This is a genomic window from Pauljensenia sp. C0170B4, from assembly GCF_056590235.1.
This window is the reverse complement of sequence record NZ_JBWPVS010000001.1, coordinates 115,344-173,014: the sequence shown is the minus strand read 5'-3', so window position 1 is coordinate 173,014 and position 57,671 is coordinate 115,344. Positions and strand designations below refer to the sequence as shown.

Here is a 57,671-nt window from a genome sequence, read left to right as displayed (position 1 = left end):
CTACGCAGTTCAACCCTGAACTTGACTCCGACGCGATCAATCAGCGCCTGGCGATCTATGCCGATGCCGGCTACTCAGGCACTGACGATCTGGAGACCCTGGTGCAGATCGGGCACATGGGTGAAGGAACCCACCAGGCGGGACAAATCGTGAAGAAGTTCGTTGAAAGGTTCAGGCAGCAGTAATGCCACGGTCGTCATCCTCGCTGCCTCACCTAGATGAGCTGGTCGAACTGTGTGCGGGTAAGCGTCTGGCTGCTCTGACAGGTGCCGGAATGTCCACTGATTCAGGGCTTCCGGACTATCGCGGAACCGGATCGTCTGGCACGCCGACAGTGGATATCGACCTGTTCCTGTCGGATCCGAAATGGCAACGCTGGGTGTGGGAGCGAAACCAGGTGACATGGCGAGCGTTGCAGGACCTGCCCGCCACGCGCGGACATGAGGCGCTCGCACGCATGGAGCGGGCAGGAATCCTTCACGGCGTTGCCACTCAGAATGTGGATGGCCTAGATGAAAAGGCTGGGATCCACCAGCTCGCTCTGCTTCACGGCTCGTTCTTGACGGTTGACTGCATGCAGTGCGCAGCGCGGTATCCTCGAGAATGGCTCGATGGCGAGTTGCGCGCCGCCAATCCGAATCTGGTCGACGACCCTGATCCCACTCACGTTGCGATTCTGGCTCAGGTTGATCCCGAGGGCGCCACGGCTTCCGCGATCACGCTGGTTCCCTGTCCGCAGTGTGGTGGGATCCTCAAACCGAATGTCGTCTTTTTTGGCGAGATGCTGCCATCAGACCAGATGGACAAGGGACTGACCTTTGCTGCGCAGTGTGACGTACTCCTGGTTGTGGGCACGTCAGTGAAAGTGTCAACCGCCGTGTGGATTGCTCATCAGGCGATCAGCAGCGGCGCTGACCTGATCGTCATCAATCGTGGGCCGTGCGACCTCGATCATCACTCTGCCGTTCGCCTGCGCATCGACGGTTCTGCCAGTGACTATCTCGAGGCGCTGGCAGACGCCCTCGGTGCGTGACAAAGCGCTCTTTCTGGCAGAACATATCAGTAACGTCCAAGTTTCGAGCACTCAGGACTCACGTTTTCGCCAAAACTTGTTTAGAATAAAAACAAAATCAACTGGCAACGACAAAGGAGTATTACTAGTGCCACGCACCATTCATGTCGCCATCACTGGAAACGATGAAGCGACCGGGGAACAGAAAGCACCCCTCCGCACCATCAATGCGGCCGCGAACATCGCCCGGCCCGGAGACACTGTGATTGTTCACGAGGGCGAATACCGCGAATGGGTTCAACCCCGTTTCGGTGGTCTTTCAGATAACCGTCGTATCACCTATTGTGCAGCCCCTGACGAGCACGTCGTCATCAAGGGGTCCGAGGTAGTCAGCGAGTGGGAATCAACTTCTGACAACGTGTGGAAAGCAGTTGTTCCCAACTGCGTGTTCGGAACTTTCAATCCTTTCGCTGAAGAACTCTCCGGCGACTGGGTTGTCCGCCCGAATCCTCGAGTTGAGGGTCCGCGCCGACACTTAGGAGCCGTGTACCTCAACGGAAGGAGTCTGCTTGAGGCAGATTCGCTTGAGGATCTTTCAAACCCTTCTGCGACAGAAACTATGATCGACGACTGGACAGGTCAGGAAGTTACAATCGCCGACCCTGAGTGGACGAAACGGCGTTGGTTTGCTGAAGTCGGGCCTGAAAACACGTGCATCTGGGCTAATTTCGGCAATCAGGACCCACGCGAGGAACTCATCGAAATCAACGTTCGCCCTTCAGTCTTCATGCCGGCTGAACACCACATTGACTACATCACCGTACGCGGCTTCGAACTCGCACAGGCAGCGACCCAATGGGCTCCTCCCACAGCATGTCAAGGCGGCCTCATTGGCCCAAACTGGGCCAAAGGCTGGATCATCGAAAACAACCGCATTCATGATGCCAAATGCTCAGCTGTTTCACTAGGCAAGGAGAAGAGCACTGGCCACAACTACGCCACCGAGCGTCAGGACAAGCCAGGCTACCAATACCAGCTGGAATCCGTATTCTCTGCTCGCCAAATTGGCTGGGACAAGGAACACATCGGATCCCATATCGTCAGAGGTAATGAGATCTATTCATGCGGCCAGACTGGAATCGTCGGTCATCTTGGATGCGTATTCTCGACGATCGAAGACAACCACATCCATGACATCGCTACCGACCGCGAGTTCTTCGGACACGAGATTGCAGGTATCAAACTCCACGCTGCTATCGATGTGAAAATTCGACACAACCACATCCATGACTGTTCTTTGGGTATCTGGTTGGATTGGGAAACTCAGGGCACTCGCATTAGCCGTAACGTCATGCACTCAAACTGCCGCGATCTTTTCGTTGAAGTGTCACACGGCCCATACATGGTGGACAATAACGTTCTCGCTTCACCTGTGTCTTTCGAAAGCGTCTCTCAAGGCGGCGCTTTCCTCCACAACCTCATTGGGGGGACAATTCGTGTCAGCCAGGAACTCACGCGGTCGACTCCCTATCACGTAGCCCACTCGACTCAAGTTGCTGGATACGGAACCTTCTGTTGTGGAGATGACCGCTGGATGAACAACGTGTTTGTCGGCGGAGACAGGGACGCTGCTTACTCGGCGCACGGTATCGGTGATTTTCTACCTGATACGACGCTGGGTACGTCCGTGTACGACGGTTGCGATACTTCAATCGGAGAACTTATCAAAGAGCTCGACGAATCCTCTGAAGGCGACCACGAGCGTTACTTCGGCAGGCGTCTTCCCGCTTACATTCACTCGAACACCTATGTGGGCGGCCCAACCCCCTTCAAACGAGAAGAAGATCCCACTGTAATCGATCGAGAGAGCGCCAAGATCTCAGTCGCCCTAGACGAGGATCAACGCGGCGCCATTCTTCACCTCAAGGAAGCAGCCGCGCTGGACATTCCCGAAGTTAATCGAGTTACCGGAGCTGATCTGCCTCCTGCATACTTCCCCGATGCACACTATGAGAACGCTGATGGCACGCCGGCAACCTTTGACACAGATGTCCTTGGCAATATCAATGAGGCTGATAAGCGCCAAGCAGGTCCATTTGCAACTAATCTGTGGAACCAGGAGACGATCAAGATCTGGTAAATAACTTTTGATCGTCCTCAAGAGGGGGCCGGCTGCACAGACAGCTGGCCCCCTCTAGTCTTGCGGAGAAGTTATGGCAGGTTTCCCATCATGAGCTTTTTCACGCCACGCATGATCACCCTTCTGTACAAGCAAACAAGAAGGGCGCCCCGAAACCTCGGAACGCCCCTCTAGTCCTGTCTATCGGAATAGCACCTACTTTCCAAAGCCTGCGGTCAGGCCTGCAACCATTTGCCGGCGGCCCACAATATAAGCGGCGAGTACAGGCAAAGCTGACAGCGTAACAGCGGCCAGAATTGCGGGAATATTACTCGTATATTGGCCCTGATAATTCCACAGGGATAGGGTCAGCACTCGAACTTGCGAACTCTGAGTCAATACAAGAGGGAACAGGAACCCGTTCCAGACCTGTAGCGCCTGGTAGATCCCCGCGGTCATGATCGCCGGAACTGACAAGGGCCACACCAGGGTCCACATCATCTTCCAGTTCGTCGCGCCATCAACTGCCATCGAATCGAATAATTCATTGGGAATATCACGCATAAAATTGACCAGGATCAAACACGTGACCGGAATCCCGAATGCAATTGAAGGCAGAATGATGGCCAGCAACGAATCGTACAGCCCCATTTGAACCACTAGGTAATACACGGGGATAATCACTGCCTGCAATGGAATTCCCAGTCCAAGCAGTATCAGGCTGAAGGTCCTCCGCGACCACTTATTCTTGCGTCTCACGACGTAATACGATGCCATGACGCACACCACCATCAGAATTGCAACGGTAGCTACTGTCACAATCAACGTATTAAAGAAGTACATCCAGAAATCATTTTGGAAAACTGAAATATACGCTGCGATTGTTGGCGACTTCGTTGGAAGCAGAGGATTTTCCGTATAGAACGAAGACTGCGACCGCAAACTCGTGATGACGATGTAATAGATCGGCAGGATCACGATCGCGAGCCAAATCCAACCACCAAGACCGGCAAGAAGACTCGATACTGTCGTTTTGTTTCTGTTCATAGCCCCTGTGCCTGACTTTCCATTCGTGTCGCACCGGAAAGCTTATTCAGCCCCAGTGAGAGCGCCAATCCGACCGCAAGGAGTAAAGTTCCTACCACTGTAGCCTGACCCATGTTGAAACTCTTGAAGCCAAGCAGATACATATGCAGTGGAAGAATCCTTGTTGCTCCTCCAGGTCCGCCTCCTGTCAAGACATAGATGAGATCGAAATAGGTTAGAGCACCGACCAGCTGCAGCGTCGAATCAGTGACGATCGTGTACTTTAGCTGAGGAATCGTCACGTGCCAGAACTGCTGCCACTTTGATGCTCCGTCCAGTTCTGCGGCTTCGTAGAGCATTGCTGGGATTTGCCGCACTCCACCCTGGTAGATCAGAGAGTGGAACGGAATAAAGGCCCACGCGATGATCAAGATCGTCGCAGGTAAAGCGAGCTTTGCATCTCCAATCCAATCCTGTCTCAGCCATGAGATACCAAAGGCATTTGACATTCCAAAATTGGGATCCAATAACGCTTTGAAAGCAATACCCAATGCTGCAGACGAAAACAGCAGCGGGAGGAAATACAGCACGGACAGGAACTCTCTGTACCGCTGCTTCTTGGCCATAAAGATTCCGAGCATTAGTGACATCGGAGTCTGAATAAGCCACGTAACGACCATGACAATTATCGTCAGTTTGATCGCGTTAATAGTCAGCGGATCAGAGAGTGTCACTGCCCAGTTGTGCATACCTGCCCATGACGGCGTTCCCAGACCATCCCAGCTCATGAAGCTTAGGAAAACTACGCCTATGAGTGGGATGATGGCGAAGAAGATAAAGAATGCCATCGCAGGGAGCGCGAACCACCCGCTTGGGCCGTTAGCCTTGCTGGCTACTCGCGTTTCATTGCGAGGTTTCTTGTTCACCTGACCTCCTACCGAATGGGTTCTAATCTCACTACTTGTCATGGAACGCACAAGTTACTTGATCGTTGCATTCATCGCATCAGCGAATTGCTCAGGTGTAATGCTCAGATCAAACAGAAGCTGGATGTTGTCAAGCAGCGTCTGCGAGGTGTCAGACGGAAGCTCCTGATCCCAGGAAAGCTGGAAGTTACTTGAGTTGAGAACCATGTCGTAGCCGAAAGTCAGGTAATCTTCCTGTTCGCTGCCCTTGATGAATTTCTCTGCTCCAACAGTTGGAGGAATATCTCCACCATCTACCATCGCCTTGACGTATTCATCGTCGAAGAGGTTGTTGAGATAGCCTTTCGCAGCAGTTTGCGCCTGTTCGCTTGATGCGGCGCTCACGGACCAGAAATTCGACTGATTTCCTGCAACAGCGCTGGGATCACCCTTACCACCTTCGATGGACGGGAATGCACCAAAGGCCAAGTTGCCATCTTTGACGAAATCAGGCGCGTCCGTCAGGAACGTTCCGTATGCCCATGATCCGTGCAGCATCATGGCGGCCTTACCTGTGTGAACCAGTGCCACATCAGCATTGGCGTCTGCAACCACTGACCCATAGGCATCTCCGAAGGCGCCGGCCTTCACGAGTTCCTGAGCTTTTCCAAGTGCTTCAATCGCGGCTGGGTCTGACCATGCATCCTTTTCGCCGTTGGCAATCCGATCAAATACTTCCGATCCGCCGATCCGGTCGAACAGATATTCCAACCACATCATGGATGTCCACTTGGATGCGCCGGCCAAGGAGATCGGAATAATGCCAGCTTCTTTGAACTTTTCGACACAATTGAGCAGATCATCCCAAGTTTGGGGAATCTCCAAACCCTGCTCTTCAAACAGTTGCTTGTTGTAATACATGTGGACGGGTTGCGTTCCAACATTGGGAAGTGCGTAGTACTTACCGTCAACGATTCCGCCGTCAGCAATGCTGGGAATCAGTTTATCAACCGAATCCTTTACATCGTCAGTAATGTCAACAACCTTGCCGGCCTCGACATAGTCACGCAAGGTCGCGCCGCCCCAGCCAAAGACCAGCGTAGGGGCATTATCAGAGCCGATCGCGGTGCGGATCTTCTCTTTATAAGCGTCGTTGGCAAACCAATCAACACTAATCGACTGATCGCTGTTTTCGGTATTCCACTTCTCAAACGAGTCACGCCAGATGATTTCATGGGTGCCGCCAGTGAGCGCCCACGCTGACGCCTCTCCGTTACCATTCGAACCTGTTGCCTCACCAGACTGGCCAGGCTGAGCGCCGCCACAGGCGCTCAGAACGAGCGAGCCAGCCGCAAGAAGCGCGCCCACAGCGAAGATTCCTCTTTGCCTAATTTTCATCTCAGTTCCATCCCTTTCTCAGATTTGAGCCTCTATCCTCAGCGATAAGACGTTGACGAGAGAACCTGCCTCACGCCACGCTGCTCGTTGGAACAGCACAATGAACGGTCTCCATTGATCACAACCTCAATGTTTCAAAGTGCGGTCTCGTGACTTAGTTTAGTAGTTAATTTTAATACGTCAAGATCAGTTGACATGCCGATACAAAATCTTAACAATGCACGATACTATTGAAACAGTTTCAAAGAGGTGGGGCAATCACGAGGGACCGAGGGACACAGTGACAGCACGAAAGCAAAACGGCCGCGTTACCCTGAGCGACGTCGCACAGCAGGCGCAGGTATCAAAGGCAACCGCTTCAAAGGCAATGAATAACCGCGAGGAGGTTGCTGCCCACACGCGGAAGAAGGTTCAAGAAATTGCTCGCACAATGGGGTACAGACACGCGTCTCCTCTCACTCATGTGCTTCCAGACATCGTGGCAGTCTCGGACAGCCTTCAGAGCCCCTATACCATGAGCGTCCTCGATGGAATGGTCCACGAATGCACTACCCATGGTTTGTCGCTATCGATTACTGCGCTCAGCGCACCGTCTTCTCAGCACATGCCGCCGGTGCTGAGCGCTCCCTGGCTCTCACTTATTGCGCAGAAGAAAGTTTTCGGACTAGTCCTCATGACGATGCCTGTCTCAAGAAAACAGGCAAGCATGATTAAAGCTGAAGAAATCCCAACGGTCCTGATCGACCCTCGCAACCACCCACCGCAAGGTCTGACATCGATCGGAGCGACTAATTGGAATGGCGGCCTACAGGCGACCCAACACCTTATATCCTTAGGACACCGCCGAATCGCTTACATTTCAGGCCCACCGCATTCCGTTCCTTCCACTGAGCGCTACCAGGGATTCCTGTCCGCGCATCACATGGCAAATGTGCCTTTTAATCCCGAACTGGTTGACGGAAACGAATTTTCCTACGCCGAGGGAGTACGGGTGACGGAGAAACTCCTGGCCCTACCAGAAGGGAGTCAGCCCACAGCCATATTCGCAGGATCCGATCTGACGGCTCTAGGAAGCCTCGAAACTCTCCGCCGTCACGGTAAGAAAGTGCCGGAGAAAATTTCTATTGTCGGATTTGACGACTCTCTGCTCGCCCTCGCTGCAAATCCACCATTGACAACCGTCAGGCAACCGGTCAGCGACATTGGCAAAACTGCTATTCGCACTTTGATCGATATTCAAGAGGGCAACAGACCCACCGGACCTCTTCGATTCGAAACGACTCTGGTTATCCGCGACTCAACCGCAAAGCGTGCCTGACCCCAGTTATCGCTCCTCCCGCACGCCCCGTGCAACTACCACCTGAACTGGTCTTCACCGATGGGGCCTTGCTCCCCGACCATCCATCCTTGACGGGCAAGGGCAAATGAAGCTCCGGACTTCACGTTCCAGCAGCTCATGCCGTTCTGCGTCGACTGACATGCGACGTCACCACTGGTTGCAAACTTGCCGTATTCAAGGGCCTGCCCACCACCTTGTGCGGACTCCACGCATTCGCGCGAAGCTCCTTCGGCGGTGGCAACCAGATTTGTCAGCCGGTCACCGCAGCTCTCAACTCCGGCAGCTGCGTAATCGTCATCAACAATGACACATGAGACAGTTTCGTCGGACAGGGTGCAGGCAATATTGCCCGAGGGCGCCATGATCTCGCCGGCCTGAACTGCACCCGCCGGTGCCGGGTACACGATCGGTTGTTCATCTGACTGAGCCTGCTCTGGTTCGGCCTCCGACTGCTCTTCAGCCGCCCCGGTGCTTTCAGGCTCGGTCGACTGCGCAGACGACTGCGGAGCCGGCGCGGGGCTGGGATCAACCGGACGGGAGGGGAAAATCCCTTTGAATACCACGATCGAGATCACCACAAGCACAAGAGCGATGGCGATGAGGATTCCGAGCACCAGTCCCACTCTGGACTGCGACGATCCATCAGATTCACCGCTTCGATTCCCCTGCTGGCGACTGGCCTGGTCGAGGGCGGCCGTACCCGACGCCGCCTGAGAAACAGGTGGGAAACGCCCCGCTCCCTGCTGCCCGTATGCACGCCTCTGAGCAAGCGCCTGGTCCACCGCGGGATCTCCCAACGATCCCAACCACTCGAGCAGCCCTGAGTAGGTGTGCGGATTCTGAGCAACGACGGCACGCAGCTCCGGGTGACGGTAGGCGATATCCCTCAGCGTCTCATAATCCGTACCGGGGTCAGCGGCCAGTTGATGTAGGTTGCGAGGATCTGACTGATTATTCATCGCGTTTGCCTCCATCAGCTCCAATGGTGTTACTGACAAGCCTAGCGCACCGCTGCGCGCCTGACGATCGCGCGGGCGAACTCTGCCCTAATGTCCGAGGTCACCGCACTCACCTATTCAGTGCGCGGGCCGATAGGCGAAGGTGTCGAACCCGATCTGTTCGATGTCGCGGGCCAGCGCCTCAACCTGGTCATCCCACCCCACCGCGTCGGAGCGGAAACCGTCAGGCGCACCCATCGCCCTGGCCTGCTGCAAGGCAAAACGGCGAACGCCGCGCCGGAACGCCTCTCTCGCCACCGTCAAACCGTCACGCGGCCCATCGGGGTACACCGTCAGGCGCACTTCGTAATCCACCGACCGCGAGCGCGCACCGTCATCACCCTCGTCGCCAGCCGAACCAGCGCTATCCGCGCCTGGGCTGCGTTCGGCATACTCGAGCAGCACGTCCAGCGCCTCCCACGCTTTCGTGCCGGCTCCCTGGCGTCCCGCCACGATCTGATACGTGTCCGGCATCGCTTTAATATCAATCCCGACCCAGTCAACCAGGCCCTCAGCCAGGACCTCGCGCAAACGGTGCGGGTACGGCCCTGCGGTGTGCAAACCAATCAGGAATCCCATCTCGCGCACCCGACGCATCGCCGGTATCAGCGCCTGCTGGCGTGTGGCCTCCCCTCCGGAAAACACCACGCCATCGAGCAGTCCGCGGCGCCGTGACAGCAGATCCTCCACCGATGACCATGCGACCACGCCCGGGATCGTCGGATCGATGATCGCGTGGTTATGGCAGTACGGGCACAGCCACGGACATCCCTGGCAGAACACCGATGCGACCAGCTTGCCAGGCCAGTCCACCGTTGACATCGGGGTGAGCCCAGCTATTTGGAGGTCGTCGGCGTTGACAAGGCGCCCGCGGCCTGCCTCGTCCTTCATGAAAGGGAGACGGGAGGAAAGGCGCTGACCAGTTCGCCGTGCTGAGAGGCGGCTGATTCAGTGAACATTGTGCGTTCGGCGTACTCACCCTTCTTGCCGATGTTGAAGGACTGGACGGGGCGGAAGTAGCCCATGACGCGTGTCCACACCTCACACGTCTGCGGTTCGCTGTTCGGGTGGGCATCCGCGCAGCGTTCACACGTGAAGTGCTCGCCAGCCAGATACCCATGGACCGGACAGATCGAGAAGGTCGGCGTGATTGTCACGTACGGCACCTTGAAAGCAGTCAGAGAGCGACGGACCATTTCCATGCAGGCCTTCGCAGATGAGACACGCTCCCCCATGTACAGGTGAAGCACGGTGCCGCCCGTGTACTTGCCCTGCAGCACTTCCTGCTCTTCCAGAGCCTGGAATGGGTCGTCGGTGTAGCCGACGGGCAGCTGCGAGGAGTTCGTGTAGTACGGCTGCTCGGCGGTGCCGGCCTGCAGGATGTCGGGGTAGCGTTTGCGGTCTTCCTTGGCGAAGCGGTACGTCGTGCCTTCGGCAGGGGTGGCCTCCAGGTTGTACATGTGACCGGTGGATTCCTGCAGCTGCACCATGCGGTCGCGCACGCGATCGAGGATCTTTTCGCACATCTCGCGTCCACGCGGATCCGTGATGTCCATCTGGTCGTCGGTGAAGTTGCGGACCATCTCATTCATGCCGTTCACGCCGATGGTGGAGAAGTGGTTATCCAGCGACCCCAGGTAGCGGCGCGTGTAGGGGAACAGGCCGTGTTCCATGTGGTAGGAAATGGTTTCGCGCTTGCGCTCCAGCGTGTCGGAGGCAATGTTGATCAGCTGGTCCATCGCACCGATCAGTCCGTCCAGGTCACCCTTGTACAGGTAGCCCAGACGCGCCATGTTGAGTGTGACCACGCCCACCGATCCGGTCAGCTCGGCCGACCCGAACAGGCCGTTGCCGCGCTTGAGCAGTTCGCGCAGATCCAACTGTAATCGGCAGCACATTGATCGGATCATATGCGGATCCAGATCGGAATTGATGAAGTTCTGGAAGTAGGGCAGGCCGTACTTCGCGGTCATTTCGAACAGGCGCAGCGTGTTGGGCGAATCCCAGTCGAAGTCCCTGGTGATGTTGTACGTCGGGATCGGGAACGTGAAGACGCGTCCGTCAGCGTCTCCCCCGGTCATCACTTCGATAAACGCCTGGTTGATCAGGTCCATTTCATGCTGCAGGTCCCCGTAGGTGAAGTCGCAGATCTCGTCGCCAATCAGCGGAGCTTCATTCATCAGATCGTCAGGGCATGTCCAGTCAAACGTGAGGTTCGTGAACGGGCACTGCGAGCCCCAGCGTGAAGGAACATTCAGGTTGAAGATCAGTTCCTGCATGCACTGGACGATTTCCTCGTACGTCATATTGTCGAGGCGGACGAACGGCGCCATGTAGGTGTCGAAGGATGAGAACGCCTGCGCACCGGCCCACTCGTTTTGCAGCGTGCCCAGGAAGTTGACGATCTGACCGCACGCAGAGGAAAAGTGTTTGGGTGGGGCCGAGGCGATCGCACCGGGCACACCGTTGAAGCCTTCCTGGATGAGGCGTTTGAGCGACCAGCCTGCGCAGTACCCGGAGAACATGTCGAGGTCGTGAATGTGCAGGGCGCCCGAGCGGTGCGCTTCACCGGCTTCCGGTGAATAGATCTTTTCCAGCCAGTAGTTTGCGACCATCTTGCCGGAGGCGTTGAGGATCAAACCGCCCAGGGAGTACCCCTGGTTTGCGTTCGCATTGACGCGCCAGTCGGAGCGTTCCAGGTATTCATCAATTGTGCTGATGGCATCTACGTCATAGCGCACGGTTCAGTCTCCTCTGCCTTGATGTGGGGTCGACGCGCGGAAAGCCCGCCACGCGTCGGGGGTTTCGTCACAGGGAAAACAGCCCGAACTCGGGCTGCTGCGGCGTCAGGCCGTCGTCCTTGTCGACGTTGCGTGAACACCATATCTAGTTGCCGTTTTAAATTCTACCCACTAGATGTCGTGGTTCGGCGTGTCGCATGCGTCAGCTATGATTCCCTCGTCGAGCATGGGCCGAAAGTCCCCATCTCGCCCAGTGGGCGTTGCACAGCGTCCCCCTCGTCGGTCACTTTGTGCGTGTTGTCATTGACGAGGGCGACCGCGCCCGCTGTTTCACCGACTGTTGCGAGATTGCGGCTGTGCCCACGACAGGCGGTCCACCTCGCACATTACTGCCCCCGCGACACCACTGAGCATGAACATGACGGCCAGGGCGAGCCACCTGGTGCGCGCCGGGTCACTGGCAACGAACTGTGCGTAACCCATGTCCCACGCGCCCGGCGCAAAGTGCGAGACGATGTCGACGTTGGGCATGAAATACCATGCGATGAGGAGCGCGAAGATGATCGCGCAGCCACAGAAGAAGGACAACATGCGCCGCGCCATCACGCCGTGCCGCCTGCGGTGTTCAACGGGTGCGAGCAGCTGCGCCCATGTGCCGGCCACCAGCACTGCGACCAGAACATCGGAAGGACGATGCCAGCCGTACATGATGACGGTCATGGCCATGAGCGTGGTCCAGATCCACCCGACGTAGGCGGCCGGGGTGCGCACCCATCGAGGCGCCACGATGACCAGGGCGAGCGCGATGGATGCGGCAAACGTTGTGTGACCGGAGGGCAGTGAGTTTGCGATGTGGATCGACGATCCCAGATCCGGTCGCACGATCAGGAGTTTGACCAGCTGCGTGGTCAGATTTGCCGCAACGACGACGATGACGGCACGCACGGCCAGGTGCCACCGCCTGCGCGCAATCGCAACGACCGCGACAACGACACACATGACAACGACGGCCTGCCAGGAGGCCAGGTGAACCAGGATGCGGCCCACCGGCGCAACAGTGGGGCGCCACGTGGCCAGCGTTTCCATCAATGCCGTATCCCAGGCCTGCCCAACTGCCGTGAAGACGGCGCCGCGAATCGTCACCACGATCACGACGATATACACCACGGCTGACACAATCCGGCGGAACAGCCGTGCGCTGTATCCATCCGGGCGGGCGGCCCACTGCTGCGCCGGGCGAGATGATGGCCCGATTTGGTAGGACGCGGACGGCGATGTGGATGAGGCCGGTGGTCCGGCTGCGCGCTGACCAGCACCATCTTCGGGCACCTGCCGCACGTCAGGGCGAGGCTCGTCAGGCATGGCCATCTCGCTTACTCCTCGGTTCGTGTTGAGCATTCCCGATAGAAACTGTATTCCATGATGCGCCAACTTCCGAGCACGGTTTCACGGCCGCGCGCCGCCCAAGCGCGCGAGTCACACTCGTCTAGACATGTAGGATCTTGCGGCTCTTCGCAACGAAGTTCTGCCGCCCTCTTTTCCCTCACGTAGGATGAAGAAAATGAGGCCTGGGCACCTCGCTCAGGAAACGGCACGATAAGCGCATATGATGAAAATGCATCGGCAGCTGACAAGGGAGGGATGAGCGTGTCACCATCACAGACGTCGCCCGTCACATCGACCCGACTGGACCGGACTCTGACGGATCTTCATGTCGATTTCCGCCCCTCCTCAACCGATGACGCAGTGTTCACCAGCCTGGAACAAAACGCGTTCTACTCCTGGGATCTGTCCCACCCTGATTTCTTCCGTATCCGCGCTCACTGGCGCGGTGAAGCTCCTGATGAAGACAGCCGCACCGAACTTGAACTGGTAGCCGCCAAGATCAATCCAGTCGAGTTCAGCCCCAAGCTCTTTATCGTGCCACTGGCTGACGATGAGGGATACCAGCTCGTAGCCGAGACGACCCTCATCATTGCGGACGGCGCCAGCGACGAACAGCTGACCGGGTTCATCACGCGCTCGGTGGCATCCATTGCTGAAGTTCTGCACGCCCTCGAACGCCAATTGCCGGACATGGTGACCTGGGATGTGGACGCGCCGCACGAGGAGGATCGCTGACCATGTCTGACGCACCTGCAATTCTTCCTGTCGACCTGGATCGCATTGAGCGCGCACTGCGCGACGTGGGCACACATCCGCGTCCCTCCGCATCCAACCCGACACAGCTTCAGGTCAGACTTGGCAGTGACCTGTTTTTCGTCTCCCTTTCCGAGGGCGACGATCCGTGGCTGACTGTCAGTGCTGCGCGCCTGATCACACGCCTCTTTTCGCGCCAGGCTGGCACGTTAATTGAACGAGCCAACCAGTGGAATGCGCAGCGGGTGACACCCACGGCGTTTGTCCAGACCGATGCTCAGGATCGTTCCTTCGTCTTTACCCGCCTACGCGTCTCAACAGCACACGGCCTGTCAGATGCGCAGCTTCGAACCAATGTCAATGTCGGGCTCAAGGGCGGCAGACAGGCTCTGGACTTCATTGACGGCGTAAGCCAGCCGCCAGCCACTACGGCCCCGACATCTCAGCGCGCTGAAAGCGATGACGTGTCATAGGGTGTTGGCAATGCCAGTGCGCCCACTTTTCCACGTATCCGCCACTCGTCCTGAGCCAGAGGAGGTCGTCATGGTTGCGTTGTCCCGTCCCATTGATGTCCAGCGCATACGCACATTGCTTGCGGGCAATCACGTGCATTTTGATGACTGGGAAAACAACCAACTCGTCGTTCCCACCCCGAACGCGATTTACCTGTGGGATGCGACGTATCCGAATGTGCTGATCATGCGGGGCATCTGGCGAGGCATCGCACGCAACGACGCTCAGTTCTACGCACTCGAATGTGAAATCGAAGCCTGCAATTCGATGCGTACGGCACCCAAGGCTTACCTGGCGCCCCTGGAAGATCAGACGAGTTTCGGCCTCCACACCGAATGCGCCATCCTCACGTCAGCAGGTCTGACTGACCAGCAGCTCTCCACGTTCTACGAAACCTCGATGGCGATGACCATGTCGTTCTTCCACGATCTGGAGGCAACACTGCCCGAATTCATTACATGGGAACGCGAGGAGGAGGCACAATGAACACGTCGCTGCATTCAGTGCCTGATTCAGCGGATTCCGAGCGCCCCACACCGGTCAGCCTGGATCGCGTCATCAGCTGCGCCCACGCGTTGACATACGAGCTGGGTGTCCTCGTCAAAGATCAGGCAGCCGGAGTAGTGATCGAGGAGGTTCCTTTCCTCTTCTCCTTCGATGCGAGCGAGCGTTTCCTGTGTGTTCGCGCGGTGTGGGATACCGATGCGCAGCCTGATCGGTGCAAGAAGCAGCTCTTTGCCGCATCCGACTGGTGGAATCGTGAAAAGTTCATTCCCACCGTCTACACGATGAACAGCCCCGATCACCACGTCCAGGTGTGCGCTGACTTTACCGTTGACACGCAGTGCGGCCTCACGGACGCTCAATTGTCCGACAACCTCGCAGCAGGGGTGAGCGCCGGCCTCGAAGCCATCGCCTACATGCGTCAAGCGTTCACCCATACGTCGTGTCCCAATGGCTGATGTCGCAGGTGCCGGTTCGACGAGGGCGCCCTCGTCCCTGAGCGCGGGCATCGACGACCTTCTTGCGATGCTGGAGCGCATTGGTGCGCGTGACGATCGGCTGGTTCACGTTCACAGCATTCCTGCACGACCGGCACGCACCGCACCGTGGCCTGGGTGGATCAACCCCTCCGTCACACACGCAGGCGCTGACCTGGGTATCGAGCACGTGTGGGAGCACCAGCGGCGCGCACTGGACGCCGTGCACGCCGGACAGGACACAGTTGTCGCCACCGGGACTGGCTCCGGGAAGTCTTTGGTCGCATGGGTGCCGATTCTGTCCGATCTGGCCGACCACGCCGCATCCGACAGGCCGGCGCGTATCTCCGAAGTGCACCACCGGCCCACACTGTTGTACCTGTCCCCCACGAAGGCGCTTGCCGCCGACCAGTTGAGCGCACTGCACAAGTGGATCAACACGGCGCAGGGCACGCAGTGGGGAGTGCGCGTGAGTACGGCGGATGGTGATACACCACGCGAGGCGAAGGACTGGGCGCGCGCTCATGCCGACATCGTCTTGACCAATCCTGATTACCTGCATTTCGTCATGCTGCCTGGTCATCAGCGGTGGACACGACTGCTGGCTTCCCTGCGTTACATCGTCATCGATGAGCTGCACTACTGGCGCGGCATGACTGGCTCCCACATTGCCCTGGTCATTCGCCGCCTGCTGCGTATTGCCCGCCACCTGGGTGCGAACCCCACCGTCATCATGTTGTCCGCCACTGTGCGTGACCCTCACGATGTCGCCCGTCAGATGACGGGGCGTGAGGACATCTGCGCCATTACCGAGGACGGCTCACCTGCCGGTGAGCATCAGCTCATACTGTGGCAGCCTGCGTTGCGCCCCAATCCGGACAATATCCCCATTGACGCATTCCTGGACGCGCTGGCTGACAATGAGCCGGTCGTGCTGGAGAAGGCACCGTCCACGTGGCGTATCAGCGCCACGTCCGAGGCTGCCTCGCTCATCGCTGCTTTGGTGGAGCGTGGCGCTCGTCTCCTGGCATTCGTGCGCTCACGCGTGGGAGCTGAAACCCTGGCGGCGCATGTGCGCGACATACTGTCTGCCTCATTGTCTCCGCTGGTTGGGTCCGTTGCCTCCTACCGGGGCGGATATCTGCCTGAAGAGCGCCGAGCATTGGAACGTTCTTTGCGGTCTGGGCAGCTGAGGGCGGTCGCCACGACAAATGCACTGGAACTGGGCATGGACGTGTCCGGACTGGACGCGACCATTACTGTCGGCTGGCCGGGTACGCGCGCATCCTTGTGGCAGCAGGTGGGCCGTGCCGGTCGGGCCGGAGCGCGCGGCCTTTCGATCCTCATCGCCAGCGACAATCCGCTCGACTCCTACATCATCCATCACCCCGACGAACTCACCCGGGAGGTTGAAGCCGCGGTCATTGATCCGCTCAATCCGTGGGTCCTGGCGCCTCACCTGTGTGCCGCCGCTCAGGAGCTGCCGCTGACCGCTGACGATGCCGCTTGCTTCGGTCTGCCTGACGGTGACACCTCTATGTTCGATGACCTGGCTGATCAGGGGCTTTTGGTGCGCCGCCCGGCAGGGTGGTACTGGGATGTCACGCGCGGCGACCGCGCAGCTGATCTGACCGATTTACGAGGGGGCGGCGGCGAAGTCCAGATCATCGATCAGGCCACCGGCACCGTCATCGGCACAGTCGACGAGGGATCCGCCGACGCTCAGGTTTTTCCAGATGCCATCTACCTGCATCAAGGGCGCACCTATCACGTACTGAGCCTGGCACCGCTGTCACCTGGTGACGGCGGACGGGTCGCCCTCGTCGAACCTGTCTCAACGCAGCTGCGCACCCGCGCGAAACAACACGTTGCTGTCTCCATCGTAAGTACATCCCAGGAGTGGCACAGTGCAGATGGCGCGGTCACGTGGCACACCGGCGAGGTTGACGTCACCACTAGAGTCACTGACTACGACCTGCTTCGACTTCCGGGCCTGGAATTCATCCGTAACCGCGAGCTGTCGTTGCCGTCCCACACGCTGGAGACTGTAGGCGTGTGGTTCACTCTAACTCCCGGTGCGCTGCGCAGCATTGGCCTGACGCAAGCTGAACTGCCGGGCGCTTTGCATGGCGCTGAGCACGCGATGATTGCACTGCTACCGCTGCTGGCGACCTGTGACCGCTGGGATTTGGGCGGGTTGTCGACCGCGCTGCACGAGGACACTGACGCGCCTACCGTCTTTGTGTTCGATGCCTATCGCGGCGGCGCTGGTTACGCGATGTACGGGTGTGCGCATGCTGCGCGGTGGGTGCAGGCAACTGTGACGCGCCTGCAGGAGTGTCTGTGTTCGGACGGGTGCCCGTCGTGCGTGCAGTCTCCCAAGTGCGGCAACGGTAACGAGCCACTGTCGAAGGCTGGCGCGATCGCGGTGCTGGAGTTCCTGGCCAGTCACTGCCCGCCGGAGGAGGCGGCGCCCTCGGATTCGCCCACACCGTCTGCTTCTCCCGATTCTTTGTCTTCCTGCCCCGCGACCGTCCGATCCTGAGTTGAGGACCTCACCACAGGACCAAAATTCACAGGGATTTTTAAGGTTCGCTCAAAGCTATTCCAAGGTAGGGCCCGTAGTGTTGACACCATCGAGCCAACGAGGTTCTATAGCGACTGTTTTAAGGGAGCTGTTTCTCGATTAGACTCGCACTGTGTTGATGGGATGCCTGAGGGGCCGGTCTGCTGACCGGCCCCTCAGTGCTTCTGCACATCGCGTCTGCTTACCTCCAACACCTCAGCCTTGCAGATACGTCACTACCGGCGCACCTTTTGCCGCGCGAGAGGTCTCGACATGTACTGTGGGTAGGTGCATCTTCTTCTGGGAATCTCATTCGCCAGCGACATCAGCCTCGACCCGGTGTCCGTGCGCGAAGCTGCAGGTGTCGAACGCACAGGCGACCTGCGGGATCGCCACGTCCGCGAATTCTCCCGCGTCATTGATCCCACTCGCCCTGACAATATCCGCGAACTGCAGGTCACGCTGCGTGACTCGGTACGCAAACGCGAACGGCTCTGGCTTTTGATGATGACGCCCACCGATCGCGCGCACTGGGAACAGTGGCTGGCCCCCGACCTGCTCCACGAGCTCGGACCCATGCAGACCTACGAGGGGCAGCAATGCCAGCCCATCGGCGTAGCCCCGCGTCTGTTAATCCCATTCCTTCTGGAACGAGGCAGACCTGAGGACCTGGCGTTCCTTCACCATGCCCTCACCGGCCTGGATGCACTTTTGGTTTCAGCTTCCACTTACCGCGGCCTCACGCAGGCAGGTATCCGCCTACAACACCGTTTCATGGTCACGCGAATACTGACGAATCCGAAGTTCCTGGCTTACGCGGTTGTGCTGATCTACTCGGCGCTGCGCGTGTTGCCCGTGTCGTATGTGCGCGAATTCCACGGCTCGCTTCTGTTGTTGTGGCTCATCGACCTGACGACGGCGATTCCCTACACATGGGGCGTGCTCACGATGGTGACGGCCGCGCATTTCCTCAAACGCATGGCAGGACTGGCCGTCACCGTCATTACCTTCGTCGCACCCTATGTGTACTTCGGGCTTAACGGCAGAAACTACCCGGGATACGTCATCGTCATCATTGCACTACTGATTGCCTCTGCCTTCGTGCTCGAAGGTTTCAAGTACTGGCTGGACCGGCGTGCCAATCGCCAGCTCTCCAGCATCGAGCCTGATTAGGACACGTGGCGTTTGGAGGGGCGCCCTCGTACGGTACGTTCTGCGCTGACGACCATCAGCCACACGCCAGCCACGAGCCACACGATCATGAGCCACAGCGGGCGAGCCGGGTACAACGCCACCATTACCGCAGTTGTCACGACCCACAAGGCGGCAGCCGTGGCGTTGAAGATGCGCAGATGAGTGACTCTGAAGGGGTGGATCCACTTGAACGGAATGACGGCCAACACGGAGAAAATCACGACGATCAGCCAGTTGAACCACGAGGGCGTCGCGAACAACCACATGATAATAGCGACGACGTTCCACGCTGCCGGGAACCCTACAAAATACCAGTCCGAGGACTTCATCTTCGTGTTGGCGTAGCAGAACATGGACGAGCCGAGGACCAGTGCTGCAGCAAGGATTGGCCATTTGCCCGGCCCAAGCGGAATGTAAAGGAACATGAACATCGCTGGAATGAATGTCCACGTCAAATAGTCCACGACGTTATCCATCATCACGCCAGAGAACCACGGGACCACTTTCGTCACGTCAGCCGCGCGTGACATTGGCCCGTCAACAGCATCCACAATCAGCGCAATTCCCAGCCACAGCCACATCATCTTGATGTGGCCCGAGCGCAGTGAGTCGACTGCCAGCAGTGCCCAGAGCAGACCGCTCATGGTGAAAGCATGGATGCACCATACGGTCACTCGTCGTTCAATGGACCACTGTGTCTCGTTCACCGCGTGAGTGTCTGCGCTCATGTTTCCCTCGATTGTTGCCTACAACGATGCTGAACGAGACAATACACGAAAAAACTGCTCATTCCGGCGATCGTTGGGCACATCACCTGCGATGGAGCCAGATGATCGGTTCTGGTTGTCTGTGCCGCGCGTTCAGCTCCACGTCACGGTGTCGAGGGCGGACACGAGTTCGTGCGGCAGCGCCTCGTTCGGCGCACTTCGAAGGGTCATCACCCACATGCCATCAGGTCGAGCCACGTACACAATCATGGTCTCGACAGCACCCTCATCCTCATCCGCAACGAAAGTCAGTCCCGTGGCCTGGCAGCCGTCGATACTCCGATCAGGCAATGCCTCAGTGTTGGACACGCGAGAGTTCTCCTCAGCGAGTTTGATTCTGTCGTCTCGCATGTCAGCAGGATCTGGAATCAGTTCCATCGGATCAGAGCGAGGTTCTTTTGTATCGATGTCGCCCCAGTCGAAAATGTGGTAGCGCACAACTTCGGCCGTTGCGTTTGAAGCCGGATCAGTGGACGCTTCAATCCGATAATCCACTGTCGGATTATCCGGAGTTTCACGGATGACCCACCCGCTGGGCAAGTCAATATTCATGGTGCTGACCTCCTTGGATTGGTCATCATCGGAAGATTGCATGCACTGCGTCGAATCCGACATCGATGATTCCGACTGCCCCAACGTGACGGCGCATCCGTTCAAGTGCCCCAGTGAAACAAGTCCAATGGTGACCAGTGCATACCGCCACAGTCTCCTCATCTTTCAACAGCCTTCCATGCGATTCAATGAGTCCTTAGTTCCCGCCTTGCGCGTTCTTTTCATTTTGCTGAGTGTCATTGAACACCGAATTGACTTCGTGCTCAATATTCGCAGTATTCTCATTATTGTTGATGAAATTCTGGAAAGCCGAGCGTTGTTCCGGTGAAAGATCCTCATAGTCTTTCAACGTCCCATCAGAATTGTAATAGTCGTCCAGATCGGCACCAGAGCGAGTGCTCAAAAAGCTCCCAGCAGTCTGTTTGCCCATAACTGGCGCGCCCATGACTTCCGATTCGCCATAACGTGAGTACAACGACTGAGCCATCAAAGTACGCGCAACGTCCTGATCTTTAATGCGTGAGGCCTGCGCCAGTTCAGCGTGATCGGTCGGCAGAAATTGGTCAAGAGCCATGTCAGTTCCGGCACCGAGTGCCTGACCCGCGATAAACTGCGTAACTTTGCCGGCGCCGGGAATTTTGCCCGGCAGTCCTGCTGCACCAAGGCCGCCCTCAGCGAGCTCTCGCCAGCGTTTGTTGGTTTCGTCAAACCATTCGGCATGAGCCCCGTCTGCGGCTCCGTGCGCACCGAACAATTGATTGAAACCGGGCGCCCATTTTTGAGCAATGTTTTGTACGCCTGCTGTTGTCGGCGACGAACCATCGACGTCTTCCTGGAATTTCTCAATTGCCGAAAGTCGCAGATTATCAATTGCGGGTCCGCGTCCACCGATGTACGAACCGTCATCCATTTTTACCGGATGATCAAATGCCAAATCAGTCAGCAGGCTCTTCTCACCCAGAAGCGATTTCCTGAGACCTTTAGAGAACGCAAACGATGCCCGATCATCATTCAGACCCATTTCCGCTACGGTGTTTTCAGCACTCGACCCAGAACCGATTTCGGACAGAAGATTATCAACTCGAGGCGCAAGCGCGACGCCAGCCCAGCTTCTCAGTTGACTGTTCATCATGCCGAAGCGATTTTCGCCTCGTGATTCTCCAAAGTCCTGCAGGCCATCTTGATACCCCTGAACAAAGTCCATGGTGATTTGCGCAGACTTCTTCTCACGATCCGCCCATTCTGCATACGCTGGATCGGCGGGAGAGACGTCAGGCTTGTCAACAGGCATCGCATTTTGCGCAATGACCTCACCAAATGCATCTCCCTGATCAGTCCACCCGCTGAAGATATCAGGAACAGTGCGGTGGCCTGTCAGGTACTCCGTCATCGACATCGTCCCGCCGTCAACATCAAAATCAGTATTACTGGCAAGCAGGTTACGCACACCATCTGCGCGGTCAGTTTCTGCGGCAGACAAAGAATCCGGTGTCCCATCGGCAAAAGAGTCGGGCATATCCATCAATTTCATCATGGAGGTGACAGGATCAAGTGTCCAGCCGTAGGCACCGTAGCTGCCTCCAGGCATGTGCGAGCCAATCCATGAAGAGTACGGGAAAGCGTTTTGTCGCAACTCAGGATGCTCATTATCCCAGGTGATAATGTCGCGAGCTATCGAATCTTTCCCGTTGTAATCGTCGACGAATCCTCCACCAAGTGAAATGTTTTCATTTTCTGACGCTACGCCGAGCATATGCCCAACATATTCATAGCCATAATGAGTTCCAGTCATCCCCGCGAAATTGGGGTCTACAGGTTCTCCGAAAGAGTCGACAAGCGTGCGGCCAAACTCCTTCAAGCCATCCAGATTATGCTCCTGAACAGCGGAATAATGCTGTCCATCAGATGCCATCAGGCCGTCTTGCACCACATTGAAACTGTTCTGAGCGCTCTGGTAAGCAGGATCACCATTCATTCCCCCAGTTGACAGAACCATGGCTGTTCCCAGCGAACGCGTCACATTTTCGATTGCTTTATCGAAATCGGTGTCAATTTCATGGGTCCCTGGATCAACAATCTGTCCCTTGAAATCCCCCATCCTCGCCACAAACCGGGCCATATCCTCAGGAGGTACCCGTTCGGCCAGCGCATTGGCAAAGAACGGGTTATCCAGATCGTCGGCGTATTTCTTATTGAATTCCTTGATGTTTTCAATGAGATCCGGGGAAGACATATCAAGAAGATCAGCAGCGTCGTCCGCTATGCCCTGACAGTATTCCCATTCGGCCTGGCCATCTACCAGCGGCATGTCGTCGAATAGGCTCTTTCCTATCGAGTCTCGCCCACCCTTGCGATCAGCAGCCGATACGATTGAATTGATTGATCCGGTTAAAGCGGACGCAGTAGCTGACGCCTCACTATCCAGTCTTTCCATCTCATTTTTATAAGATTCTCTCAGACGAGTCTGCTGAATATCTTTTGACTCAATGATCTCTCCATGGCTCCGGCCGTACTCAAGACGATCCATCGGATTGTTTGTGTTTTGTCGGGCGTCTCTGTCGGCATTGAGCGCGTTGATTCTCTGCGTAGCTTCTGCTTCAGCGTCATCCCATTCCTGCTGCCACCGCTCAACCTTGCGGATGGCTTCGCCTACAGTGTGAGCCCAGTCCCGTAGTGAATTCACAGGCTTTGAAAATGATTTAGCCAATGTGGAGACGTGTGTCGACAGTGATTGAGCTTCCGAACAGTACTTTTGAGCAGCCTGGCCTTCCCAGCCCGGCACCTGATCTGCTCCAGATGCGATTTGGGTGTTCGCGATACGTTTACTCACCATCTCGAAATCGTCGGCATACGCGTTCGCGCCTGCCTGGATATCAGGCGGGGTGGGCAGTTCATCAGCACCAGCCATAGTCAGCCCCCCAACCTTTCACTCAGCACTGCGATACCTTCGCGGACATCTCGTATGAAGAGATTTCCATTCGCCGCTTCAGTTTTGTCATAGTTGGCAATTGCTTTTTCCTGACCTGATCCCAGAACAGCGCAGGCATCCGAAAATTCAAAGATCACGTCCTTCATGCCATCGCGATAGTTCCTCACTGCATCGCGCAGGGATTGAACACCTTCGTTTGGGCCTTCTGGCAGATTCTTCGCAATTCCCACTATGGAAATCTGTCTGGCAACAGCACCGATTCTCCCGAATTCTTCAGAATCGGTCCAATCTTTCTTCGCGCTCACACCAACGGCAGCGCGGTCGAATTCCAAGTCAGCCATCGAACTGTCAATCTCTCGTCTCGGAGGAACTCAGGCGTTACTACATTAAATGGAGAATTGACTGTCAGTCAATAGTTCTGACTATTTTCTTTTCATGTTCCTCGCCGATCATGAAAAGGAAAGGTTACAAGGCGCAGATGAAGGCCCGAGACAGCCGCAACGATAGGGAACTACGCCAGTTCCTCGCGGTAGGGGTCCGCCGGGTAGCAGCCCATGACTTTCATGTCCGCGACGTAGAAGTGCAGTTCATCGAGGGCACGCTTGACGTTTGGATCCTCCATGTGCCCATCGAGGTCGACATAAAACTGCGTGGCGCAGAAAGAGCCCCCCAGCTGGTAGCTTTCCAGCTTTGTCATGTTCACCGAGTTCGTCGCGAATCCGCCCAGGCATTTGTACAGCGCGGCAGGCACGTTCTTGGTGCGAAACAGAACCGTTGTGATGGCTGGCCGTGTCTGGCTCACCTCTGGCTTGGGCGACAGGACAAGGAATCGCGTCGCATTGTTGTCGTTGTCTTCGACATGGCTTTGCAGCACCGCCAGATCGAATTTGTCTGCAATTCCCGAGGGAGCCAATGCCGCTACGGATCGGTTCCCCATCATCGCAACTTCACGCGCAGCCCCTGCCGTATCGGCACTGATGTGGCGCGTCCACTTCCAGTTGGCAAACAGTTTCGTACACTGGCCGAATGCGTGGACGTGGGAGCGCACGGAGCGGATCGACTCCAGTGTCGCACCCTGGGGTGCCACCAGATCGAAGTGGATCGGCAGAAACAGTTCACGGGTGATGTACAGGCCAGAGTTGGGCAGCAGCTGGTGCGGGTCTGCGACGCGACCGGCCGAGGAGTTTTCCACCGGTATTACTGCTACATCAGCTGCCTGGTCGTGCACCGCATCGAAAGCGGCGGTAAACGTCTCGCAGGGCGCAATCGTTGCGTCCGGAAAGAGTTGGAGAGCACCCACTTCGGAATTCGATCCGGCCTCTCCCTGTATCGCAACTGTCATCCCGCGTGTCATGAAAATTAGGCTATCAGGGCGGCAGCGTTCTTCTCACATCGTGTGAGCAGGATCTACAGAAGCGATTATGGGTCGCCCTCGTCCATCACAATGAACGAGGGCGACCTATGACGCGCGGCGATGCTACTCGTCAATCGACGGCGCGTGCTCCAGGAGGTATTCTTCAGCCTGCTTGTTCCACAGACCGTTGTTCGCCTTGCACAGGCGATCCAGCTCCGCATAGAACGGATCCGTCTTGCCGCGCTCAGCGAAGTCGTCAATTGCGACCAGATCCAGCCTCTTGTGGGTGTAGATCAGCTTCTTGCCACCGGGAATGTTCGGCAGATTCAGCGTCGTTTCCTCGACCACGTTCAGACCACCGATGTGGGTGACCAGGACGGCCGGGTTCAGCTTGCCTGATTCAAACATATCGATCGCATCAGCGACGTCCTCGTACGTGCCACCGGTTGTGGCCACGTAGTGGTGACCTGAGTAGTGGATATCGTAGAAGTTGATCGTCGCCTCAAAATCGTTACGCGGCGGGCCGGCGAAGAAGTTCATGCAGCCTTCGCGAGCCAGTAGCTTCGAGCCGAGCTCCACGACCGGACGCACCGGAGCGAACACGAAGACGTCATCAAACAGTTCGCCCTCGTTGATCTTTGTCAGCTCCGCGACCGGATCCTCCATGTCGCCGGTGTTGACGTAGTGAAGCTCGATGCCGTTCTTCTTCGCATCTTCAACGGTCAGCAGCGCGGCTGCACGATCGAGGCGATCCTGTGCAATGTCGGTGACGACGATACGGCGCGGCTTGCGCTCCTGATGCAGTGCCACGTCCAGGCCGGCCAGTCCCATCGGGCCGACGGATGCGAGCATGGCCAGTGTGCCGCCCTCGCGAATACCCATGTAGTGCGTGTAGTCGTTCGGCTTCATGTGGTACTGCGCCTTGAATGCGCCGATGACGCACGAGTACGGCTCGGTCAGGGAGCCGGTGAAGAAGCTGTCTTCCTTGTATTCGAACAGGCAGTTGGACTCCATGACCTCGCTGGGGATCACGACGTAGGTCGCGTCGCCGCCGATGTACTGGTAGGAGTATCCCGGTGCCCACAGCGTTCCCTTGTAGTTCAGGGCGGGCTGGATGGCGAACTTCATGCCGGGTGTGAACTGGTCAGCCCACTTGGAGCCGACCTTCTTGATCGTTCCGCAGAATTCGTGCCCGACCATTGTCGGGGTTTCCGCCAGCGATCCGCGCACGCGTTTGTGCGCCTCGCCCTGGTGTGCGAGCTTGTTGGTGGACATGCAGATCGAGTCTGACGTGACTTCAGCGAGGATTTCGTCCTCACCGATTTCAGGCAGGTCGAACGTTTCCAGGCGGAGGTCCTCCACTCCGTGGATACGCACTGCAGTTGTTGTCTGAGTGGACATTGAAATGTGTTCCTTTCGGCCTGTGGCCCTGTTAATTCATCATGACCTGACCGCCGGTGACGGGCACCGCCTGGCCAGTTTCATAGGCTTGCTCAACGATGTAGTAGATGGCGCGCAAAACGTCGATGCCCTGTGCGCCGCGGTGCATCGGCACCTTCGCTTCGTAGTATTCCTTCACATCGGCAACGGTCTTTGCGCCTGGTACCTTCCCTGAGTTGAGGTACTGGACGAACAGTCCGCGATCAGGGTCTGACCACAGTGGTCCGTCGAGGAAGTTGCCCGGGCACACAGCGTTGACTTTGATGCCGTGGGCGACCAGTTCGAGGGCGAAGGACTGCACCAGTCCGAGGCCACCGAACTTCGACCCGGCATAGGCGGCGTTCTTGTTGGATCCTTCCAGGCCGGACTTGGAGTTGACCTGGATGATGTCAGTCAGCCACTGGGGTGCAGCCTTGTGCTGGCGGGCCAGAAGATTGCCGCACGCCTGAGTGACCAGGAAGAACGCAATGTAGTTGATGTTCGTGGACAGGCGGAATGCCGACGGGTCCTGCGTCAGGACGCTTCCTGCGCGCACGATTCCGGCGTTGGAGACCACCAGGTCAAGCCCGCCGGCCACGCGCTCAATTTCCTCAGCCATCGCTGCCACTGATTCCTCGTTGGACACGTCTACCGTGATCGGCCATGCGTGTTCGCCAAGTTCTTCGGCCTTGGCGCGGGCGCCTTCTTCGTTGAGGTCAGCAATGAAAACGAAGCAGCCCTGGTCGATCAGGCCGCGTGCGATTTCAGCTCCGAAGCCCTGCGCACCGCCCGTTACGACGGCAATCCTGCCGGAGATCTCGCGTTCACCGCGTTTACCTGTTTCGGTGACCTCGAAGATGTCGTCTCCGCATCTGACGGTGACCGGTAGGTTCACGCCGCCCAGAAGCTCGTTCACCTCCGAGTCATTCATCTGGATCAGGCTGTCTTCGTCTGCAGGCAGCGTGATCGTTGCTTCCTTGTCGCTGCGGCTGACCAGAACCGGTCGACCTAGTGCGCGCAGAAACACTCCGCGCACGATAGGTGCAACGCTCATCTTTCATTCCTCCACATCACTTGGGTCTTGGGTAAGTCTGTGATCACGCCGTCAGGCGTGAAGCTATGTCCTCGGCGGGCGTCCCGTCGGCGTATTCGCGGCCAAGCGGCGCGTATTGTTCGATGCGGGCCACCAGGTCCTGCGGGCTCAGTCGACCTGATCCCAGCAGGTGCAGCTGCGGGTCCACACTGGTGAGTGCTTCGTGCGCCACGAGTGCCCAGGTCGCCTGGTTGAGTCCGGCAAATTCCTCTCTGCGCAGCTCAGGGCAGTTGAAGGATTGGCGCGGCTGGTTGATGTCCACACCGGAGATTTCCAGCATGCCATGCTGCGTGGCCAGTTCATGAATCCGGGCAAGCTGCTCATCGGTATTGCGTGGCGGCATGTAGGTCACTGCCCTGAACCCGCGTTCCTCCAAAGCTTCGAACAGCTCATCAAGGAAGGAGTCTTCAAACTTCTCCGCCTTCTTGTCTCCTGTCGGTGAGGCTGACACGTCTCCCAGGTAAGCGTAGGTCGCGATCGCGCCGATCGAATCAGCAAAGGCGACGACCTCGCGGGCGGTCGGGCATTCCTCGTGAGAAGGCTGAATGTAGATCTGCTGCAGGTATTCAGATTTGAGCAGGCCGAGCAGGTCGTACATCAGGTACGGATTGGCCTCGTCTCCCAGTCGATCGACGAGGGGGGCCGGCACCTCCACATTCATGGTCGCCAAGCCGTCAAGCAGAGCCTGTCCCCTGCCGAAACCGTTGATCAGTGCGCGCGCCATCGCTGCAAGCAAGTGGCGTTCCGTGATTCCGCCGCCGTTGGCATATTGGGAGTGATCCACCATGTCGCGCTGTGGATCGAAGGGAGTCAGATTCAGGCCGGCCAAAATCTTGTTGGCACGTTCGGCCATTTCGAGGGTGCGCTGCAGGCGTGCCACTCGCTTGGGTGCAAGCCACTGATCGGCCTTTTCACGGGACGGCGCCGGAACTCCCTGGACGGTCAGGTAGGCCATACCCGCTGAATCGGGGTTGTTGAGTTTGCGCGATGCAAACGGGCCATCGGGCGTATCGTCGAAGAACGCGCGGATTTCAAAGCCGGTCACCGAACCCATCGACAGGATACGGCAAGCCTCGCTCATTTCCGGGGCGGCAGCGATCGAGTCGTGGTCAACGGACCCAACAACCCGCAGCCCTGCCTGCCTGGCTCGCAGTGCAGCATGGGTCGGTGTGTACGGGCTGAAGGAGTAGCACGTGTGGATGTGGTTGTTGGATTCTGGCGCCCACGCAGGGAACGTGAAGTGTGCGGCGCCCTCACGCAAAGCATCGAGGCGTTCACTCTGAGAGAGGCTGACATCGTTAGTAACTGGAACGCTCATATTTCCTCTGCTGGGTTCGTTGTCGGCCAGGTGCTCACGGCATCGCTCAGTGAGCACCGTGGCCGTTGGATATGTTGTGGCTGCGGGTGGGATACGGCGGTGAGGCGGCAGCAGCCTTTTTGCCGCCTCACCGCATGTCTCAGATTCCGAGGCGGTTACGACGTGCCAGTTCACCCTCAGTCTGGTTGGTGGTGGGGGTGTGTCCCGGCAGTGGAACAATGCGCTCGTGAATGGCATCGATCATCCATTCAGGCTGCGGGAAGAAGGTCTTTTCCAGCTCAGCAGCCGGGATCACGGTGTTGCGCGATCCCACGATGGTCACCGGTGCGTCAAGTGCGTCGAAGGCCAGTGACTGCACGTTCTGTGCGACGTCCTGCAGCACCGAGCCGCGTTCACACGCGTCCGAGCTCAGCAGCAGGCGGCCTGTCTTCTTCACTGATTCGATCAGCTTGTCGTAGTTCAGTGGGCAGACGAAGCGCAGGTCGATGACCTCAGCGGACATGCCGTACTTTTCTTCCAGAATGTCGGCTGCTTCAAGCGCACGGTAGAGCGTTGCGCCCAGGGTTGCAATGGTGATGTCCTTGCCTTCGCGGCGGATGGCGGGCTCACCTTCAGGTGTTTCGTAGTAGCCCTCGGGCACGCCCCCCTCTTCGAAGTCTTCGCCCTTGTCGTACAGCTGCTGGGATTCGAAGAAGACCACGGGATCCGTGCCGTGCAGCGCCAGATTCAACATGCCCTTTGCGTCGGTTGGCGTGGCCGGGAAGTATACCTTCAGGCCAGGGATGTGAGCGGTCAGAGCTGTCCAGTCCTGTGAGTGCTGCGCACCGTACTTGTTGCCGACAGACACGCGCAGCACCAGTGGCATCTTGATCAGGCCCGCGGCCATTGCCTGCCACTTGGCCATCTGGTTGAACACTTCGTCACCGGAGCGGCCCAGGAAGTCGCAGTACATGAGTTCTGCAACAGCGCGGCCACCACAGATCGCGTACCCAACACCGGCACCGACAATCGCTGCTTCCGAAATCGGCGAGTTGAACAGGCGACGGTACGGCAGTGCTTCGGTCAGGCCACGGTAGACGGCGAATGCGCCACCCCAGTCGCGGTTCTCTTCGCCCCATGCCGCCATCGTCGGATCGACGGAGAAGCGATGAATCATGGCTTCGAACAGGGCGTCACGGAACTGGAACATCTTCATCTTCGAGACGGGCTTGCCGTTCTCGTCGCGCGAAGAGCGGATCTTCTTGGACAAAGCCTTGATACGCGGGTTGTCCTCGAGGGTGATTTCAGATTCGCCCTCCTCCATTGCCTCGGTGGGCGTGTTGGAGAACATGGCGTTTTCGACGTACTCGGGTCCCACACGCGGACACTTCTCATCGTCGGATGCCAGCACCAGCACCTTGGTGAGCTTCTCGGTGAACTTCGCGGAGAAGTCATCGATGTCGCCCTGGGAGACCAGGCCGTTGGAGATGAGCAGCTCAGAGTAGGTCTTGATGCAGTCGACTTCCTCCCACAGATCCACTTCAGCCTTGTCGCGATAGCTGGAAGCGTCGGACGGGGAGTGGCCTGAGAAGCGGTAGGTCAGGGTGTCCATGAGGACAGGTCCGCGACCTTCTTCCAGGATCTTCTTCTTGCGCGTGACGGCATCTGCAACGGCCAGCGGGTTAATGCCGTCGACGCGTTCGGCGTGCATGGCTTCGGGGTTGACACCTGCGCCAACGCGGGCCAAAACGTCGTATCCCATTGTTTCGCCGGAGGTCTGGCCGCCCATTCCGTAGAAGTTGTTGAAGAAGTTGTACATGATCGGCGGGTTGCCGCCGTCTTCTTCGCGCCACAGCGTGCGGTACTGATCCATCGATGCCAGCTGGATGGCTTCCCATACCGGGCCACAGCCCAGGGCTGCGTCACCGACGTTGGCCACCACGATGCCGGGCTTGCGGTTAATGCGCTTGTAGAGCGCTGCGCCCGTAGCAATGGGTGCCGAGCCGCCAACAATGGCGTTGTTCGGCATGGAACCGAAAGGCTGGAAGAAGGCGTGCATCGAGCCGCCCATGCCGCGGTTGAAGCCAGCCTTACGGGCGAAGATCTCCGCCAGCGTGCCGAACAGGATGAAGTTTTCGGACAGCTCACGCAGGTTCTCGTACCCGATTTCTTCGGCCAGTCCCAGCGTTTCACCGTCGAGGAAGCCCTTCATAACTGCTTCCAGATCAGCGTCCTCGTACTGGCGTGCAGCTGAGAAGGACTTGGACAGGATCTCACCGTGCGAGCGGTGAGAGCCGAAGATGAAATCGTCGGGGGTCAGCACAAAGGACTGGCCGACGTATGCGGCTTCCTGACCGATTCCCAGGTGGGCGGGGCCACGGTGGTTGTATTCCACGCCCTGCCATCCGCCGGTCTTCTTGATGGAATCAAGCATGGATTCAAATGTGCGCACCGCGATCATGTCGTGGAGCATCTGCACCATGCCATCTTTGCCGTATCGGCCGACCTCGGTGTCAAGGTCGAACGTGTATTGGTTGATCGGAATATCTGGAATGGTGATCTTTCCGGACGCGCGGACCTTCGCCGGGTCAACTGTCAGTGACTTCGTCATGTTCTTTCTTTCGCCTACTTCTAATCAGTTACGTCGGTGCGCTCAGGCTTTGACAGCCCAGGCAGCTTCGCGGATGAGTTCAGATACTGTCGGGTGCGGGACGACAAGCTGACGCAGATCGTCCAGTGTCAGTTCGGTTTCGAGGACGGCGCATGCGCCCCAGATCATCTCGGATGCGTATGTGCCCAACACGTGAATGCCGAGGACGTGGTTCGTCTCAGCATCCACAATCACTTTGGCGCTGCCGGGTGCTTTGAAGCCGTTCTCAGCGATGAACCGGCCGGACATCTGGCCAGGCACGGACCCGACCTTAATGGCGCGTCCCTCAGCCTTGGCCTTCGATTCGGTCAGTCCCACACCGGCTGCTTCCGGCAGGCAATACACAGCCCATGGGATCGTGTTCCAGCGCATCACCTGTCCACGCTTGTAGGCCTGGTCATCCAGGATGTTCGCCGCCACGACCTCGCCCATGCGGTATGCAGCGTGCGCCAGCAGGGAACGACCCGTCACATCACCGATGGCCCACACGTTGGGAAGGTTCGTGCGCAGGCGGTCATCAACCGTTATGCCTCGGCGCCCGATGTCAAGTCCGGATTCTTCAGCTCCCCAGCCGCGCGTGGCTGGGCGACGACCCACCGCCATGAGAACCAGGTCGGCCTCCACCGTGTGCTTCTGGCCATCCTTGGAGAAGACGACGTTCGACCCTTCGACCGCCTCCACCTTGCAGCCGAGGTTGAAGGTGATGGCGGGCATCGCCTTGCGCAGCTGAGCTGCCATGTCGTCATCCATAAAGGGCAGGATCTCGTCCATCATTTCGACGACGGTCACTTCACTGCCCAGGCTGGAGAACAACGAGGCGAACTCCACGCCGATGACACCGCCACCGATGACGGCCAGTCGTTTCGGCACGTCGGAGATAGATAACAGTCCGGTGGAATCCACGACCTTTTCGTTGTCGGCGCTGCCCGGGATGGGCGGCATCGCAGGAACTGAACCGGTCGCGATGATGACGTGTTCAGCGGTGTAGTGCGTGTCATCCACGCGTACCTTGCCGGGGCCTTCGAAGTAGCCACGCCCGTACACGACGGTGCAGCCGGCTTTCTTGACGCTGGCTCCCACGCCTCCGACCAGACCTTTGACGACCTGGCCCTTCCACTTTTGCATCGCTTCCCAGTCATAGGAGGCACCCTCGATCCCCACGCCGTAGGCGCCGGCCTCACTCGCGTGCACGTAGTGCTTCGCGGAGTTCAGCAGGGTCTTGGTGGGGATACATCCCACCGTCAGGCATGTGCCGCCGAGATCTTTCTCCTCGATCAGCAGGACTTTCTTGCCGCCGTTGCCGAGGCGTTCGGCTGCAAGATATCCGCCCGGGCCTCCGCCCAGTACGATGACGTCGAATTTTGTCTCTGTCATGACGCTCATCCCAATACTGTCAGGTCGATGTTTTCGATGGCGTTGACCAGGTCGCGCAGGAATCGCGCTGCGTCAGCACCATCAATCACCTGGTGGTCAGCGGTCAGCGAGAAGCCGATCCTCTTTTCCACCACAACATTTCCGTCATTGTCGAGGGCGGCCCGCGGCGTCACAGCTGCCACGCCCAGGATCGCGACCTGCGGACGGTTGATGATCGGTGTGAAGGTCTCCACGCCGAACGATCCCAGATTCGTCACGGTGAAGGTGCCGCCGTTGAGCAGGTCGGGGCTGATAGTGCCGTCAATCGAATCACCAGCCACCTGCTTGGAGGCAGCGGAGAATTCCTTCAGGTTCATGGCGTTGGCTCCGCGGATCACCGGGACCAGCAGGCCGCGCGGAGTATCGACGGCCACGCCGAGGTGAATGTTCTGGAACTTCGTGTAGGTGCCGTCAGCCAGATGCGCGTTGAATGCCGGGTACTTCGCGATCGTCTTGACGACTGCGTATCCGACCAGGTCACCGATCGTAATGGCATTGACGCCCAGTGATTCGTCGGCCTGCTTGAAACGCTTGCGCATGGCCATGAGCTTGTCGGCCTTCGCGCTGACCGTGTAGGACAGCTGAGCGGTTTCGGCCAGGGACTCCATCATGCGCGTGGCGACAACCTTGCGGATGCCCTTCAACGGTGCCGCTTCGGAGGGGCCAGGGAAGTCGGCGTTGGCACTGATCAATGGCGCGGCGGCTGCCTCGTCGGCTGCCGGGGAAGCCAGGTCGGCGGTCGTGACACGTCCACCCAGTCCGGTTCCAGTCCCGGTTGCGCCCTGGGCTCGAGCCGCGTTGGTGGCAGGATTCTCGGCAAGATAGGCCTTTACATCGCGTTCGAGCACGCGTCCGTGGGGGCCGGATCCTTCGGACACTGCCGACGGGTCCAGTCCTTCACTGTCGGCCAGTGCGCGGGCGCGAGGCGAAATCGCTCCGCCGGATGCTGCCGTCTGGAACGAGGGCGCCTCAGGCTTTTCTTCTTCAGCGGGTGCTTCCTGTTCGGGAGCACTGGCGGCTTCGTTGGAGTCACCGGAAACACCGGCCTGCGCGAGAACATCCTCGCTGATCTCTTCGCCAGGCTCGCCCAGGATCAGCAAGGGATCCTTGACGGGGACTTCGTCACCGACTTCCCACAGAAGTTTGAGGACTGTGCCGGCATCGGTACTGGGCACGTCCATTGTTGCTTTGTCCGTCTCAATTGAGCACAGCACCTGATCAACGGCGACCGTGTCGCCAACGGAGACCTCCCACTCGTTGATCAAGCAGGACTCCACTGAGTTACCCAGTTGGGGCATCACCACGATGGTGGCCATGTGTTCCTCCCTTACACCGCGCGAACGCGGGTGTGTTCTTCCAATTCCTTCATCGAGTCCGCCGTGAGGTCATCATCGGTAATGATCCCCGTGACGTCATCAAGTCCCATGAAACTGACAAATCCGCTCTTTCCGTATTTCGACGAATCTGCCAGCAGCCACGTCTCTTCTGCACGCGCCGTCATCAAGGTGGCGACTTCTCCGCCTTCAACCAGCTGAGTTGTCAGACCACGCTCGACTGTGAATCCGTCTGTCCCCAGGAACGCGATGCGTGCATTGAACGAGTTAATTGAGCGTTCCGCCAGCGGTCCGGTCAGCGATTCTGATTCAGCGCGGAACTGGCCACCCGTCAGCGTGATATTGAGGTGTGGATTCGAGCGAGCGTTGGCGAAAACAAGCACCGAGTTGGTGACAATCTGCACGCCGCGTTTTCCGGCCAGGTGCCGAACGATCATCGCGCAGGTCGTGCCCGCTTCAATCATGATGCGGTCGTTGTCCCTGACCATCGCTGCCGCTGCACGCACGATGCGCTCTTTTTCGTCGACGCGATCCATCTGGCGCAGTCGAATATTGCGGAACGCGGTCGGACGCGCACCTCCATGTGTCCTAACCAGGTAGCCGTCTTCTTCGAGCTGTTTGAGTGTGGATCGGACGGTAACTGGAGAGACATCGAGTTCAACGGCAAGAGCGCTCACAGAGACTTCGCCCTCGGCCGCCAGTTGGTCGAGAATGAAGCTGTTACGCTCGTGTTGCGCGCTCGTCATCTCATCGCATCCTTACGTTTCGATTTACCTATGATGAATTTTAGTAAATCAATCGAAAGTATGCAACAGTCAATATGTGAACTTTTCTCCGCCACTTTTCCGCTGAATCACGCCCTTCCAGCCGTCAGATAACGGCCGGAAATCAACGGAAGGCAGAAAATTAAGTCGCCCTCGTTGAAGAAAAATCTTCACGAGGGCGACGAAAGTCCCAGATACTCACTTCAGATCAATCGTCACTCAAACGAAAATCCGGTGAACGGAGGGTAACGGAGCGGCTACTCACCAGGCTGGCGCACGCCGATTGTCAGCAGCAAGTTCGCGTACAGGCGCTGATCGCCCGTCGCCACAATAATGCCGACATCCTCGCTGCGAGCCGCGTCGTAGAACTTGAAGCGCGGAATCTCACCGAATTCCACATCCGGCAAAGCTGCCTTGTAGTCGGCGTGAGCCGGAATGTCAATCGTGTCCTGATCATCCTCAGGCACCATGATCTCCGCTTTTTCAATCGGGATCGTGCGCTTGAGAACTTCGAGGATCTCGTTGACGCCCAGCAAGCCGGGCGCAAGGTTGAGGGAGATCAGTTCGCAGCGCTCGTTCACGCCGGTGGTGTGCGGGTAGTTACCATCGGCCAGCAAGATCTTCGAGCCGTGTCCGGCTGCGGCAAGTGCGCGTAGGAACGCGGGGTGAGTCATAGGTCCGTACAGCATCAGTGGTGTCCTTTCATTCGTAGTGAGTGACAATTTGGGAGCTGGTCCGAATGACCAGTTCGGGGGGAATGATGAAGTCCTGCGGTGGGCGTCCGGCAATGAGGTCGACGATCTGACGAATCGCCGTGCGGCCCACCCGGTCAAAGGGCTGTCGAATAGTTGTGAGCGGCGGCGAGAAGCACTGCGCGCCCGCCTCATCGTCAAAACCGACCACGCGGGTGTCGTGGGGGAGCTCTCCGCCGAGCTCGCGAACGGCGCGCATGGCGCCCAGCGCAATCTGGTCGTTGGATGCGACGATTCCCTGAGGGATGCGCCCCATGCTGTAGGTGGCATCGAATCCGTCCACAGCATTCCACGAGCCACATTCGATGATCTCGACATTTAAAGAGGCGTCGGACTGCGCACACGCTTCTTCGAATCCCTTGCGCCGCTGATGTGCGTCGTTCCAGCCTGCCGGCCCCATCAGGTGAACGATGTCAGTGACTCCGCCACGCAGCAGATGGTCGGTGGCGACTCGTGAGCCCAGCACGTTATCGACAGAGACGGTCGATACGCCATCGATAGTCGTTTCCGATGACAGCAGCAGCGTCGTCGGCGTTGTGCGAGCCAGCTTCATCGCCATTTCGATGACGGGGTCCTGACCGCCCAGAATGACGATTCCGTCGACTCGAAATGGGATCGCGTTACTGGTGACGTGCCCGTCAGACATGTAGACATTCGAAATCGACACGCTCAGACCGGCATCGCTGGCAGCGTTGAGCACATGCAGCAACGTCTGGCCGTGCCCGTGGAACATCGGCGCCGCCATCAGCACATGGATGACCCCTGTACGCTTGCCGGCAAGAGCCCTGGCCGCATAGTTCGGCCGGTACCCCATCTCGTGGAGCAGCGCGGTGATATTCGCTCGTGTGGAATCTGCGACTTCAGGGTCGCCTCGTACCACGCGCGAGACCGTGTTGGCTGACACGCCGGCATGGCGCGCCACGTCTGCGAGCGAGACTCGCTTGTTCTTCGCGGGTGGTCCGTTCTTAACGCGCAGAGGGTTCGTGGACACGGGTCTTCGCTGTCGTTGCAATGATGTGGGGCCTGTCGCCTGAAGCGATGTTCCCCATTATTTCCAGTTGCGCGATGAGGGAGCCCAGGATCGACGCTTCGATCGGGCCGGCCACGACACGCAGCTGAGCGGCCTGCGCGGTCAGATCACACAGAAGGTGGTTGCGCGCGCCACCTCCTACCAGGTTGAGTTGGTCGGGCCTGCTTCCAGCGATCTGCGCCAGCTCGTCAATGCCGCGCGCATAACGCTGGGCAAAGGATTCAATGACCAGTCGTACGTACTCGGGCTTCGTCGAGGGAGGCTCACCGCCGGCTTCCCGAATCACGGTGTCGATCTTTTCAACCATTTCACCGGGTTCGGCAAAACGGGAGTCATCCGGGTCAAACAGATGTGCGGACGGGGCGCATGTGCGCGCAGCGGCCACCAATTCGTCGGTGTCGGTCGGCATTCCTTCGCGCTCCCACTGACGCTGGAGTTCCTGCAGGATCCACATGCCGGTGATGTTGAACAGCGGACGAACTCCTCCGTCACTGCGTGATTCATTGGTCAGGCCCAGTTTGAATGCTGCGTCAGTGAGCAGCGGGCGGTCCAGCATGCCGCCGAGCACGGACCATGATCCGCAGGACAGGAAGTACGCTTTGACGCCTTCTTCGACAGGCAGGCCGTGGACTGCACATGCCGTATCGTGTGCGCCGCCGCGCACCACCGTGAGCGATTCGAGCCCTTCGACCGTGCACGGGCCGACTGTGGTGAGGTCATCGTTGAGATCATCAACCCATGAACGGGGAAGACCAAGGCGTGAAAAGACCGTGTCTGACCAGCGTGGCGAACCAGGTTCGCACAGTCCTGAGCTGGAGCAGATAGAACGAGACCAGCCTTTGACGCCGGACAGTTTCCACGCGAAGTAATCAGGCAGAAGCAGAATCGTGTCGATGTGCTCAGCCAGTTCCGGTTCTTCGCAGGTCAGTGCAACGAGCTGGTTTGCGGTGTTGATGGTGGCTGGAGCGATTCCTGTCAGATGAAAGAATTCTTCATCATCAATGCGTTGACGGAATTGTTCCAATGTGCGTGCGGTGCGCTCATCGCGGTAGGCGCGTGGTGGGCCAACAGGATGATCGTCGCTGTCCAGCGCGACGAAGTCGACGCCCCAGGTATCCACAGATACGGATTGTGCGTCGGGATATTCCTGGACGGCTTTCTGCAGACCTTCAACGGTTTGATCCCACAAATGCTCCAGGTCCCACACCAGTGAGCCGTCACGTCGGATCGCTTCATGTGAGAACCGATGCACCTCGTGGATCTCAATATGGTCACCTTCCAAACGTCCTGCAACAACGCGGCCTGACGACGACCCTAAATCGACAGCTAGCGCAGTGGTCATGAAACGCCCTTCTTTTCTCAGTATTTTCAGTGTGATGTCAGTGGTAATTGTCCGAGGGTGACAGTGCATTCGCCCAGTGGGTGCAGTGATGGGTGGGGCGCCTTGACGCCCCACCCATCGGGCATCCTGATGTCAGCGGCGAGAGCCGGATGACTCAGCGGTACAGCGGTCCGAAGTTCTTGCAGGCACGGTAGTCCGCGCCTTCAACGTCGGCTGTTCCGAACAGTGTCCATGCGCGCGGACGGAAGATATCATCTTCCGGCACGTTATGCATGTTAACCGGGATACGGAGCATGGAGGCCAGCGTGATGAGCTGAGCGCCAATGTGTCCGTATGAGATTGCACCGTGGTTGGCGCCCCAGTTATTCATCACGTCGTAGACGGAGGCGAAGGCCCCCTCGCCGGTCAGACGCGGTGCGAACCAGGTGGTCGGCCATGCCGGGTCGGTGCGCTGCTCAATGGTTGTGGCGACCTCGTCGGGCAGATCAATGGTCCAGCCTTCAGCGATCTGCAGAACCGGGCCCTGTCCGTAGACAAGGTTGATACGGCACATCGTCACGGGCATTTCGCCGCTGGTGCGGAAGTGGGTTGACCACCCACCACCGGGGAAGTATTCGTACCCTGAGGGGTGGAAGGTTGTTGCCTCAAGGGCTGCCTTCTGGTCCTCTTCGGTTACTTCCCACCACGGCTTGATGACAGGCTTGCCGTCACGGGTGGCCTTGCCGGCACCATCCAGTGTGGTCGAGCCGGAGTTGCGCAGATCCAGGAAGCCGTCCTTTGCGTGTCCTTCCAGCTCATAGCCGGTGACTCGCTTGACCGATTCCGGGCTCCAGTAGGTGCGCACGTCGGAGAAGATCTGCGGGGTGTTGGTCAGCAGATATCCGAACAGCATGGATGCACCGTTCAGGGAGTCATTTTCGGTTGCGACAACTCCGACTGGCTGACGTGCGCCGTTCCAGTCAAAGTTGGTGTTGAGGACAGTTTCCATGACGTCGCCGTTGGGCATGCCGTCTGTCCACTGACGCTGTCCCTGGAATCCGGCTGCGATTGCACCATGGCCGCCGGCTTCTTCGGCCCATCCCTTTTCTGCCAGCTTGGGGTTGCCCTTCATCAGGTCGTGGCCGATCAGCACCATCTTGGCACAGGTTTCCCACCAATCTTCATGGCGCTCGGGATGCTGGTTCTTTTCCGGGTTGTAGTCCTTTCCGATGGTGAAGTTTTCCTTCATCCACTTCAGGGCCTTTTCGTACTCTTCTTCGTCGTAGATCTTCTCGTTGATACGGCGGTAGAACTCGGACATATCGATGTACTCATTGCGCATGCCGAGGTAGGGGCCGAAGAATTCGTCCTTGACCGTTGAGCCGGCAATGCCCATGGCAACCGAGCCCATCGACAGGTATGCTTCGCCGCGCATCTGTGCGACAGCCAGACCTGCCTTCGCAAAGTCGAGCAGACGGCCGCGCACGTCATCGGGGATAGTCTCGTCGTCAGCATCCTGGACCTGCTTGCCGTAGATGCCGAATGCCGGGAAGCCGAGTTGTGCGTGTCCTGCCAGTGCAGCGGCAAGGTAGACGGCGCCTGGACGCTCTGTGCCGTTGAAGCCCCAGATTGCGTGCGGGGTACGGGTGTCCATCTGCAGGGTTTCTGTGCCGTAGCACCAGCACGGGGTCACCGAGACAGTCAGACCAACGTTTTCAGTGTCGAATTTCTTCTGGCATGCGATGGCTTCGGAAACGCCACCAATGGTGGTGTCAGCGATGATGCATTCCACAGGTTCACCATCGATGTAGTGCAGTTCGTCCGTGTACAGCTTCGCCAGACGCTGAGCCATGCCCATTGTCTGATCTTCAAGGCTTTCACGCACTCCCCTGCGACGTCCATCGATAATTGGTCGGATACCGATCTTGGGGTGTTCAGCCATGTTTCCTCATTCCTTCATTGGTTTCGTTTGTCTTAGTTGGTCCCCTGCGTGGCAGTAAGGACGGTGACGTTCGGCCGAAGCGTCACGTCACTATTATGTCCCGTTGGTCAGGAGGTGGTGGAGGGGGATCAACGGGTTCTCCCCCTCCACCTGGGCTATTATCCGGTGGGATGTGAAATCACTCGTAGAGGTTGGCCTTAATGTCAGCATCGTCCATATTGGTCTTGTCATACCAGGCGAAACCGGAGTCAATGATCTTGGGCAGTTCTTCACCCTTGATGGCTGCAATTGCAGCCTTGACAGTTTCGTATCCCATCTTGACTGGAGCCTGAGTCACAGCGCCGGCCTGCACGCCGCTGCGAACGGATTCGAGCTGTGCCTTACCGGAGTCGATACCAACCATCTGAACCTTGCCGGCGTTGCCGGATTCGGTCACACCCTGCATCGTGCCGATGGCTGATGCCTCGTTCGTTGCGCCAATACCTACAACATCCGGGTTGGCGGTCAGAATGCTCTTGGCAACGTCAGCTGCCACACCGACCTCGCCGCCGATCTGGGGATCGAGCAGTTCGATGTCAGGTTCATTCTCAGCCATGTATTCCTGGTATCCGGCGCAGCGGTCCTTACCGGTCTGGGAGGTGTCATCGTGGCAGACCAGAGCAACCTTGCCCTTGTGGCCCACGAGTTCCGCCAGGTGCTTGGCGGCTTCAGCGGCAGCGGCCTTGTTGTCCGTCTGAACGGTTGTCACCGGAATGTCGGACTCAACGCCGGAGTCGAATGCGACCACCGGAATGTTGGCGGCCTTGATCTGCTCGAGGATCGGGGCGGCAGCTTCTGAATCCAGTGCTGCAAATCCGATTGCAGCAGGCTTGGTGTCCAGTGCGGTCTGGAGCTGCTGGAGCTGCTCAGTGATGGCTTGCTCGTTGGCGGGTCCGATGAATTCAACCTTGTAGCCGAATTCTTCACCTGCCTGCATTGCGCCTTCCTTCACTGCCTGCCAGAAGCGGTGCTGGAAGCCTTTCGAGACGAGGTAGATGGTTTCACCGCTGGCAGCACCGCCGGCGCTTTCACCGCTCTGTGTTGCACCGGCGTCGCCGGAAGCGGCGTTTGTGTCGCCGCCGCCTGATGAGCAAGCGGTCATTCCCAATGCCATTGCCCCAGCGGCAATGAGGCTCACGATACGTCCAATTGGGCGCATTGCTGTTCCTTTCTTTCGGGCGAAGGTCTTTCTTCGCCGTTGTGGTGGTTGGACGGTTGTCCGATTCAAGTAATGCTTACACTGCCTGAGCACGGGCTCGGCGGACGTTATCGATAAAGACTGCCAGCAGGATGACCAGGCCGGTCACCACAAGCTGCCATTCCTTTGCAACACCCATCATCTGCAGACCTGTCGTCAGCGTGTTCATCAGCAGCGCACCAATGAACGTACCGATGATTGTGGCGCGACCACCGGCAAGTGAGGTACCGCCGATGACGACCGCTGCGATTGCCTGCAACTCGAGTCCGAGACCTTCAGCAGGTTGTGCGAATCCGAATCGTGCTGAGTACAGGATGCCGCCGATGGCCGTGAAGATACCGGCTGCGATGTACACCATCAAGGTCCAGAAGCGCACGTTCACGCCTGACAGGCGTGTGGCTTCGATGTTCGATCCCATCGACAGCGCGTAGCGGCCCAGGACCGTGCGCGTCAGCAGGATCGATGCGATGACAGTCAAGATAATGAAGATCAACGCTGCGTTGGGCAGGGAGCCGATCAGTTTGCCGTTCGACAGGTTGTAGTAGAACGGCGAGGGGATCTTGATCGAGCTCTTACCCGACAGAATCAGTGACAGACCGTTGGCTGCCATCATCATGGCCAGTGTGGCGATGAAGGGAGGAATACCCAGGAACGCCACGTTAAACCCGTTGACCAGTCCGATCACTGCGCCGACCATCAGGACGAGCAGCAAGCCGATACCGACGGGCAGCCCCAGGTATCCGGATTCGGGTGAGCCCATCAGCAGACCTGCCGACACCGCTGTCAGCGTCATGCCGGTGCCCACTGACAGGTCGATGCCGCCGGTGGCGATGATGAACGTTGCACCCAGCGCCATGACGCCGATTGCAGAAGCTGCCATCAGGACGTTCATGAACACGCCAATGGATGCGAAGTTCGGGGCTGCGAACAGGAAGTAAATGTAAATCAGGATCAGTGCAGCGAATGCGAAAAGCTGCTGAATTGATGACTTCAGGAAAGTCACGACTTTGCTGTTGGACTTTTCTGACGCTTGGTCTTTCGTTTCAACCTCGGTGCTCACGCGTCCACTCCCATTGCTTGCTCTTGGCCAACGGTGGCCAGTTCCATGATCTTTTCTTGGGTGGCTTCCTTGTTATCGAGGATGCCGATAATGTGGCCCTGTGCCATCACTGCGATGCGGTTCGACAGGCGCAGTACTTCGGGCAGTTCCGATGAAATCACAACGATTGCCTTGCCTTGCGCCGCGAGGTTTTCCAGCAGTTGATAGATCTCTTCTTTTGCGCCCACGTCGATACCGCGTGTTGGCTCATCGAAGATCAAGACATCACTGTCTCGAACCAACCACTTGGCAATAACAACTTTCTGCTGGTTACCACCAGACAGGTTCAACAGGGTCTGATTGATTGAAGGGGTGCGAATCCGCAATTTGTCCACATAGTCGAGTGCGGTCTTGCGGATCTTGCGATCGTCGACAAAGCCCGCTTTCGCATAGTCCTTCATGTCGGCCAGCGTGACGTTGGCTTTCACGTCAGCATCCAGCAGGATTCCGAAGCGTTTACGGTCTTCGGACAGGTAGCCGATACCGTTCGTCACCCCGTCTTTGGCGTTCGTAATCCTGACCTTCTTGCCGTGCACGTAAATGTCACCTTCGGTGCGCGGATCAGCACCGAAGACGCATCGCGCCACTTCGGTGCGACCTGCACCCATCAGACCGGCGAATCCGAAAATCTCACCCTTCTTCACGTCGAAGCTCACGTTCTTGATGAGATTCTTCGTGGACAGGTTCTTGACTTCCAGAACAGTTTCGTCTGTCTGCGGCTTCGTGGCGGGACGGACGTCAGACTTCAGTTTGCGTCCCACCATCATGGAGATGATTTCCTGCATCTCCACTTCATCCGTGTTCACCGTGCCGACGTATTCACCGTCGCGCAGAACGACCACGCGGTCCGTAATCTGCTTGATTTCAGGCATACGGTGCGAGATGTATATCAGACCGGTTGACGGCGTGACGAAGTCGTGGATCAGGTCAAACAGTGCGTCCGTTTCTTCGATCGTCAACGCCGCAGTCGGCTCATCCATAATGAGAATGTCTGCGTTATACGACAGCGCTCGGGCGATTTCCACCATCTGGAGGCGCGCCACTGACAGGTCGCGACAGTAAGCCTTGGGGTTGATATCCATCTTCAGATGATCGAAAAGCTCCTGAGCATCCTTGTTCAGTTTCTTGTCATTGACGATCCCGGCTTTAGTGGAGCCTGGGCGCCCCAGGTACAGATTCTGGGCAACCGTCAGGTCGGGAACGATGTTGAGTTCCTGGTGAATGATGGCCAGACCAAGGTCACGTGCGTGGTTGATGCCCGTCACGTGGACCTTTTCGCCCTTGATCCAAATCTCGCCGCCTGGATCAGGCTGATAAATACCGGTCAGGACCTTCATCAGCGTCGACTTTCCGGCACCGTTTTCACCGCAAAGCCCCAGCACTTCTCCTGCTCGAAGATCCAAATTGACATTCGAGAGTGCTTTGACGCCCGGAAAGGTCTTCGACATACCTTTCAAGTCGAGCAAATGTGTCACGTCTCACCCCTTCGTGCGTGGTACATAACGCCTGCGACAAATAAGACCTAGACCGTTAGCGCTAACGACTCCAGTGTCACATTTGTACGACAACGTGCTTGACAGTGTAGCTTGGTTCGTGCAAAACGACAAATAAAGTGTTAAATCTGCCAAAAACGATATAAAAACGTAATTTTTCGTCCTCGTATCAGCACGACCGCTGCGCGACGCCGACCGTTTACGTGATCGTTAACGATTGAAGGGTCACAGCGTACCTTTGTCGTGATTCATCAGGCAAAACCAGGATTGAACGACGCTCTGCCGCCTCGGGTTAAGCGTTTTTCACCGTGAATCTTCCCGGATTAGGGGACTTCCTCGTGTTAGTCGTCTCGCTCACTGCTTCAGCGTGTCACGCCTGACCGGCCCTGCGCGTGCCCTCGCGCGAATATCCACACTGATCCCCGCAACAAGCACTCTCTGGCTCACCGTCACATAGGTGTCATCTCCGCGCACCTCGCAGCCGGCGTGAGCCCCATTGCGCTCGACGACCTCACTGGCCACCGTGCAGGCATTCATCCCACCTCCGGTCCACTGTGCAACCGCCGACCGATGCCCACCGGCAAGGGCTGCAACGTCAGCCACTGCCTGAAGACGGGTCTGATGCCCGTACACACTCCCTGCACCAGCAATCACCACACACATCATCACGGTGCATGCGATGACCGCCAGCGCGGAGATGGTGCCTGATCCTTCCTCGTTCCCCCTGTCGCCGTATACCATCAGGGCACCAGCTCGGAAATGGTGGTGATCGTGCATGATGATGTAGCACCGACCCATCCTGCCGGCGCAGCCACACTGGCGCGCCCGGTGACCGTCATCCATCGCCCTGATTTGTTCGTTGTGACAGTAACGGGCCTGCCGTACGCCTGGGAAACACTGAGAGCTGGATCCTGGCCACCTATGGCTGCTTCATGTGCACCTTGACGAACCGCCGAACACAGTTCAATGCGCGTGTGAGCAATGTTGACGACGCCAAGAACGAACGCCACCACGATCATCACGGCGAAAAGTGAGAGCGCATGTTCGACTGTCACCATGCCGTCCTCGCTATGCCCGCCCGTTTCGCTGCCACCAGCGGGGTGGTCCCGTAAGCACTCCCTGGCACTTACGGGACCACGTGTCGCATGCCTGTTCACAGTGAAAGCGCCTGCTGGATAATGCCCTGAAGCAGGGATTTCACTGCGCCTGACTTGAGAACGACGAGCAGAAGTCCGGCGAAGCCGGCTGCTGCGACCGCCCCGATCGCGTATTCCACGGTTGTGGATCCTTCTTCCGGATCGGCATCATGATCCTCGACATGGTGAGCACGTTGGATCATTGCGTCGTATTGACACCACGTGTCACACGCTGCCTTCGTCGCTGCATCTTCGATGCGTTGGGTGATTGCCATGTTTGTCCTTTCGATCAATAGTGACTGTCCGCCGTTTGACGGTGTGACCACCTTCCGTGACACGCACTGCGATCTCCATCGACTGTGCGCAAATTGTGGAGCAAGAAGCGCCTGGAAGGGCAGCTGTGGATTCAACGCATCTGTAGATGCGCGGTGTGGATAACCAGGGGCTGTCAGGTGCCGACCCGTCAGCTACCACAACCCGCCAAAAGTGTTCGTGCCAATATGCAGCAGGATTGGCACGACGCCCAGGGCGATGAAGGACGGCAGCAGTAACGCCCCCAGCGGGATGACAAGGCGCACCGCCAGGCGTTCAGCCTCACTTTTTGCATGTGCGATGCGCCGTGCCCTGACCTGGCGCGCAGCACGCGTGAGCAACGGCACCGGCGACGTGCCATCGCTCCATGCCGGCTCGAGGACATCAGCCAGCAGCGCGGCGTTGGCTGGATGGGGATTCCACGCATCACCCCACCGTGCCCCCAGGACCAGTTCGCTACCGATCCGTTCCAGTTCCGCGCCATTACTGACGCGGCCCAGCGTGCGCACAATGGAGGGCACTGAGGCACCCGCATCCATTCCCGCGATCGTCAGATCGCACATAGTGGCCGGGTCGACGCCCTCGCTTATGTCAATGGTTCGGGTGATCATGCGAGTGGAGACGAGCCGACCAGCGATCAGGCACACCGTTCCGATGATGGCGCTGATGGTGCCGATCCCACCGTCACAGAAGCGCTCAAGAGGGTTCGCCCCAATCAGCTGGCCCAGCGCAATACCCGCCACAGGCAATGCGGTGAGAATACGTGCCGAGGTCAAGGGGCCAGACCGTGCGATGGCGCGCGCATCTTCGGCGGCTGCAGCTTCATCGATACTGTCAGCCACAATATCCAGTACCTCAGCAAGCGGCGTTCCCAGTTCCTGCGTCAGGCGGCATGCGACACTCAAGGTATGAGCTGAGCGCCGACTGACCCGTTCGCTCACTGTGCTGCGTCGCCGCAGCCGCCCACACGAGGACACTAGGTGGCGCCACGACAACGCGTCTCGCTGCCGCACCAAACCCAGCACATCACGCCGCACATCGCGCCACGAGGGAGCGCGCGCCAGCCTCGCCACGGATCGGGGAACACCGTCCTCGGCAATCCCCTCCCATGAACCCAGGTGCGTAGAGCCAACTCTGTCCCACGCACGCATCCACGCCTCGGCAGTCGGCATACCGGCACGCAGCCGGGCTGCCACCTCGGCCACCAACATCGACAACTGGGAGCTGCTGTCCTGCCCGGCCGGCACGACATTTGACGAGGGAGGCACTGGCTTCTGTGCGCGAACTGCCTTCAATGATTCGTCGAATCTCCAGGCCACGATCACAGCCTGAGCGCGCCAATGTTTGGCGGCCGATATGCCAATCGCCGCGACCAAACAGGCACTCATCAAGCACAGTAGCGCCATCATGGAGCAGCACTTTTCGCGTCCAGATCGATGTGCAGCCGTTCAGCCAGCAGTGGCCAGGCGCGATCAGGGTAGAGCCGGCCATCACGCTCTCTCAGCGCGCATTCACATTCACAGGCAACGCCACCTGCTGTCCGGGTCAGAACACCAATCTGGCTGACCCGCCTTCCATGCGCATCGCGCCTCATCTGAATCACCGCGTCAAATGCGGCCACCGCCTGCGCTGACAGCGCGGCATCCGACAGGCCGGCCAGCGATCCGAGGGCAGCCAGACGTGCCGGGACATCTTCCACCGCGTTGGCGTGGATGGTAGCCATTCCCCCGTCGTGTCCGGTGTTGAGCGCCGTCAACACGTCACGCACTTCGGCGCCTCGACACTCACCGAGAATCAGTCGGTCGGGCCGCATTCGCATCGCAGCGCGCACCAGATCCGACAGGCTCACCGCTCCCGCGCCCTGAACATTGGCCTGCCTTTCCTGCAAGTGGATAACATGCGGGTGACAGGGACGCAATTCCCGTACCTCCTCGATACACACGATCCGTTCGTCATGCGGCACGCTGGACAGCATGGTCGACAGCAATGTGGTCTTACCCGACCCGGTCGCCCCGGATATCAAAATGTTGGCCCGCAGTGCCACCAACTGGGCCATCACGCTCGCGATGGAACCGTCCATCAAAGACTTGCGCACCATCTGCTCCAGCGTCATGGAGTGAGCGCGCGAGGTCCGCAGGGAAATCACCGTTCCTTCATCAGAAACTGGTGAGAGCACCGCGTGCAGGCGCACGCCGCCGGGCAGCGTTCCATCCACAATCGGACTGGCCTCATCCAGTCGTCGTCCGCACGCAGCTGCCATGTGGACCGCGAGCGCCCGAACCTGACTTTCCGACCCCAGCTGCACGTCAACGCGCTCCACCCCCTGCCCGCGATCGATCCAGACACTGGTGGAGTTGACGAGCACATCTGTCACATCGGGGTCCGCCACAAGAGGAGCAAGGTCCGGTCCGAGTCCGCCGGCGCGCGCCACCAGATCGTCAAAATCGGTGGCCAGTTCTCTCACTCCTGCACCCTCGCGAGCATTGTCACGCACCGCCCGGACAGCTGAGTGCCCCTGAGCGAGCGCGCGCCTCATGGTGTGACGGCTCATCGCGCACGCTCCATGCCCGACCTGAGCGCGGCATACATTCGCTTGACGGCAAAACCCCTGGGCATCCCACCTCGAAAAGGACACTGTATAGCCTGAATCGACTGGAAGCCGCACTCGCGGATACTGCCCAACAGTTGCGTCGTCGTCCCGTGCGTCGTGGCAATCACGACGGGCACAGCAGGTGGCGCATAGCGGGATATGCCGGCCATCAGCGTACACACCCCGTCCAGGTCGGCGCGTCCGACCAGGCACAGCGCATCGATTCCACATTGGGAGGCGGTGCGCATTGCGTATTCATCCCACCGTCCCAGATCGACCACAACATGCGCGCGGGAGCTCACGCTGGTGAGCACCCGCACCAGCCTCGTATCTGAACGTGCCGGCCCACCACGGCAGTCAGCCGCGAGGATTTTCACGCCGTCACGCACGGGCAGAGCGTCAATGAGCGTGCCAGTCCATCCGGTCTCGTCTGCGCGCAGGTCACCCCAGTGGATACCGTCAGCGGCCACGTCCTGCGCCGCGCCCACGCCTGGCCCATACTCGGCGGTGTCCACGACGATCACGGGCGGAGGGGGAGCCTGAGGCAGAACCGGCAGCGGGTGCGACCGGATCTGCTGAGCCAACGCCCGCGCGATTGCCGTCACCCCCACCCCACCTTGCCATCCGGCGCAACCGATGCGTATCAGGTCAGGGGAAAATACCGGTGACGGTGCACATGAGGCGACAATGTCGGCCAGCATCATCTCATCGCCGGGCAGGCGCAGCGATCCGGCAGGGCCGACAACAATGACCGGCACCTGTGCAGACGCACGGACTGACGAGGGTGGCCCATCCGGATCCGAGGTCAGCCACATGTCGCAGGGCAGTCCGTCGCTGGCAACCGTTCCGCCTGCAAGCTCGATGATTTCACATGCGCTGCGCCTGGCACCCTCGTCCAGTCGATCCAGTCCGACGCGCACGTTCCACTGTGTACTCATGCCGTCACTTCATCTCACGTGGCTTCCCTCGTCCACCTCGCTCAGTCAACCTGTGGAAGACTGGAGAGAGACACCACCCTGTGGATAACGCGCGCAGTTTTTCGACTCGACGATCAGGAGACCCGCATGAAGCGATCACAGCCACGCTCAAGGTCCGCTGCCTTTTTCGACCTCGACAAGACAATCCTGGCCACGTCAACCTCCGTGGCGCTGCGCACTCCCCTGCGTGAGGCGGGCCTTCTGACCCGGCGCGGCGCACTGCTGGGTCTGCTCATCCAACTGCCCTACCTGATCAAGGGCGCTGACGAGCAGGCGACAGAGAAAATGCGCGAATCACTGGGTGAAATCGCTGCCGGATGGGACGGTGTCTACCTGGAGTCCACCGTGAAGGATGCGTTGAGCAGGTCAATTGACCCGGTGTGCTTCGTGGAGGCGCTGGAAGAAATCGCCCTTCATCGCGCGGCTGGCCGGCGCATTGTCATCGCCTCAGCCTCGATTGAAGAAATGGTGCGCCCGGTTGCTCACATGCTGGGTGCTGACGCGTCGATCGGTTCCTACGCGCAGCGCAATGAGGACGGAACGTTCACCGGCGTGATTTCGCGTTTCAACTACGCCGATGAGAAGGCGCGCGCCTGCATCGACATGGCACAGCGCAACGGGTGGGATCTGGGGGAGTGCTTCGCGTATTCAGATTCCATCACTGATGTGCCGTTACTGGAAGCAGTCGGGCACCCCGTCGTCATCAACCCTGACCGTCAGCTGCGTGAAATCGCTCAGGAACGCGACTGGCCGATTCGCAGTTTCACGCACACGGTTCAGGTCCGCACCTCGCCGGCTCGACTCATTGTGCCGGGCATGATTGCCGCTTGCTCTGCTGCAGGCGCGGCGTGGTCGTTTTACCGCGCGTATACCAGTTTGCGCGGCAAGTAGCCCGCCCTCGTTTCCTATTGCCGAGGGTGGCCTGCCTGGACACTGAGCGCAATATCCAGGGCATCGTCGACACCGGCGATCAGTGATGACAGGAAGAATGCGAGCACGTCGTGCGCGTAGGAGTGATCGGGCGCTGCCCAGCCGGACACAATGCGCGCAACGCGCTGAGGGTCTGTGGCGCTCAACTTGCTCACAGTCACGACCCCTGTCGGGTCCGTGCCGCGCACGGTCAGAATCCATCGCGCCACAGCCGCCCCCACGGAGCGTGAACCTGGTTCGAACAGTGGATGAGCTGCACAGTCGGCCCATACTGCGGCTGCACTCACCACAGCAGGCACATCACAGGTGACATGCGACAAAACGTGAGCGAGACGCCGAGGCGAGGCAGGAACGGCAATTCGGGAACGTTCAACGTGGCCTGAGGTAGCAAGAAGTGACGTGATGTCGCGGTGCAGTCCGGCGACCAGGTTCGGCAAAGCGGGCTGCGATGCAGGCCTGGTGGTGGGCGTGCGGTTCAGGGGCGGCATGAGCGTCATGACGTGCCATTGGCTGCGCCAGATCCCCAGCGCGAACTGTTCACCTGTGGTCAGGGTGCCGGCTTCGTGTGGCCCCTCGCGCATCGTGAGGTCACGCAGATCGCTGGTGCTGATCGGTGAGCCTTCCCAGCGAGAAAGATAGGCAGCTTCATAGATGTTGGTCAGGGCGCGTACTTCCTGCCACCGGCGGCGCAAACTATGATGGAAACGGACGCGCGTCAATGCGCTGTCACATTGTTCGCGCAGCGCGCAGATATCTGGGGTCTGCCACGCTTGAAGCAGGAGGCGCATGCGCACAATGTGATCGGATTCTTCCACGTGGTGAGTTTATCGGGTGAGGTGAACGTGAGCGAGACGAAAGTGGCACAGACTGGGGTCAGGTCGATCCCTCGGGCCACGCTGTCACAGCACCTGCGTTCAGCGGTTTTCTCAGCGGTTTTTTCACCTGTCGCGCTGATCATCATGGGATTTGCGGTCGCTGACACTCAGGCCGCCACCGCGCAGGGACAGCCATTGTCATCGTCCGAGGGCACCGTCGGTATCGTCATTACGACCCTGTTGCTGGCACTCGTGGCTGCCAACTCTGATGAGTCCTCAGCCGGCCTTGCCGTCACCACTGTCAGTGCGGTAATTGTCGGAGTGGGCCAGCTGACCGGCGCGTTGCGCGCTCCCCTGTGGATGGGAATCGCTATGAGCGAGGCGGACTCACTGACATCGATGCGGTGGAGTCTGTATCCAATATGCGTGGTCTTCATCTGCCTGGGGGCGACGGTGGCAACCATTGCCACGCGGCGGTGGACGGTTCACGCCACGCTGAGGGAACTGGAGCAGGCCAGTGCCGAGAGTTCTCAGGGAGGGTCCTCCCGCGTGCGTCCCTTCAACGGGCAATTCCACAATGCGCGCAACCGGACGTGGGTCGCGGTCTTTTCCTGTGTTGCCCTGATTCTTGGGTGCATCATGATGATGGTTGCCGCGCCCGAGGAATCACTGCGCGTAGCGTCACAGGGGTTGGAGGGGCTGATGGCAGAAAACACGTTCCGACCAGTTCCGGCGCTGATCTGCGCCTTGTGTTTCGGCCTGGTGGCGTGGATTTCGCAGTGGTCAACGTCCGGACCCATTGTGGCGTCCTCAGTTCTGGTGGTCATACCGTTTTCGTTCCTCATCCCATTGTGGTCAAGCCTTACCGGCGCGGTGGTCACACCGCATTCCCCCGCCACGACGCAGATTTCTCTGGCTGCGCCGGTGCTGTCCGCGCTGGGGTTACTGCTTCCCGCACTGGTCATGGGTCCGCTGCTGACGCGCCGCCATGTTCGCGCACAGGTGTTGCGGGCAACCGGGCACCGCCACGGTTTTGTGGATGAGATGTAACACGATCAGAATCGGCCGTTTCGGCACGCCCATCGCAAGATCGGGCAGTTCTCACGCTACATTAAAGGTCTAAGGAGGTAGCACCATGTCTGATCAGGAACTCCACGACCGCCGCCCGGAAGGTGAAGTGGGAGACGATGAACTCATCGTCGATGAGAGCCCGACTTTCGAGGGCGCAAGCGGATCAACGGCTGCGCCGATGGCACCGCGCCCCGAAGAAACTGACGAAATCGCTGAATCAGCTGCCAGCGATGAGATTCTCACGGGCGAAGAAGTGACCTTGAGCAGGCATGAGGGCGACACGGAAAACATCATTGGAGCGCCTGGCAGTGCTGCCGATGACACCTCGGCCGTCGATCCTGTGCCCTCCACTTCCGAACCACGCATCCCTTCCCCCGTCGATCCTGTTGATGACGAGGGCGACGCACCTGACCTGGATGAGGATGAACCTCGCGACCGCATCTCCCCGCCTGAGCGTGATGATTTGCCGGCACCAGCTCCGCGCGACGTCCTCGAGAATCGCCATGACCGCGATGAGGACGAAACAGCCACAGATGAAGATGAGCTGGAGCGCACCGCAGTGCACCGCCGTTCCCTCGTCTCTCCTCCGGAGGAAGCAGATCCGGCAGATGAGAACGAGGCAAACTGGCATCCTCGCGCTGAACCGGTTCCGGTGCACGTGGAAGGCACCCCGAGTTCCCTCGATGACGCCATCTTTGAAGGCACGACACTGTCGCCCGAGATTCCGTCTCGCGCTGGATCGCACTGGTGGAGCTTCTTCGCATTCTTGATCTTCCTGCCCATCGCATGGTTCCTCGCAGCTGATGCCGGGGCGCGCATGACACTTGCTGACGGGTCTGCGTTCTCGACGGGGGCAGTGAACCTGGCAGCTATTGCCGAACTGGTGGGCGCTCTGGTGATTGTTGTCCTGCTGGGGGTGACGGTTGCGCGCTCCTCGCTGGGTGGCTTCGTCATGGGTATCCTCACCTTCCTGTCCGGACTTGTTCCGATCGTCATTCCGGGGATTTTCTCGCAGCTCATTCAGCCTGCTGTTCAGTGGCTGAACTCGTGGAACGCATTCGGCATGAATCTTGCTCACCACTTCCAGGCCTCCGCATTTTCCGGACGCTTCGCACTCCTGGGCCTGATCGTGCTGGTAGGCGCGTGGGTCTCTCACTGGGTACGTCGCCGTGGCCGCTCGGAGGAAGCTCTGCGCGCTGAGGTGGAAAAGATCAATCCTGAAGGTGCCTTCTTCTCATGGCGAGCCCGCCGCCGCGCGGCCAAGGCTCGCGATGAGGGCCGCTGAATCACATGGATGCAGATCTTTCTCTTCGGGAGGTTCTGGAAGAGCCCGGTCCGTGGCAGCATCGCCACGTCAACGCTGGCGGCGCGACCTTCCACGTTGTCGATGCCGGCCCGTTGGAATGTGACCACGCCGTTGTTCTGCTGCACGAATTTCCTTTGTTCTGGCGTTCCTGGCGGCATGTTATTCCCTCCCTGGCTGAGCAGGGGCATCGTGTGATCGCAGTTGATCAGCGCGGTTTCGGCGCCTCCGACCTGCAGGCCGACAAGGTGGATCTGCTGCAACTGTCCCATGACGTCACCGCCATCATGTCAGCAATGGGTATTTCCCACTTCACAGTGGTCGGCGCAGGCATGGGCGGTGCTGTTGCATGGATGCTGGGAGCTACCAATCCGGTTGCGTTGCGCGCGGTGATGACGCTGGCGGCGCCGCACCCACTGGAACGTACCCTGTGGCCCACACTGCTTCCTCTGTGGCGCGGGCGTCTGCTCGCCCTGCGCATGGATATTCCCTGGCGGCGCGTCACCTTGCTCAAATCCGGCAAACTCATCGATTCAATGATCCGTTCGTGGGCGGCGCCCTCACATCGCGAACAGATGCTGGCCGACGCACAACCCTATCGACGCGCAATGGCTCGCGCGTTCGCCGCCTCCGCGACCACTGACTCATTTTCCAGCACGCGATTCCTGTCCATCGCCTCGCGCAAGGCGCTGGCCGACCCCGTGCAGGTTCCGACTCTGAGCGTGCACTGCGCAGAAGATTCATCACTGTCGGCTACAGATTTTGCGCGCGATTCACATCATGTGACCTATCCGCTGCACACCACAATGCTGCCCGCAGTGGGGCACTTCGCCCCCGAAGAAGCACCCGAGCGTGTCACGACCCTGATCAGCGATTTCCTGGCTTCACTGCCCACCACCTGACCAGGGCACTACACCGACTTTCGGGCAGCGATCCACCACCGGACACTCATCGCATCGGGGCCCCTGGGCAGTGCACACTGAGCGACCATGTGCGATCAGAACATGTGACAGTTTCGTCCAGTTCACGCCTGCCAGCAGTGTTGTCACGTCCTTTTCGACGCGCGTCACGCTGGTCGCTCTCGTCCATCCCAAACGGCGAGACAGGCGGCCGACATGTGTATCAACTGTCAGTGCGCGCGCTCCGAAACACACTCCCATCACGACGTTGGCCGTCTTATGCCCGACCCCGGGGAGTTTTTCCAACTCCTTGTTGGACTGCGGAACCTCACCACCGAATTCAGTGCACAGTGCCTGAGCGGTCGCAATGATCTGCCCGGATCGTCGGTGCTGGAAACCCAACGGCCGCACGATCTGCTCGACCGTATCGCGCCGCGCCTGAGCAAGGTCCAGAGCTGTTGGAAATTCCCCGAAGAGCGCCGGCGTGATGCGGTTGACCCGCTCATCGGTTGTCTGCGCCGACAGCATTGTCGCAATGAGCAGCTGGAACGGCGTCGAACAATCTAATGTGCATGTGGCGTCCGGATAGGCGTTCATCAGCTGACGCGCAAGTGCCTCGGCAGCTTCAGAACCCGCATTGACAAGCCCAGATGTGTCGTGTTCTGTTGGAATCGTCACGTATGAATAATAATATTGACTGTTGTTGCCATACACTCCGGCCAAAACGCCGTGGTGATTGTCACGATTACGACACAATGGAAGATGAAACGCTGCGAGCAGCCTCGCGCGATTCGACATAGACGACAGGAACGGAGTTTGGTCTCACATGTTTGTTGATGACATTATCAATCAGGTTCCCCTCTTCGACGGGCTCGACGAGGCGCAGAAGAACTTCTTGCAGTCCAAGATGGGACGCACCGCATTGCGTCGCGGCGAAACTCTCTTTGACGAGGGCGACCTTGGCGATCGCCTCTACATCATCACCGAAGGCAAGATCAAGCTGGGTCACACCAGCAACGACGGGCGCGAATCACTGCTCGCCGTGCTCGGACCGGGCGAAATTATCGGTGAACTGACGCTCTTCGATCCAGGCCCGCGCTCCACGGACGCTACCGCAGTGTCCCCGGCGACCCTGCTCTACCTTGAGCACGAAGACCTCATGGAAATCCTTGACACGAACCCGACGCTGGCCAAGCACATGCTCAAGGCACTTGCCCAGCGTCTGCGCCGCACGAACGAGTCCATGTCTGACCTGGTCTTCTCAGATGTTCCAGGCCGTGTCGCCAAGGCGCTGCTTGACCTGGCCGACCGTTTCGGCGCGCCCACCGACGAAGGCGTTCACGTGCCTCATGACCTGACTCAGGAAGAGCTTGCTCAGCTGGTTGGCGCGTCGCGCGAAACCGTCAACAAGTCACTGGCTGACTTCGTCTCCCGCGGCTGGATCCGCCTTGAGGGTCGCGCAGTGACGCTGCTGGATGTTGACCGTCTGGCTCGTCGCGCACGCTGAAGACGTCAAAAAAGTGGGGCGGTCGCTGACCGCCCCATTTTTTTATGCCTGTTTTTCTATCGGCCGCTTCAGGTAGGCGACCAGATTATCGGAACCCGTCGGCCCGGGGATGACGGTGACAAGTTCCCACCCGTCAGCACCCCATTGATCCAGGATTGCTTTTGTGGCATGTGTAAGCAACGGAATCGTTGCGTATTCCCATGTGGTCATGTCACTAGCCTAACTGTTTGATACCGATGCTTCCTAGCGGCGCACGTGGGCCAGAACTTTCGGGATCCGCGGTGTACGTAGTTCACACGCCAACGCGTCCTGAGATTCGTTGAGCCACTGCCACCAATCCTCCACGTCGTCGTAGTGACGCAGCATGGCTCGCCGTTCACGTTCAGTCAGTCCACCCCACACGCCGAAGTTAGCTTCCGACTGCAACGCATCTGCCAGACATTCCAGGCGCACTTCGCATGCCATGCATTTGACTCGTACCTGGCGTTGGGAAGCTCCCTGCACAAACAGTGCGTCCGGTTCTTCCGTCGCACACAGCGCGCGGGCGGCCCATGTCTGATCCTGATCGATACTGCTCATTCCTTGTTCTCCAGTCCATGATCATCCTTGACCATCACTACTGTGACCATACACACATCTGACTCATTCAAGCAACACGAGATCATCAATAGTGTGAAATATACTCCTCACAGGATGCATAACAGGCGCCCGCGGCCTCCCTCGTCAATCATCGACGAGGATGACGCCAGCAGCCTCAATTTGACGAATTCCTCATACCTCAGGCACTTCCCCTCCCCTAATGCACGTGGACACACGTATCCTTAACCTATGTCGAAGCCACAGACTCGAACTCGTTCAGTCACGCCAGTCCAGCTGGTGGCGCTCCTGCTCGCCTTCATCTGCATCTCTGCACTGCTGGGCGTCCTGGGTGCCGGTATCGCGGTGCCTGCCGTGGGATCACTGGGGGTGGCCGCCAAAGCCTCACCATCGATTCTCGAGGGGCTGCCCGAAGATATCGAGATCGTTGCACCGGCTGAAGAGTCGACGATGCTCGACGCCAACAATCAGACGATCGCCAAGTTCTACGACAAGCGCCGTATCGTCGTGCCGTCCGACAAGATTTCCGAAGAGATGAAGCAGGCGATTGTCGCTATTGAGGACAAGCGATTCTTCACCCATCACGGCGTGGACCCGGACGGCATTATGCGCGCCGTTGTGCGTAACTTCTCCGACGATGACGGCATGCAGGGTGCATCGACCATCACGCAGCAGTACGTGCGTAACTCGCTGGTGGAGAAAGGCCTTCTGGAAGGCGACCCTGAACAGATTCACGATGCGACGGTGAGTACACCTGAGCGCAAGCTGCGTGAAATGAAGTACGCGATGAGTCTGGAGCGCCAGATGTCCAAGGATGACATCCTGACCGGCTACCTGAATATCGCACCATTCGGCCCCACCACCTATGGCGTTGAAGCCGCTGCTGACCTGTACTTTTCCTCCCACGCATCCGAGTTGACCATGCCGCAGTCGGCGTTGCTGGCGGGCCTGGTGCAGTCCCCGGTCTCCTACAATCCGCTGATTCACCCCGATGCCGCTCAGGAACGACGTGACATCGTCCTTTCCGTCATGCTCGATCAGGGCATCATTACTCAGCAGGAACACGACGAGGCGGTGGCCACACCTGTTCCCGACATGCTCAACCCGAACGAGCGCCCCCAGGGCTGTGCCGGCGCGGCGACGGGTATGGAGTACTTCTGCGAGTTCGCCAAGCAGCAGTTCCTCGACGATGCAATATTCGGTGAGACCCGCATCGAACGTGAACGCCTGCTGAAGACCGGCGGTATCACGATTCGCACCACGATTGACGCGAATAAGCAGAAAGCTGCGCTGGACGTTGTCAACGGAGCATTGCCACCGGGTAACGGAGTCGACGCCGCGATCGCGTCGGTGGAGCCGTCCAACGGCCACATCGTCGCGATGGCTCAAAATACGCACTTCGGCGCACCCAACGAATCTGATCCAGCAATGACGCAGGTGAACTATTCGGCGGACTCAAACTTTGACGTCGGATCAACCTTCAAGGTATTCACTCTGATTCAGTGGTTCAAGGAAGGTCACGGCGCTTATGAAAGTGTTGGCCGGGGTAACCGCACTTACACGCCGGGTGATTTCCATTGCAACGGCGCCGCGATCGGTGGCTTCGAGCCGTGGACGGTGGGCGACCTGCCCGGCAAGGACGGCTCCCACACGGTCTTGCGCGCCACAGAGATGTCTGTCAACCAGGCATTTGTTAACATGGCGAGCCGCCTCGATTTGTGTGAGATTTTCCAGCGCGCAGCTGACCTGGGCATTAAGGACCCCAATACGGGTGAAGCGCCGGCCGCCCTCCCGTCCAACATCATTGGTTCGACCGGCGCATCGCCACTCGCGATGGCTTCGGCGTACGGCACGCTGGCCAACGGTGGCTCGCAGTGCCCACCGACGGCGCTCCTGTCCGTTTCTGACCGCTCAGAGAATGTCCTGAAGGAATTCAAGCCGTCGTGTCATCAGGTCTTGGATCAGGAAGTGGCTGATAAGGTTGCGACGCTTCTGGGCAAGTCAGCTGCTGAATGGTACGGCCCGCAGGAAGGTATTTACCTGGAGGGTGGCCGCCCGTTTGCCGCAAAGACCGGTACGACTGACTCGAACTCGAACACATGGACCGTTGGCTTCACACCGCAGCTCGCCACCGCCGCGTGGATGGGTCATGCGAACG

52 protein-coding genes (2 of these 52 cut by a window edge) are annotated in these 57,671 nt (G+C 58.7%); 16 read left to right on the top strand and 36 right to left on the bottom strand.

Features of this window, described 5'->3' with window-relative positions; translation table 11 throughout:
- From AC1EJ1_RS00745 to AC1EJ1_RS00735, 3 genes are all read left to right on the top strand, one after another.
- Positions 1–185, top strand: partial view of a glutamine amidotransferase-related protein gene (locus tag AC1EJ1_RS00745; protein WP_480293829.1) — the 3' portion only. The gene continues 553 nt to the left of window position 1, outside the view; the window shows 185 of its 738 coding nt (coding positions 554–738); its start codon lies beyond the left edge, outside the window; its stop codon occupies positions 183–185.
- The gene (locus AC1EJ1_RS00740) at positions 185–1,033 is read left to right on the top strand and encodes an SIR2 family NAD-dependent protein deacylase (RefSeq protein WP_092648900.1); all 849 of its coding nucleotides are present in this window, start codon (positions 185–187) and stop codon (positions 1,031–1,033) included. Before AC1EJ1_RS00745 ends, AC1EJ1_RS00740 begins: the two co-directional genes overlap by 1 nt.
- A 127-nt stretch (positions 1,034–1,160) precedes the next feature.
- Complete coding sequence (locus AC1EJ1_RS00735) at positions 1,161–3,152, top strand: right-handed parallel beta-helix repeat-containing protein (protein ID WP_480295173.1); 1,992 nt, start codon at positions 1,161–1,163, stop codon at positions 3,150–3,152.
- A gap of 195 nt (positions 3,153–3,347) precedes the next feature.
- On the opposite strand, the gene AC1EJ1_RS00730 is transcribed toward AC1EJ1_RS00735, so the two are convergent.
- From AC1EJ1_RS00730 to AC1EJ1_RS00720, 3 genes are read right to left on the bottom strand one after another with little or no spacing between them, the layout of a single operon-like run.
- On the bottom strand, positions 3,348–4,178 hold the full coding sequence (locus AC1EJ1_RS00730) for a carbohydrate ABC transporter permease (protein ID WP_070725247.1): 831 nt from the start codon (positions 4,176–4,178) through the stop codon (positions 3,348–3,350).
- Positions 4,175–5,083 (bottom strand): carbohydrate ABC transporter permease, encoded by a 909-nt coding sequence (locus AC1EJ1_RS00725; RefSeq protein WP_070725249.1) that lies wholly within the window; start codon positions 5,081–5,083, stop codon positions 4,175–4,177. Before AC1EJ1_RS00725 ends, AC1EJ1_RS00730 begins: the two co-directional genes overlap by 4 nt.
- Before the next feature lie 54 nt (positions 5,084–5,137).
- Positions 5,138–6,460, bottom strand: coding sequence for an extracellular solute-binding protein (locus tag AC1EJ1_RS00720; RefSeq protein WP_480295172.1), 1,323 nt, complete (start codon positions 6,458–6,460; stop codon positions 5,138–5,140).
- A 217-nt stretch (positions 6,461–6,677) separates the two neighbouring features.
- On the opposite strand from AC1EJ1_RS00720, the gene AC1EJ1_RS00715 reads away from it, so the two are divergent.
- The gene (locus AC1EJ1_RS00715; protein ID WP_480295171.1) at positions 6,678–7,778 is read left to right on the top strand and encodes a LacI family DNA-binding transcriptional regulator; all 1,101 of its coding nucleotides are present in this window, start codon (positions 6,678–6,680) and stop codon (positions 7,776–7,778) included.
- Positions 7,779–7,813: 35 nt separating this feature from the next.
- Here AC1EJ1_RS00715 and AC1EJ1_RS00710 read toward each other — a convergent pair whose 3' ends face one another.
- The 4 genes from AC1EJ1_RS00710 to AC1EJ1_RS00695 all read right to left on the bottom strand — a co-directional run bounded on the left by AC1EJ1_RS00710 (position 7,814) and on the right by AC1EJ1_RS00695 (position 12,906).
- A complete protein-coding gene (locus AC1EJ1_RS00710; RefSeq protein WP_058237445.1) occupies positions 7,814–8,758 on the bottom strand; it encodes a variant leucine-rich repeat-containing protein in 945 nt (314 codons plus the stop codon).
- Positions 8,759–8,875: 117 nt separating this feature from the next.
- Entirely contained in the window at positions 8,876–9,688 is an 813-nt protein-coding gene (locus tag AC1EJ1_RS00705; RefSeq protein WP_480295170.1) for an anaerobic ribonucleoside-triphosphate reductase activating protein, read from the bottom strand.
- Entirely contained in the window at positions 9,685–11,538 is a 1,854-nt protein-coding gene (locus AC1EJ1_RS00700; RefSeq protein WP_480295169.1) for a ribonucleoside triphosphate reductase, read from the bottom strand. The genes AC1EJ1_RS00705 and AC1EJ1_RS00700 overlap by 4 nt, the downstream gene beginning before the upstream one ends.
- Positions 11,539–11,868: 330 nt before the next feature.
- Positions 11,869–12,906 carry a phosphatase PAP2 family protein gene (locus AC1EJ1_RS00695; protein ID WP_480295168.1) on the bottom strand — a complete coding sequence of 346 codons (1,038 nt, stop codon included), beginning with the start codon at positions 12,904–12,906 and terminating at the stop codon, positions 11,869–11,871.
- 279 nt (positions 12,907–13,185) lie between these two features.
- Here AC1EJ1_RS00695 and AC1EJ1_RS00690 point away from each other — a divergent pair, with 279 nt between their 5' ends.
- The 6 genes from AC1EJ1_RS00690 to AC1EJ1_RS00665 all read left to right on the top strand — a co-directional run bounded on the left by AC1EJ1_RS00690 (position 13,186) and on the right by AC1EJ1_RS00665 (position 18,909).
- On the top strand, positions 13,186–13,659 hold the full coding sequence (locus tag AC1EJ1_RS00690) for a hypothetical protein (RefSeq protein WP_157886400.1): 474 nt from the start codon (positions 13,186–13,188) through the stop codon (positions 13,657–13,659).
- Positions 13,660–13,661: 2 nt separating this feature from the next.
- The gene (locus AC1EJ1_RS00685; protein WP_058237450.1) at positions 13,662–14,150 is read left to right on the top strand and encodes a YbjN domain-containing protein; all 489 of its coding nucleotides are present in this window, start codon (positions 13,662–13,664) and stop codon (positions 14,148–14,150) included.
- A 70-nt stretch (positions 14,151–14,220) separates the two neighbouring features.
- Positions 14,221–14,676 carry a hypothetical protein gene (locus tag AC1EJ1_RS00680; protein ID WP_058237451.1) on the top strand — a complete coding sequence of 152 codons (456 nt, stop codon included), beginning with the start codon at positions 14,221–14,223 and terminating at the stop codon, positions 14,674–14,676.
- Positions 14,673–15,152, top strand: coding sequence for a YbjN domain-containing protein (locus tag AC1EJ1_RS00675; RefSeq protein WP_480289118.1), 480 nt, complete (start codon positions 14,673–14,675; stop codon positions 15,150–15,152). The genes AC1EJ1_RS00680 and AC1EJ1_RS00675 overlap by 4 nt, the downstream gene beginning before the upstream one ends.
- Positions 15,145–17,715: a DEAD/DEAH box helicase gene (locus tag AC1EJ1_RS00670; RefSeq protein WP_480295167.1), complete on the top strand. Its 2,571-nt coding sequence runs from the start codon at positions 15,145–15,147 to the stop codon at positions 17,713–17,715. Before AC1EJ1_RS00675 ends, AC1EJ1_RS00670 begins: the two co-directional genes overlap by 8 nt.
- 309 nt (positions 17,716–18,024) lie before the next feature.
- Positions 18,025–18,909, top strand: coding sequence for a hypothetical protein (locus AC1EJ1_RS00665; protein WP_480295166.1), 885 nt, complete (start codon positions 18,025–18,027; stop codon positions 18,907–18,909).
- Here the strand turns inward: AC1EJ1_RS00665 and AC1EJ1_RS00660 are convergent.
- The 25 genes from AC1EJ1_RS00660 to AC1EJ1_RS00540 form a co-directional block, all read right to left on the bottom strand.
- Positions 18,906–19,637, bottom strand: coding sequence for a CDP-alcohol phosphatidyltransferase family protein (locus AC1EJ1_RS00660; protein WP_480295165.1), 732 nt, complete (start codon positions 19,635–19,637; stop codon positions 18,906–18,908). The two genes, AC1EJ1_RS00665 and AC1EJ1_RS00660, sit on opposite strands and share 4 nt — an antisense overlap.
- Before the next feature lie 153 nt (positions 19,638–19,790).
- A complete protein-coding gene (locus tag AC1EJ1_RS00655; protein WP_480295164.1) occupies positions 19,791–20,411 on the bottom strand; it encodes a hypothetical protein in 621 nt (206 codons plus the stop codon).
- A gap of 34 nt (positions 20,412–20,445) precedes the next feature.
- Positions 20,446–23,157: a hypothetical protein gene (locus AC1EJ1_RS00650; protein ID WP_480295163.1), complete on the bottom strand. Its 2,712-nt coding sequence runs from the start codon at positions 23,155–23,157 to the stop codon at positions 20,446–20,448.
- Positions 23,158–23,159: 2 nt separating this feature from the next.
- A complete protein-coding gene (locus tag AC1EJ1_RS00645) occupies positions 23,160–23,519 on the bottom strand; it encodes a hypothetical protein (RefSeq protein ID WP_058237456.1) in 360 nt (119 codons plus the stop codon).
- A 170-nt stretch (positions 23,520–23,689) separates the two neighbouring features.
- Complete coding sequence (locus tag AC1EJ1_RS00640) at positions 23,690–24,532, bottom strand: prephenate dehydratase (RefSeq protein ID WP_058237457.1); 843 nt, start codon at positions 24,530–24,532, stop codon at positions 23,690–23,692.
- Between the two features lie 123 nt (positions 24,533–24,655).
- A complete protein-coding gene (locus AC1EJ1_RS00635; RefSeq protein ID WP_058237458.1) occupies positions 24,656–25,933 on the bottom strand; it encodes a zinc-binding dehydrogenase in 1,278 nt (425 codons plus the stop codon).
- Positions 25,934–25,964: 31 nt separating this feature from the next.
- Positions 25,965–27,005 carry an SDR family NAD(P)-dependent oxidoreductase gene (locus AC1EJ1_RS00630; protein WP_058237459.1) on the bottom strand — a complete coding sequence of 347 codons (1,041 nt, stop codon included), beginning with the start codon at positions 27,003–27,005 and terminating at the stop codon, positions 25,965–25,967.
- Between the two features lie 43 nt (positions 27,006–27,048).
- Positions 27,049–28,362: a PHP domain-containing protein gene (locus AC1EJ1_RS00625; protein WP_285015885.1), complete on the bottom strand. Its 1,314-nt coding sequence runs from the start codon at positions 28,360–28,362 to the stop codon at positions 27,049–27,051.
- A gap of 139 nt (positions 28,363–28,501) precedes the next feature.
- Entirely contained in the window at positions 28,502–30,952 is a 2,451-nt protein-coding gene (locus tag AC1EJ1_RS00620) for an alpha-ketoacid dehydrogenase subunit alpha/beta (RefSeq protein WP_058237461.1), read from the bottom strand.
- 42 nt (positions 30,953–30,994) lie between these two features.
- Positions 30,995–32,365 (bottom strand): dihydrolipoyl dehydrogenase, encoded by a 1,371-nt coding sequence (gene lpdA, locus AC1EJ1_RS00615; RefSeq protein WP_058237462.1) that lies wholly within the window; start codon positions 32,363–32,365, stop codon positions 30,995–30,997.
- A gap of 5 nt (positions 32,366–32,370) precedes the next feature.
- Positions 32,371–33,720 (bottom strand): dihydrolipoamide acetyltransferase family protein, encoded by a 1,350-nt coding sequence (locus tag AC1EJ1_RS00610; RefSeq protein ID WP_285015892.1) that lies wholly within the window; start codon positions 33,718–33,720, stop codon positions 32,371–32,373.
- A gap of 11 nt (positions 33,721–33,731) precedes the next feature.
- Positions 33,732–34,484, bottom strand: coding sequence for a DeoR/GlpR family DNA-binding transcription regulator (locus tag AC1EJ1_RS00605; RefSeq protein ID WP_480295162.1), 753 nt, complete (start codon positions 34,482–34,484; stop codon positions 33,732–33,734).
- Between the two features lie 275 nt (positions 34,485–34,759).
- Positions 34,760–35,191: an RbsD/FucU family protein gene (locus tag AC1EJ1_RS00600; protein ID WP_058237465.1), complete on the bottom strand. Its 432-nt coding sequence runs from the start codon at positions 35,189–35,191 to the stop codon at positions 34,760–34,762.
- Between the two features lie 13 nt (positions 35,192–35,204).
- Entirely contained in the window at positions 35,205–36,245 is a 1,041-nt protein-coding gene (locus AC1EJ1_RS00595; protein ID WP_480295161.1) for a LacI family DNA-binding transcriptional regulator, read from the bottom strand.
- A complete protein-coding gene (locus tag AC1EJ1_RS00590; RefSeq protein WP_480295160.1) occupies positions 36,220–37,626 on the bottom strand; it encodes a rhamnulokinase in 1,407 nt (468 codons plus the stop codon). The genes AC1EJ1_RS00595 and AC1EJ1_RS00590 overlap by 26 nt, the downstream gene beginning before the upstream one ends.
- Positions 37,627–37,780: 154 nt before the next feature.
- Positions 37,781–39,547: an L-fucose isomerase gene (locus AC1EJ1_RS00585; RefSeq protein WP_058237467.1), complete on the bottom strand. Its 1,767-nt coding sequence runs from the start codon at positions 39,545–39,547 to the stop codon at positions 37,781–37,783.
- Positions 39,548–39,725: 178 nt separating this feature from the next.
- A complete protein-coding gene (locus AC1EJ1_RS00580; protein ID WP_285015896.1) occupies positions 39,726–40,745 on the bottom strand; it encodes an ABC transporter substrate-binding protein in 1,020 nt (339 codons plus the stop codon).
- Positions 40,746–40,821: 76 nt separating this feature from the next.
- Entirely contained in the window at positions 40,822–41,844 is a 1,023-nt protein-coding gene (locus AC1EJ1_RS00575; RefSeq protein ID WP_285015897.1) for an ABC transporter permease, read from the bottom strand.
- A complete protein-coding gene (locus AC1EJ1_RS00570) occupies positions 41,841–43,358 on the bottom strand; it encodes a sugar ABC transporter ATP-binding protein (RefSeq protein WP_480295159.1) in 1,518 nt (505 codons plus the stop codon). Before AC1EJ1_RS00570 ends, AC1EJ1_RS00575 begins: the two co-directional genes overlap by 4 nt.
- 372 nt (positions 43,359–43,730) lie before the next feature.
- A complete protein-coding gene (locus AC1EJ1_RS00565; protein ID WP_058237471.1) occupies positions 43,731–44,117 on the bottom strand; it encodes an Rv3654c family TadE-like protein in 387 nt (128 codons plus the stop codon).
- Positions 44,117–44,434: a pilus assembly protein TadE gene (locus tag AC1EJ1_RS00560; protein WP_480295158.1), complete on the bottom strand. Its 318-nt coding sequence runs from the start codon at positions 44,432–44,434 to the stop codon at positions 44,117–44,119. The genes AC1EJ1_RS00565 and AC1EJ1_RS00560 overlap by 1 nt, the downstream gene beginning before the upstream one ends.
- A gap of 95 nt (positions 44,435–44,529) precedes the next feature.
- On the bottom strand, positions 44,530–44,715 hold the full coding sequence (locus tag AC1EJ1_RS00555; protein ID WP_058237916.1) for a DUF4244 domain-containing protein: 186 nt from the start codon (positions 44,713–44,715) through the stop codon (positions 44,530–44,532).
- Between the two features lie 264 nt (positions 44,716–44,979).
- On the bottom strand, positions 44,980–46,143 hold the full coding sequence (locus AC1EJ1_RS00550) for a type II secretion system F family protein (RefSeq protein ID WP_285015900.1): 1,164 nt from the start codon (positions 46,141–46,143) through the stop codon (positions 44,980–44,982).
- An 86-nt stretch (positions 46,144–46,229) separates the two neighbouring features.
- Positions 46,230–47,375: a TadA family conjugal transfer-associated ATPase gene (locus AC1EJ1_RS00545; RefSeq protein ID WP_117394378.1), complete on the bottom strand. Its 1,146-nt coding sequence runs from the start codon at positions 47,373–47,375 to the stop codon at positions 46,230–46,232.
- Positions 47,372–48,352, bottom strand: coding sequence for a hypothetical protein (locus AC1EJ1_RS00540; RefSeq protein WP_285015901.1), 981 nt, complete (start codon positions 48,350–48,352; stop codon positions 47,372–47,374). The genes AC1EJ1_RS00545 and AC1EJ1_RS00540 overlap by 4 nt, the downstream gene beginning before the upstream one ends.
- A gap of 126 nt (positions 48,353–48,478) precedes the next feature.
- Between AC1EJ1_RS00540 and AC1EJ1_RS00535 the strand changes: the two genes are divergently transcribed.
- Positions 48,479–49,282 carry an HAD family hydrolase gene (locus AC1EJ1_RS00535; protein ID WP_285015902.1) on the top strand — a complete coding sequence of 268 codons (804 nt, stop codon included), beginning with the start codon at positions 48,479–48,481 and terminating at the stop codon, positions 49,280–49,282.
- 14 nt (positions 49,283–49,296) lie between these two features.
- Here AC1EJ1_RS00535 and AC1EJ1_RS00530 read toward each other — a convergent pair whose 3' ends face one another.
- Positions 49,297–50,136 (bottom strand): hypothetical protein, encoded by an 840-nt coding sequence (locus AC1EJ1_RS00530; protein ID WP_480295157.1) that lies wholly within the window; start codon positions 50,134–50,136, stop codon positions 49,297–49,299.
- A 27-nt stretch (positions 50,137–50,163) separates the two neighbouring features.
- Here AC1EJ1_RS00530 and AC1EJ1_RS00525 point away from each other — a divergent pair, with 27 nt between their 5' ends.
- The 3 genes from AC1EJ1_RS00525 to AC1EJ1_RS00515 all read left to right on the top strand — a co-directional run bounded on the left by AC1EJ1_RS00525 (position 50,164) and on the right by AC1EJ1_RS00515 (position 53,412).
- Positions 50,164–51,186, top strand: coding sequence for a hypothetical protein (locus AC1EJ1_RS00525; protein WP_154955722.1), 1,023 nt, complete (start codon positions 50,164–50,166; stop codon positions 51,184–51,186).
- Between the two features lie 85 nt (positions 51,187–51,271).
- Positions 51,272–52,492, top strand: a complete 1,221-nt coding sequence (locus AC1EJ1_RS00520; protein ID WP_058237478.1) for a Yip1 family protein — start codon at positions 51,272–51,274, stop codon at positions 52,490–52,492.
- A gap of 5 nt (positions 52,493–52,497) precedes the next feature.
- Positions 52,498–53,412, top strand: coding sequence for an alpha/beta fold hydrolase (locus tag AC1EJ1_RS00515; RefSeq protein ID WP_058237479.1), 915 nt, complete (start codon positions 52,498–52,500; stop codon positions 53,410–53,412).
- Here AC1EJ1_RS00515 and nth read toward each other — a convergent pair.
- Entirely contained in the window at positions 53,395–54,087 is a 693-nt protein-coding gene (gene nth, locus AC1EJ1_RS00510; RefSeq protein ID WP_058237480.1) for an endonuclease III, read from the bottom strand. The two genes, AC1EJ1_RS00515 and nth, sit on opposite strands and share 18 nt — an antisense overlap.
- A 148-nt stretch (positions 54,088–54,235) precedes the next feature.
- Between nth and AC1EJ1_RS00505 the strand changes: the two genes are divergently transcribed.
- Positions 54,236–54,916 (top strand): Crp/Fnr family transcriptional regulator, encoded by a 681-nt coding sequence (locus tag AC1EJ1_RS00505; RefSeq protein ID WP_058237481.1) that lies wholly within the window; start codon positions 54,236–54,238, stop codon positions 54,914–54,916.
- A gap of 42 nt (positions 54,917–54,958) precedes the next feature.
- On the opposite strand, the gene sp36 is transcribed toward AC1EJ1_RS00505, so the two are convergent.
- On the bottom strand, positions 54,959–55,126 hold the full coding sequence (gene sp36 / locus AC1EJ1_RS00500; protein WP_074026219.1) for a Sp36 family protein: 168 nt from the start codon (positions 55,124–55,126) through the stop codon (positions 54,959–54,961).
- 33 nt (positions 55,127–55,159) lie between these two features.
- Positions 55,160–55,495, bottom strand: coding sequence for a WhiB family transcriptional regulator (locus tag AC1EJ1_RS00495; RefSeq protein WP_058237482.1), 336 nt, complete (start codon positions 55,493–55,495; stop codon positions 55,160–55,162).
- A gap of 249 nt (positions 55,496–55,744) precedes the next feature.
- Here AC1EJ1_RS00495 and AC1EJ1_RS00490 point away from each other — a divergent pair, with 249 nt between their 5' ends.
- On the top strand, positions 55,745–57,671 hold the 5' portion of the coding sequence (locus AC1EJ1_RS00490) for a transglycosylase domain-containing protein (RefSeq protein WP_285015906.1). The gene runs 362 nt beyond the window's last position; only the first 1,927 of its 2,289 coding nucleotides appear in the window; it begins with the start codon at positions 55,745–55,747; its stop codon lies beyond the right edge, outside the window.

Coding starts and splice junctions, on each gene's coding strand:
- AC1EJ1_RS00515 (WP_058237479.1), top strand. CDS start 52,498: ATGGATGCAGATCTTTCTCTTCGGGAGGTTCTGGAAGAGCCCGGTCCG.
- AC1EJ1_RS00565 (WP_058237471.1), bottom strand. CDS start 44,117: ATGGTATACGGCGACAGGGGGAACGAGGAAGGATCAGGCACCATCTCC.
- AC1EJ1_RS00535 (WP_285015902.1), top strand. CDS start 48,479: ATGAAGCGATCACAGCCACGCTCAAGGTCCGCTGCCTTTTTCGACCTC.
- AC1EJ1_RS00640 (WP_058237457.1), bottom strand. CDS start 24,532: ATGACACGCGGGATGACAGTTGCGATACAGGGAGAGGCCGGATCGAAT.
- AC1EJ1_RS00505 (WP_058237481.1), top strand. CDS start 54,236: ATGTTTGTTGATGACATTATCAATCAGGTTCCCCTCTTCGACGGGCTC.
- AC1EJ1_RS00605 (WP_480295162.1), bottom strand. CDS start 34,484: ATGACGAGCGCGCAACACGAGCGTAACAGCTTCATTCTCGACCAACTG.
- AC1EJ1_RS00695 (WP_480295168.1), bottom strand. CDS start 12,906: ATGGCCATGCCTGACGAGCCTCGCCCTGACGTGCGGCAGGTGCCCGAA.
- AC1EJ1_RS00680 (WP_058237451.1), top strand. CDS start 14,221: ATGGTTGCGTTGTCCCGTCCCATTGATGTCCAGCGCATACGCACATTG.
- AC1EJ1_RS00685 (WP_058237450.1), top strand. CDS start 13,662: ATGTCTGACGCACCTGCAATTCTTCCTGTCGACCTGGATCGCATTGAG.
- AC1EJ1_RS00740 (WP_092648900.1), top strand. CDS start 185: ATGCCACGGTCGTCATCCTCGCTGCCTCACCTAGATGAGCTGGTCGAA.
- AC1EJ1_RS00635 (WP_058237458.1), bottom strand. CDS start 25,933: ATGTCCACTCAGACAACAACTGCAGTGCGTATCCACGGAGTGGAGGAC.
- AC1EJ1_RS00495 (WP_058237482.1), bottom strand. CDS start 55,495: ATGAGCAGTATCGATCAGGATCAGACATGGGCCGCCCGCGCGCTGTGT.
- AC1EJ1_RS00655 (WP_480295164.1), bottom strand. CDS start 20,411: ATGAGGAGACTGTGGCGGTATGCACTGGTCACCATTGGACTTGTTTCA.
- AC1EJ1_RS00705 (WP_480295170.1), bottom strand. CDS start 9,688: ATGAAGGACGAGGCAGGCCGCGGGCGCCTTGTCAACGCCGACGACCTC.
- AC1EJ1_RS00630 (WP_058237459.1), bottom strand. CDS start 27,005: ATGAGCGTTGCACCTATCGTGCGCGGAGTGTTTCTGCGCGCACTAGGT.
- AC1EJ1_RS00520 (WP_058237478.1), top strand. CDS start 51,272: ATGTCTGATCAGGAACTCCACGACCGCCGCCCGGAAGGTGAAGTGGGA.
- AC1EJ1_RS00730 (WP_070725247.1), bottom strand. CDS start 4,178: ATGAACAGAAACAAAACGACAGTATCGAGTCTTCTTGCCGGTCTTGGT.
- AC1EJ1_RS00675 (WP_480289118.1), top strand. CDS start 14,673: ATGAACACGTCGCTGCATTCAGTGCCTGATTCAGCGGATTCCGAGCGC.
- AC1EJ1_RS00670 (WP_480295167.1), top strand. CDS start 15,145: ATGGCTGATGTCGCAGGTGCCGGTTCGACGAGGGCGCCCTCGTCCCTG.
- AC1EJ1_RS00585 (WP_058237467.1), bottom strand. CDS start 39,547: ATGGCTGAACACCCCAAGATCGGTATCCGACCAATTATCGATGGACGT.
- AC1EJ1_RS00720 (WP_480295172.1), bottom strand. CDS start 6,460: ATGAAAATTAGGCAAAGAGGAATCTTCGCTGTGGGCGCGCTTCTTGCG.
- AC1EJ1_RS00620 (WP_058237461.1), bottom strand. CDS start 30,952: ATGACGAAGTCACTGACAGTTGACCCGGCGAAGGTCCGCGCGTCCGGA.
- sp36 (WP_074026219.1), bottom strand. CDS start 55,126: ATGACCACATGGGAATACGCAACGATTCCGTTGCTTACACATGCCACA.
- AC1EJ1_RS00555 (WP_058237916.1), bottom strand. CDS start 44,715: ATGATCCAACGTGCTCACCATGTCGAGGATCATGATGCCGATCCGGAA.
- AC1EJ1_RS00580 (WP_285015896.1), bottom strand. CDS start 40,745: ATGCGCCCAATTGGACGTATCGTGAGCCTCATTGCCGCTGGGGCAATG.
- lpdA (WP_058237462.1), bottom strand. CDS start 32,365: ATGACAGAGACAAAATTCGACGTCATCGTACTGGGCGGAGGCCCGGGC.
- AC1EJ1_RS00645 (WP_058237456.1), bottom strand. CDS start 23,519: ATGGCTGACTTGGAATTCGACCGCGCTGCCGTTGGTGTGAGCGCGAAG.
- AC1EJ1_RS00600 (WP_058237465.1), bottom strand. CDS start 35,191: ATGCTGTACGGACCTATGACTCACCCCGCGTTCCTACGCGCACTTGCC.
- AC1EJ1_RS00560 (WP_480295158.1), bottom strand. CDS start 44,434: ATGGTGACAGTCGAACATGCGCTCTCACTTTTCGCCGTGATGATCGTG.
- AC1EJ1_RS00610 (WP_285015892.1), bottom strand. CDS start 33,720: ATGGCCACCATCGTGGTGATGCCCCAACTGGGTAACTCAGTGGAGTCC.
- AC1EJ1_RS00590 (WP_480295160.1), bottom strand. CDS start 37,626: ATGACCACTGCGCTAGCTGTCGATTTAGGGTCGTCGTCAGGCCGCGTT.
- AC1EJ1_RS00540 (WP_285015901.1), bottom strand. CDS start 48,352: ATGAGTACACAGTGGAACGTGCGCGTCGGACTGGATCGACTGGACGAG.
- AC1EJ1_RS00545 (WP_117394378.1), bottom strand. CDS start 47,375: ATGAGCCGTCACACCATGAGGCGCGCGCTCGCTCAGGGGCACTCAGCT.
- AC1EJ1_RS00650 (WP_480295163.1), bottom strand. CDS start 23,157: ATGGCTGGTGCTGATGAACTGCCCACCCCGCCTGATATCCAGGCAGGC.
- AC1EJ1_RS00625 (WP_285015885.1), bottom strand. CDS start 28,362: ATGAGCGTTCCAGTTACTAACGATGTCAGCCTCTCTCAGAGTGAACGC.
- AC1EJ1_RS00715 (WP_480295171.1), top strand. CDS start 6,678: ATGCACGATACTATTGAAACAGTTTCAAAGAGGTGGGGCAATCACGAG.
- AC1EJ1_RS00710 (WP_058237445.1), bottom strand. CDS start 8,758: ATGAATAATCAGTCAGATCCTCGCAACCTACATCAACTGGCCGCTGAC.